General features: G+C 70.8%; 55 protein-coding genes, 1 tRNA gene and 4 pseudogenes (1 of these 60 only partly in view). 35 read left to right on the forward strand and 25 right to left on the reverse strand.

Translation table 11 applies throughout. The features are described 5' to 3' along the window. From ACIQU3_RS11405 to ACIQU3_RS11430, 6 genes are all read right to left on the reverse strand, one after another. Positions 1-989, reverse strand: the 5' end (the start) of a protein-coding gene (locus ACIQU3_RS11405) for a discoidin domain-containing protein (RefSeq protein WP_403924551.1). The gene continues 1,075 nt to the left of window position 1, outside the view; the window shows 989 of its 2,064 coding nt (coding positions 1-989); it begins with the start codon at positions 987-989; its stop codon lies beyond the left edge, outside the window. 254 nt (positions 990-1,243) lie between these two features. Beyond that, the gene (locus ACIQU3_RS11410; RefSeq protein ID WP_403734963.1) at positions 1,244-1,594 is read right to left on the reverse strand and encodes a MerR family transcriptional regulator; all 351 of its coding nucleotides are present in this window, start codon (positions 1,592-1,594) and stop codon (positions 1,244-1,246) included. Between the two features lie 495 nt (positions 1,595-2,089). Then, positions 2,090-2,320 (reverse strand): CBS domain-containing protein, encoded by a 231-nt coding sequence (locus ACIQU3_RS11415; protein WP_403734960.1) that lies wholly within the window; start codon positions 2,318-2,320, stop codon positions 2,090-2,092. A gap of 41 nt (positions 2,321-2,361) precedes the next feature. After that, on the reverse strand, positions 2,362-3,825 hold the full coding sequence (locus ACIQU3_RS11420) for a DEAD/DEAH box helicase (RefSeq protein WP_403734957.1): 1,464 nt from the start codon (positions 3,823-3,825) through the stop codon (positions 2,362-2,364). Positions 3,826-4,003: 178 nt separating this feature from the next. Further along, positions 4,004-4,207 (reverse strand): cold-shock protein, encoded by a 204-nt coding sequence (locus tag ACIQU3_RS11425; RefSeq protein ID WP_020119326.1) that lies wholly within the window; start codon positions 4,205-4,207, stop codon positions 4,004-4,006. 465 nt (positions 4,208-4,672) lie between these two features. Then, entirely contained in the window at positions 4,673-5,398 is a 726-nt protein-coding gene (locus ACIQU3_RS11430) for an SDR family oxidoreductase (RefSeq protein ID WP_403734953.1), read from the reverse strand. 103 nt (positions 5,399-5,501) lie between these two features. Between ACIQU3_RS11430 and ACIQU3_RS11435 the strand changes: the two genes are divergently transcribed. Beyond that, positions 5,502-6,356 (forward strand): LysR family transcriptional regulator, encoded by an 855-nt coding sequence (locus ACIQU3_RS11435; RefSeq protein ID WP_403734949.1) that lies wholly within the window; start codon positions 5,502-5,504, stop codon positions 6,354-6,356. Between the two features lie 180 nt (positions 6,357-6,536). Further along, positions 6,537-7,961, forward strand: a complete 1,425-nt coding sequence (locus ACIQU3_RS11440; protein ID WP_403734946.1) for a DUF5933 domain-containing protein — start codon at positions 6,537-6,539, stop codon at positions 7,959-7,961. Positions 7,962-8,020: 59 nt separating this feature from the next. Here ACIQU3_RS11440 and ACIQU3_RS11445 read toward each other — a convergent pair whose 3' ends face one another. From ACIQU3_RS11445 to ACIQU3_RS11470, 6 genes and pseudogenes are all read right to left on the reverse strand, one after another. Next, on the reverse strand, positions 8,021-8,212 hold the full coding sequence (locus tag ACIQU3_RS11445) for a type II toxin-antitoxin system VapB family antitoxin (RefSeq protein WP_403734943.1): 192 nt from the start codon (positions 8,210-8,212) through the stop codon (positions 8,021-8,023). Next, the gene (locus tag ACIQU3_RS11450; protein ID WP_403734940.1) at positions 8,209-8,616 is read right to left on the reverse strand and encodes an NUDIX domain-containing protein; all 408 of its coding nucleotides are present in this window, start codon (positions 8,614-8,616) and stop codon (positions 8,209-8,211) included. The genes ACIQU3_RS11445 and ACIQU3_RS11450 overlap by 4 nt, the downstream gene beginning before the upstream one ends. A 38-nt stretch (positions 8,617-8,654) precedes the next feature. Next, a complete protein-coding gene (locus ACIQU3_RS11455) occupies positions 8,655-9,323 on the reverse strand; it encodes an HAD family hydrolase (protein ID WP_403735291.1) in 669 nt (222 codons plus the stop codon). Between the two features lie 90 nt (positions 9,324-9,413). Beyond that, positions 9,414-9,818, reverse strand: a pseudogene (locus tag ACIQU3_RS11460) (CYTH domain-containing protein); the annotation flags it as partial. After that, a complete protein-coding gene (locus tag ACIQU3_RS11465) occupies positions 9,818-11,134 on the reverse strand; it encodes an aminotransferase class III-fold pyridoxal phosphate-dependent enzyme (protein WP_403734937.1) in 1,317 nt (438 codons plus the stop codon). The pseudogene ACIQU3_RS11460 and the gene ACIQU3_RS11465, both read right to left, overlap by 1 nt. Beyond that, positions 11,131-11,973, reverse strand: a complete 843-nt coding sequence (locus ACIQU3_RS11470; protein ID WP_403734932.1) for a formyltransferase family protein — start codon at positions 11,971-11,973, stop codon at positions 11,131-11,133. The genes ACIQU3_RS11465 and ACIQU3_RS11470 overlap by 4 nt, the downstream gene beginning before the upstream one ends. A 419-nt stretch (positions 11,974-12,392) precedes the next feature. On the opposite strand from ACIQU3_RS11470, the gene ACIQU3_RS11475 reads away from it, so the two are divergent. The 13 genes from ACIQU3_RS11475 to ACIQU3_RS11535 all read left to right on the forward strand — a co-directional run bounded on the left by ACIQU3_RS11475 (position 12,393) and on the right by ACIQU3_RS11535 (position 25,590). Then, positions 12,393-12,992 carry a LysE family translocator gene (locus ACIQU3_RS11475; protein ID WP_403734927.1) on the forward strand — a complete coding sequence of 200 codons (600 nt, stop codon included), beginning with the start codon at positions 12,393-12,395 and terminating at the stop codon, positions 12,990-12,992. Between the two features lie 17 nt (positions 12,993-13,009). After that, positions 13,010-13,927: a diiron oxygenase gene (locus tag ACIQU3_RS11480; RefSeq protein WP_403734924.1), complete on the forward strand. Its 918-nt coding sequence runs from the start codon at positions 13,010-13,012 to the stop codon at positions 13,925-13,927. 21 nt (positions 13,928-13,948) lie between these two features. Continuing rightward, positions 13,949-14,929 (forward strand): ornithine carbamoyltransferase, encoded by a 981-nt coding sequence (locus ACIQU3_RS11485; RefSeq protein ID WP_403734920.1) that lies wholly within the window; start codon positions 13,949-13,951, stop codon positions 14,927-14,929. Beyond that, entirely contained in the window at positions 14,926-15,903 is a 978-nt protein-coding gene (gene sbnA, locus ACIQU3_RS11490; protein ID WP_403734917.1) for a 2,3-diaminopropionate biosynthesis protein SbnA, read from the forward strand. The genes ACIQU3_RS11485 and sbnA overlap by 4 nt, the downstream gene beginning before the upstream one ends. Before the next feature lie 28 nt (positions 15,904-15,931). After that, the gene (gene sbnB, locus ACIQU3_RS11495) at positions 15,932-16,945 is read left to right on the forward strand and encodes a 2,3-diaminopropionate biosynthesis protein SbnB (RefSeq protein ID WP_403734914.1); all 1,014 of its coding nucleotides are present in this window, start codon (positions 15,932-15,934) and stop codon (positions 16,943-16,945) included. Between the two features lie 44 nt (positions 16,946-16,989). Next, complete coding sequence (locus ACIQU3_RS11500; protein ID WP_403734911.1) at positions 16,990-17,679, forward strand: 2OG-Fe dioxygenase family protein; 690 nt, start codon at positions 16,990-16,992, stop codon at positions 17,677-17,679. 21 nt (positions 17,680-17,700) lie between these two features. Then, positions 17,701-18,786, forward strand: a complete 1,086-nt coding sequence (locus ACIQU3_RS11505; RefSeq protein ID WP_403734908.1) for an iron-containing redox enzyme family protein — start codon at positions 17,701-17,703, stop codon at positions 18,784-18,786. Positions 18,787-18,820: 34 nt separating this feature from the next. Further along, positions 18,821-19,687: a diaminopimelate epimerase gene (gene dapF / locus ACIQU3_RS11510; protein WP_403734905.1), complete on the forward strand. Its 867-nt coding sequence runs from the start codon at positions 18,821-18,823 to the stop codon at positions 19,685-19,687. Further along, positions 19,684-20,769, forward strand: a complete 1,086-nt coding sequence (locus ACIQU3_RS11515; protein ID WP_403734902.1) for an aminotransferase class I/II-fold pyridoxal phosphate-dependent enzyme — start codon at positions 19,684-19,686, stop codon at positions 20,767-20,769. The genes dapF and ACIQU3_RS11515 overlap by 4 nt, the downstream gene beginning before the upstream one ends. Next, the gene (locus ACIQU3_RS11520; protein ID WP_403734897.1) at positions 20,769-22,148 is read left to right on the forward strand and encodes a hypothetical protein; all 1,380 of its coding nucleotides are present in this window, start codon (positions 20,769-20,771) and stop codon (positions 22,146-22,148) included. Before ACIQU3_RS11515 ends, ACIQU3_RS11520 begins: the two co-directional genes overlap by 1 nt. A gap of 8 nt (positions 22,149-22,156) precedes the next feature. Further along, complete coding sequence (locus ACIQU3_RS11525; protein WP_403924554.1) at positions 22,157-23,488, forward strand: MFS transporter; 1,332 nt, start codon at positions 22,157-22,159, stop codon at positions 23,486-23,488. Next, a complete protein-coding gene (locus tag ACIQU3_RS11530) occupies positions 23,481-24,242 on the forward strand; it encodes a PIG-L deacetylase family protein (RefSeq protein ID WP_403734890.1) in 762 nt (253 codons plus the stop codon). The genes ACIQU3_RS11525 and ACIQU3_RS11530 overlap by 8 nt, the downstream gene beginning before the upstream one ends. 73 nt (positions 24,243-24,315) lie before the next feature. Continuing rightward, complete coding sequence (locus tag ACIQU3_RS11535; RefSeq protein WP_403734887.1) at positions 24,316-25,590, forward strand: acetyl-CoA carboxylase biotin carboxylase subunit family protein; 1,275 nt, start codon at positions 24,316-24,318, stop codon at positions 25,588-25,590. 30 nt (positions 25,591-25,620) lie between these two features. On the opposite strand, the gene ACIQU3_RS11540 is transcribed toward ACIQU3_RS11535, so the two are convergent. From ACIQU3_RS11540 to asnB, 4 genes are all read right to left on the reverse strand, one after another. Next, positions 25,621-26,751, reverse strand: coding sequence for a diiron oxygenase (locus tag ACIQU3_RS11540; protein WP_403734884.1), 1,131 nt, complete (start codon positions 26,749-26,751; stop codon positions 25,621-25,623). Positions 26,752-26,789: 38 nt separating this feature from the next. Next, positions 26,790-27,077 carry a PqqD family protein gene (locus ACIQU3_RS11545; protein WP_403734881.1) on the reverse strand — a complete coding sequence of 96 codons (288 nt, stop codon included), beginning with the start codon at positions 27,075-27,077 and terminating at the stop codon, positions 26,790-26,792. Next, positions 27,078-27,857 carry a hypothetical protein gene (locus ACIQU3_RS11550; RefSeq protein ID WP_403734878.1) on the reverse strand — a complete coding sequence of 260 codons (780 nt, stop codon included), beginning with the start codon at positions 27,855-27,857 and terminating at the stop codon, positions 27,078-27,080. It lies immediately after the preceding gene. Positions 27,858-27,949: 92 nt separating this feature from the next. After that, on the reverse strand, positions 27,950-30,145 hold the full coding sequence (asnB, locus tag ACIQU3_RS11555) for an asparagine synthase (glutamine-hydrolyzing) (protein WP_403734875.1): 2,196 nt from the start codon (positions 30,143-30,145) through the stop codon (positions 27,950-27,952). A gap of 441 nt (positions 30,146-30,586) precedes the next feature. Between asnB and ACIQU3_RS11560 the strand changes: the two genes are divergently transcribed. The 10 genes from ACIQU3_RS11560 (at position 30,587) to ACIQU3_RS11605 (ending at position 39,582) form a co-directional block, all read left to right on the forward strand. Further along, positions 30,587-31,663, forward strand: a complete 1,077-nt coding sequence (locus ACIQU3_RS11560; RefSeq protein ID WP_403734870.1) for a hypothetical protein — start codon at positions 30,587-30,589, stop codon at positions 31,661-31,663. Between the two features lie 19 nt (positions 31,664-31,682). After that, positions 31,683-32,366, forward strand: coding sequence for a hypothetical protein (locus tag ACIQU3_RS11565; protein ID WP_234848865.1), 684 nt, complete (start codon positions 31,683-31,685; stop codon positions 32,364-32,366). Further along, positions 32,366-33,097 carry a hypothetical protein gene (locus ACIQU3_RS11570; protein ID WP_403734866.1) on the forward strand — a complete coding sequence of 244 codons (732 nt, stop codon included), beginning with the start codon at positions 32,366-32,368 and terminating at the stop codon, positions 33,095-33,097. Before ACIQU3_RS11565 ends, ACIQU3_RS11570 begins: the two co-directional genes overlap by 1 nt. Next, positions 33,094-33,867, forward strand: coding sequence for an alpha/beta hydrolase fold domain-containing protein (locus tag ACIQU3_RS11575; protein WP_403734862.1), 774 nt, complete (start codon positions 33,094-33,096; stop codon positions 33,865-33,867). Before ACIQU3_RS11570 ends, ACIQU3_RS11575 begins: the two co-directional genes overlap by 4 nt. Further along, on the forward strand, positions 33,864-34,850 hold the full coding sequence (locus ACIQU3_RS11580; protein WP_403734858.1) for a nucleoside-diphosphate kinase: 987 nt from the start codon (positions 33,864-33,866) through the stop codon (positions 34,848-34,850). The genes ACIQU3_RS11575 and ACIQU3_RS11580 overlap by 4 nt, the downstream gene beginning before the upstream one ends. After that, entirely contained in the window at positions 34,847-35,521 is a 675-nt protein-coding gene (locus tag ACIQU3_RS11585; protein WP_403734854.1) for an HAD family hydrolase, read from the forward strand. Before ACIQU3_RS11580 ends, ACIQU3_RS11585 begins: the two co-directional genes overlap by 4 nt. Then, a complete protein-coding gene (locus ACIQU3_RS11590; RefSeq protein WP_366708768.1) occupies positions 35,508-35,702 on the forward strand; it encodes a (2Fe-2S)-binding protein in 195 nt (64 codons plus the stop codon). Before ACIQU3_RS11585 ends, ACIQU3_RS11590 begins: the two co-directional genes overlap by 14 nt. A gap of 421 nt (positions 35,703-36,123) precedes the next feature. Beyond that, the gene (locus tag ACIQU3_RS11595) at positions 36,124-37,065 is read left to right on the forward strand and encodes a LuxR C-terminal-related transcriptional regulator (protein ID WP_403734849.1); all 942 of its coding nucleotides are present in this window, start codon (positions 36,124-36,126) and stop codon (positions 37,063-37,065) included. Between the two features lie 124 nt (positions 37,066-37,189). After that, positions 37,190-38,575: an MFS transporter gene (locus ACIQU3_RS11600; RefSeq protein WP_403924557.1), complete on the forward strand. Its 1,386-nt coding sequence runs from the start codon at positions 37,190-37,192 to the stop codon at positions 38,573-38,575. A 305-nt stretch (positions 38,576-38,880) separates the two neighbouring features. Continuing rightward, positions 38,881-39,582, forward strand: coding sequence for a hypothetical protein (locus ACIQU3_RS11605; protein ID WP_403734843.1), 702 nt, complete (start codon positions 38,881-38,883; stop codon positions 39,580-39,582). A gap of 76 nt (positions 39,583-39,658) precedes the next feature. Here ACIQU3_RS11605 and ACIQU3_RS11610 read toward each other — a convergent pair whose 3' ends face one another. Then, on the reverse strand, positions 39,659-40,132 hold the full coding sequence (locus ACIQU3_RS11610; RefSeq protein WP_403734840.1) for an ArsI/CadI family heavy metal resistance metalloenzyme: 474 nt from the start codon (positions 40,130-40,132) through the stop codon (positions 39,659-39,661). 79 nt (positions 40,133-40,211) lie between these two features. Between ACIQU3_RS11610 and ACIQU3_RS11615 the strand changes: the two genes are divergently transcribed. The 3 genes from ACIQU3_RS11615 to ACIQU3_RS11625 are packed head-to-tail and all read left to right on the forward strand — an operon-like array spanning position 40,212 to position 42,140. Continuing rightward, complete coding sequence (locus ACIQU3_RS11615) at positions 40,212-40,631, forward strand: ArsR/SmtB family transcription factor (protein WP_403734837.1); 420 nt, start codon at positions 40,212-40,214, stop codon at positions 40,629-40,631. A gap of 23 nt (positions 40,632-40,654) precedes the next feature. Next, the gene (gene arsB, locus ACIQU3_RS11620) at positions 40,655-41,728 is read left to right on the forward strand and encodes an ACR3 family arsenite efflux transporter (RefSeq protein WP_403734834.1); all 1,074 of its coding nucleotides are present in this window, start codon (positions 40,655-40,657) and stop codon (positions 41,726-41,728) included. Next, the gene (locus ACIQU3_RS11625; RefSeq protein WP_403734831.1) at positions 41,721-42,140 is read left to right on the forward strand and encodes an arsenate reductase ArsC; all 420 of its coding nucleotides are present in this window, start codon (positions 41,721-41,723) and stop codon (positions 42,138-42,140) included. Before arsB ends, ACIQU3_RS11625 begins: the two co-directional genes overlap by 8 nt. 14 nt (positions 42,141-42,154) lie before the next feature. On the opposite strand, the gene ACIQU3_RS11630 is transcribed toward ACIQU3_RS11625, so the two are convergent. Continuing rightward, the gene (locus ACIQU3_RS11630) at positions 42,155-42,799 is read right to left on the reverse strand and encodes a TetR/AcrR family transcriptional regulator (protein ID WP_403734828.1); all 645 of its coding nucleotides are present in this window, start codon (positions 42,797-42,799) and stop codon (positions 42,155-42,157) included. A 72-nt stretch (positions 42,800-42,871) separates the two neighbouring features. Between ACIQU3_RS11630 and ACIQU3_RS11635 the strand changes: the two genes are divergently transcribed. Together ACIQU3_RS11635 and ACIQU3_RS11640 are read left to right on the forward strand one after the other, a co-directional pair. Beyond that, positions 42,872-43,486 carry a peroxiredoxin-like family protein gene (locus ACIQU3_RS11635; protein ID WP_403734825.1) on the forward strand — a complete coding sequence of 205 codons (615 nt, stop codon included), beginning with the start codon at positions 42,872-42,874 and terminating at the stop codon, positions 43,484-43,486. A 51-nt stretch (positions 43,487-43,537) separates the two neighbouring features. Further along, entirely contained in the window at positions 43,538-43,690 is a 153-nt protein-coding gene (locus ACIQU3_RS11640; RefSeq protein ID WP_403734822.1) for a hypothetical protein, read from the forward strand. 247 nt (positions 43,691-43,937) lie between these two features. Here the strand turns inward: ACIQU3_RS11640 and ACIQU3_RS11645 are convergent, their stop codons facing one another. Further along, positions 43,938-44,453, reverse strand: a complete 516-nt coding sequence (locus tag ACIQU3_RS11645) for a lamin tail domain-containing protein (RefSeq protein WP_403734819.1) — start codon at positions 44,451-44,453, stop codon at positions 43,938-43,940. A gap of 1,044 nt (positions 44,454-45,497) precedes the next feature. Between ACIQU3_RS11645 and ACIQU3_RS11650 the strand changes: the two genes are divergently transcribed. After that, on the forward strand, positions 45,498-46,541 hold the full coding sequence (locus ACIQU3_RS11650; RefSeq protein ID WP_403924560.1) for a hypothetical protein: 1,044 nt from the start codon (positions 45,498-45,500) through the stop codon (positions 46,539-46,541). Between the two features lie 148 nt (positions 46,542-46,689). Here ACIQU3_RS11650 and ACIQU3_RS11655 read toward each other — a convergent pair whose 3' ends face one another. Together ACIQU3_RS11655 and ACIQU3_RS11660 are read right to left on the reverse strand one after the other, a co-directional pair. Continuing rightward, positions 46,690-47,904 carry a lactonase family protein gene (locus ACIQU3_RS11655; RefSeq protein ID WP_403924562.1) on the reverse strand — a complete coding sequence of 405 codons (1,215 nt, stop codon included), beginning with the start codon at positions 47,902-47,904 and terminating at the stop codon, positions 46,690-46,692. Between the two features lie 327 nt (positions 47,905-48,231). Continuing rightward, positions 48,232-48,873 carry a hypothetical protein gene (locus ACIQU3_RS11660; protein ID WP_403924565.1) on the reverse strand — a complete coding sequence of 214 codons (642 nt, stop codon included), beginning with the start codon at positions 48,871-48,873 and terminating at the stop codon, positions 48,232-48,234. 992 nt (positions 48,874-49,865) lie between these two features. On the opposite strand from ACIQU3_RS11660, the gene ACIQU3_RS11665 reads away from it, so the two are divergent. Next, the gene (locus ACIQU3_RS11665) at positions 49,866-50,549 is read left to right on the forward strand and encodes a hypothetical protein (protein ID WP_403734802.1); all 684 of its coding nucleotides are present in this window, start codon (positions 49,866-49,868) and stop codon (positions 50,547-50,549) included. Between the two features lie 348 nt (positions 50,550-50,897). Here the strand turns inward: ACIQU3_RS11665 and ACIQU3_RS11670 are convergent, their stop codons facing one another. Both ACIQU3_RS11670 and ACIQU3_RS11675 read right to left on the reverse strand, forming a co-directional pair. Next, the gene (locus ACIQU3_RS11670; RefSeq protein WP_403734798.1) at positions 50,898-51,398 is read right to left on the reverse strand and encodes a transposase; all 501 of its coding nucleotides are present in this window, start codon (positions 51,396-51,398) and stop codon (positions 50,898-50,900) included. After that, a complete protein-coding gene (locus ACIQU3_RS11675; protein ID WP_403734794.1) occupies positions 51,352-51,807 on the reverse strand; it encodes a hypothetical protein in 456 nt (151 codons plus the stop codon). Before ACIQU3_RS11675 ends, ACIQU3_RS11670 begins: the two co-directional genes overlap by 47 nt. Before the next feature lie 315 nt (positions 51,808-52,122). On the opposite strand from ACIQU3_RS11675, the pseudogene ACIQU3_RS11680 reads away from it, so the two are divergent. Beyond that, positions 52,123-52,380, forward strand: a pseudogene (locus ACIQU3_RS11680) (replication initiator); the annotation flags it as partial. A 222-nt stretch (positions 52,381-52,602) separates the two neighbouring features. Here the strand turns inward: ACIQU3_RS11680 and ACIQU3_RS11685 are convergent. After that, a pseudogene (locus tag ACIQU3_RS11685) lies at positions 52,603-53,310 on the reverse strand (DUF1152 domain-containing protein); the annotation flags it as partial. A 3-nt stretch (positions 53,311-53,313) separates the two neighbouring features. Between ACIQU3_RS11685 and ACIQU3_RS11690 the strand changes: the two are divergent. Then, a pseudogene (locus ACIQU3_RS11690) lies at positions 53,314-53,886 on the forward strand (tyrosine-type recombinase/integrase); the annotation flags it as partial. Positions 53,887-53,965: 79 nt separating this feature from the next. Here ACIQU3_RS11690 and ACIQU3_RS11695 read toward each other — a convergent pair. Beyond that, a tRNA-Gly gene (locus ACIQU3_RS11695) sits at positions 53,966-54,039 on the reverse strand. A 546-nt stretch (positions 54,040-54,585) separates the two neighbouring features. On the opposite strand from ACIQU3_RS11695, the gene dcd reads away from it, so the two are divergent. Next, positions 54,586-55,161 carry a dCTP deaminase gene (dcd, locus tag ACIQU3_RS11700; protein WP_403734790.1) on the forward strand — a complete coding sequence of 192 codons (576 nt, stop codon included), beginning with the start codon at positions 54,586-54,588 and terminating at the stop codon, positions 55,159-55,161. The last annotated feature ends 7 nt before the right edge of the window (positions 55,162-55,168 follow it).

The raw sequence follows: 55,168 nt of genomic DNA on the forward strand, positions 1-55,168 counted from the left end.
TTGTCGGCTTGCGGGCCCTTGCACGTCTCGGTCTTCCAGTAGGTGCCGGTCGACAGGAACTGCCCGACGTTGATGGCCGTTCCGAGCGAGCCCGAGTCGAAGCGCACCCCGCACAGGGCGTTGTCGAACTTGTGGCACAGGAACATGCCGCGCACGCCGAGCGAGTGGAGCTCGTCGAGCCCCTTGTCGATGTCCGCCCTGCTGCACTGCGCGATGTCCAGGACCTGCTTGCAGCCGAACGGTTCGGAGGTCTCGACGCCCATGACGACGGCCAGCTTGCCCTGCTCGATGACGTCGCGGGCCTGTGCGCTGTCGGTGACGACCCGGAACCAGCCCTTGCCGGGGCCGCCGTACATCTTGTCGACGAAGGCCTGCATGTCGTACGTCAGCTTGGCCTGGAGCCGGATGGACGTCATCTCGTCGCAGGGGCGGTCCTTGAAGAAGTACACCGAGCAGATCACGCCGTTGGTGACGAGGTCGTTGACCAGCACCCGCTGGCCGCCGCGCCAGGCCCGCTCGACCCAGGCGTAGTAGTTCTGCTGGTGGGTCAGCGAGTCGTGCCGCGGCCAGTCCTTGAAGGTGGGCCAGCCGTTGGGGTCGTGCTTGCCGTCGCCGCCGTTGGTGATGAAGTCGAAGATCGCGAGCGAGCCGTCGGGGTAGTGCTCCGGGCAGTCCTTGAGCGCGTCGGCCACGCCCTGCTCGGAGAAGGCCTTTCCGCAGATCAGACGGCCGCCGAAGGCCTCGTTGGAGAAGATGTGGTCGTGCGCGTCGACGAACCCGCGCACCTCGCCCTTGGCGTTCGTGCCGGTGAAGGGCTCGCCCGTGACGTCGATGCGGGAGTCCGGGGCGGGCCGTGCGGTCGGCTCCCACCAGTCGTTCCCGGCGGCCGCACTCGGGGTGGGGCCGAGCGCGATCGACAGCACGAGCAGGAGGAGCGACACCACGGTGACGTTCTTGCGTCGGCGGTACGGGCGTCCGGAACCGGTCACAGCCCACGTCCCTCGGTCGGTGGATCAGCGGGGCCCTCTTGTCATGACCTCGCAAAGTGTGCGACGAGAATCGCCACTTCCGCTCGACGAGTCAAGAGTCCGGGACAGGTGACCTGATGGCCGGGGGGTGGGTTCACCGCGGGCGGGACCCCGCACCGGCCTGGGGGCACAACAAACCCCAGGCCGCCGGCCTGGGGTGACGAGGAGCGGAGGAGGGCGCCTCCTGACGCGGGCGGTGCTCGGCTGCGGACGGGTCAGGTCGCACCGGCGTCGGGGCCACCGGAGGCTTCGCGCGCCGCGCGGCGGTACTCGGCGTTGATGCGCTGGGCTTCCTCGAGCTGGTCCTCGAGGATGACGATGCGGCAGGCCGCCTCGATCGGGGTTCCCCTGTCGACGAGCTCGCGGGCGCGGGCGGCGATCCGCAGCTGGTAGCGGGAGTACCGGCGGTGTCCGCCCTCCGAGCGCAACGGCGTGATCAGACGCGCCTCGCCGATGGCGCGCAGGAAGCCGGGGGTGGTACCGAGCATCTCGGCGGCCCGGCCCATGGTGTAGGCCGGGTAGTCGTCGTCGTCCAGACGATCGCTGAGCGGAGTATCTGCTGGCATGTCACCTCGTAGTGCAACGCGTCGAGGGGCCCTGGTGCCGTACGGCACCAGGGCCCCGAAGGAAATTCAACACCATCTGTCGGCCCTCATGCGGTGCCGACCTTCTGTTTCCGCTACCCGGCCCGGCTGCGGGAGGGGTGCGGGGATCGCGGCTGCGTGACCGGGGACCACCATCCAATCGGGGTCTTGCGGTACCCGGACCGAGAGTTGCCCGGCCGGGCGATCCTGATGGCGTCTGCTCCTCCGTCCTTCTTCCGGTTCTCGTCTGACTGTGTCTACGAGAAGAAGATTAACCACGGCAAGCGGCAATGTCTACCCTGACAAAGATAGATTTTGCAGTCCGGTCGAAGGAGGCATCCTCAGTCGCCCAGCGCCCAGCGCCCAGCGCCCAGCGCCCAGCGCCCGCGACACGCCGATGAGGGCCCTGCCGACGCGCGTCGGCAGGGCCCTCACGGGTTCTGGTGGCGGTGATCCGCCGTTGTCACTCCTCCGGTGTCACTCCTCCGGGACGTCCCGGAGGCGGATCCGGTCCGTGTAGGCCGGGGTGTTCCGCAGCGCGGTGAGCCGGGCCAGGGTGACCAGGCCCGTGCGCTGGTCGTCCCCGTCGCAGAGGACGAGGTGGTCGACCTGTGCGCCGGCCATGAGGGACAGCGCCACCTCGATGGTCATGTCGTCCCGGATCAAGGGGGCGTTGGCGGCGGGGTGGTGCGTCCGGACGGGCGTCATGGCGTCTCCTGCCGAGGGGGATGGTCGGGCGGGTCCGGGGCTTACGCGGCGGAGCCGGAGCCGGTGCGCCGCTGTGCCCTGGGCCGCGCCGCCTCGCCGGCGGGGCGGCGCCTCCGACGGCCGCGGGACGCGGACGAGCCGCGGGGGCGTTCCGTGGCCGGCGCGGGGATGACGACCGGGACGCCGGAAGGAGCCTGGGCGCCCGTGATGCGGCTCAGCTCCGCCTCGCCGGAACGAACCTGGGCGACCCGGGGCGTGATGCCCGCCGACGACATCAGCCGGCTCATCCCGCGACGCTGGCCCGGGGTCACCAGGGTGACCACGCTGCCGGACTCGCCGGCGCGCGCCGTACGGCCGCCGCGGTGCAGATAGTCCTTGTGGTCGACGGGCGGATCCACATTGACGACCAGGTCGAGATTGTCGACGTGGATGCCGCGCGCCGCGACGTTCGTCGCCACCAGGACCGTCACGTCCCCCTTCTTGAACTGGGTGAGGGTCCGGGTCCGCTGGGGCTGGGACTTGCCGCCGTGCAGGGCCGCGGCACGCACGCCGCTGCTCAGCAGGTGCCGGGTCAGCCGGTCCACCGCGTGCTTGGTGTCGAGAAACATGATCACCCGGCCCTCCCGCGCGGCGATCTCGGTGGTGGTCCGGTGCTTGTCGTCGTCGTGCACGTGCAGCAGGTGGTGCTCCATCGTGGTGACCGCGCCCGCGGACGGGTCGACGGAGTGCACCACCGGGTCGTGCAGGTAGGTGCGGACCAGCCGGTCGACGTTGCGATCGAGAGTGGCCGAGAACAGCATCCGCTGGCCACCCGGGCGGACCTGATCGAGCAGGGCGGTGACCTGCGGCATGAAGCCCATGTCGGCCATCTGGTCGGCCTCGTCGAGGACGGTGACGCCGACCTGGTCCAGGCGGCAGTCGCCCCGGTCGATGAGGTCCTTGAGGCGTCCGGGTGTGGCGACGACGACCTCGGCGCCGGTGCGCAGCGCACCCGCCTGCCGGCCGATCGGCATGCCGCCGACCACCGTGGCGAGCCGCAGGCTCACGGAGCGGGCGTAGGGAGTGAGGGCGTCGGTGACCTGCTGGGCGAGCTCGCGGGTGGGCACCAGGACCAGGGCGAGCGGCTGCCGCGCCTCGGCGCGCCGCCCGGCCGTCCGGGCCAGTACCGCGAGGCCGAAGGCGAGGGTCTTGCCGGAGCCGGTGCGGCCACGGCCCAGAACGTCCCGGCCGGCCAGCGAGTTCGGCAGGGTCGCCGCCTGGATCGGGAACGGCGCGGTCACGCCCTCGCGGCCGAGGGTGGCGAACAGCGGCGCGGGCAGGCCGAGATCGGCGAACGACTCGACGGCGGGCAGCGGGGGCGTGATCGTCTCCGGCGGGGCGAACTCACCCTGCGGAGCCCGGCGGCTCGCCGAACCCCGGGAGCGGCGCGGGCCACCGGCACGGCGGTCGGGGCCGTCGTTCCTCGGGAAACGGTCACGAATACGGGATGTGTGGGCGCGCTTCATGCGGGACCTTCCTTGACGGGCACGTAGCAAGGAAATCCGCAGCAGAGGAGAGGCGCAGAGAATCTCGAGACGAGCCGAAGTCGATGCGGCCGGGTCGGGCCGTCGGGAAAAAAGCGAGCCGGGGCCCGCACCCCTTCAGGTGCGGGCCCCGGCTGCGGAATATGCGCGAGCGCCGATGTCAGGCGGGCACGATGTTCTCGGCCGTCGGGCCCTTCTGGCCCTGCGCGATGTCGAACGACACCTTCTGGCCTTCGAGCAGCTCGCGGAAGCCCTGGGCGGCGATGTTCGAGTAGTGGGCGAAGACGTCGGCGCCGCCGCCGTCCTGCTCGATGAAGCCGAAGCCCTTTTCAGAGTTGAACCACTTCACGGTACCGGTAGCCATTTTGTTTCTCCTTCGGAGGCGGTTTCAGGAATCCACCTGTGTGAATTCCGTGTCGCCGTGATGATTACCCCGTAGGAAATGAACCTTCTGGCAACCACACCTGCAACTGACATCGACAGTAGCACGGGGGGTTCGGCCGGGTGCCGTGCGAAAATTCCGGGCCGTCGGGTGATCGAGGAATATTCTGCGAGCCCCGCTCCTATTTCTCATTTTGCGGGCACAGATATTGCCCTTCGCGGGCGCGGACCTTCCTGTCGCGCCCCCGCGTGCCGGCCCTGTGACCTCCGGCGACGGGGGATGCGGCACCGCCGTCGCCATCGCCGGGCGGCAGGGCGTCGAGTCCGCCGGAACGCCCCTGTCGCGACTAAGGTCACATCACCCGTTGGGCCGTACCCCGGGCCGTGAGCGTGAGGACCTGTCGCCGATCGGACCGGGCAGGGGAACCCGGGAGAGACGGGTGAGGCCCTACCAGGGCACCTCGCCCTCGTCGTCGAAGAAGCCGCCGGTCGGGCCGTCGTCGGGCAGCGTCGCCAGGCGGATCGCGACCGCGGCGCCCTGCTCCGGGGTGCGCACGCCGCGGAACCCGTTGAGGTCGGTCGCGCAGTAGCCGGGGCATGCGGCGTTGATGAGGATGCCCGTGCCCTCCAGCTCCTTGGCGTACTGGACGGTGACGGCGTTGAGGAACGTCTTGGACGGCGAATAGGCGACGGCGATCGGACCCGTGTCGCTGCCGGGCGTCGTCTGCCGGGTCAGTGACCCCACGCCGCTGGACATGTTCACGATCCGCGGGGACGAAGAGCGGCGCAGCAACGGCAGCATGGCGTTGGTGACGCGGATGACGCCGATCACGTTGGTCTCCACGACGGTCCGCACCGTCGCCGGGTCGACCGAGGTGGGCATTTGCGGCACGGTGCCGGTGATCCCCGCGTTGTTGACCAGTACGTCGAGACGTCCCGCGCCTTCCTCCAGCAGTGCGGCGGCGCCCGCCACGCTCGCGTCGTCGGTCACGTCGAGCGGCACGCCGAAGGCGTCGACGCCGGCCGCCCGCAGTTTCGCCACGGCGGTCTCGCCCCGTTCCCGGTCCCGGGCGCCGACCCCGACCCGCCATCCGAGGGCGCCCAGGCCGGCCGCGATCTCGTATCCGATTCCCTTGTTCGCGCCGGTCACCAGCGCGATCGTCTGTTCGCTCATGCGGTCGATCCTGTCCGGGCCCGGTGCGGTGCGGCCAACACCGATCGGGTGGGCGGCGATACCGCACGGGTATCGGTGCAGCTCGCGGCAGTACCATCGCGGCGTGGAGACAAGGGAGTTGCGGTACTTCGCCGCCGTCGCCGAGGAGCTGCACTTCGGGAGGGCCGCACAGCGGCTCGGGATCGCGCAGCCCCCGCTGTCCCGGGCGATCGGGCAGCTCGAACGGCGCCTGGGGGCCACGCTGCTGGAACGCGGCAGCCGCGCGGTCACCCTGACGGAGGCCGGGGCGGTGCTCCTGCAGGAGGCCCGCGCGGCGCTGGCGGCCGTCGAGGCCGCCGAACGCCGCACCCGCCGGGCCGCCCTCGCCCCCGCGGGCCAGGCCGGCGTGGTCCTCGCCACGAAAGCCGGGGCGTCCGGCGAGCTGCTGGCGAAACTGCTCGACGCCTACGCCGCCGAGCCCGACGCGGTCACCGTCGATCTGCTCCTGTGCGGCATGGGCGAGCAGGGCCCCATGCTGCGCGACGGCCGGGCCGACGTGGCGCTGCTGCACCTGCCGTTCGACACCACGGCAGGTCTCGACATCGAGGAGCTCCGCACGGAGGGGCAGGTCGCGATCCTGCCGGCCGACCACCCCCTCGCGGGCCGGCCCCGGCTGCGCACGGCCGACGTCACCGGTCTGCCCGACCTGCCCATGCCGCGCTGGCCCGGACCCGACGGCACCTACCCGGCCGGGCCCGGCCCCGAGGCACGTGACCACACCCAGCTGCTCCAGCTGATCGCCCTCGGCCGTGCCTGCTGGATCGCACCGGAGTCCTGCCGGTCCCAGCTGCGCGAGGGCCTCGCCGCGGTGCCCGTACAGGACGCGCCGCCGGTCACGACCGTGATCGCCTGGCCGCCCCACAGCCGGTCCCGGGGAGTCGCGGGGCTGGTCCGCACGGCGGTGCGGGTGAGTGCGTGAGAGGGGTGGCGCCGCGCGGCGGGCGTGGCCGGATGACAGGGTCGCCGCCCGGCATCACTCCGTTAGCATGTTCGAACTCGCGGTGGTCCCGCCATCGCTCACCATCTACCCAGCCATTCGGATGAATCGGCCAAAAGATTGATATCCAGGGCATCGCGGGTGTTTTCCCGACCCAGTGGCATGACCGCGGGGGGCGCGTCGCGCCACCGGCGTGCGGCGCTGTGGGGCACGGCGGGCGTGGTGGCCCTTGCCCTCCTCGTCGCACTGGAGATCGCCGCGCGCGGCCACGGCGAGCCCGGGCCGCTCACCACACAGGTCGCGGCCCTCGTCTTCGCCCCCAAGCCAGGGCCGCTGTATGGCGGTCTGGCGTTGATGATGGTGGTGCTCACCTGGCGGCAGCGGTTCATCGCGGCCGGCGCCGCGCTCGGGATCGACGCCGTCCTCCTGCTGGTGCGCTGGGCGGCCGGCGCCGAGGCGGCCGAGGGCCACTCCTTGGGCACCGGTGCGTTGTGGGTGATGCTCGGCTTCGGAGCCGTCGCCGTCACGCGCCGCACCGGCGCCGAACGCGTGCTGCTGCTGAAGGGCGTCGGCCTGGGCCTGTTGCTGGTGGCGGCCCGCAAGACCGGCGACACCTGGCTGTTCATCACGGCCAAGACCCGTCCGACCGTGCTGGACCAGTACGTGGCGACCGCCGACCACGCGCTGGGCAACCCGTCGTGGCTGGCGGGCCGGATCGTGGAGGCCACCGCCCCGTTCAGCACGCACCTGCTCCAGCTCGTCTACGGTCAGCTCGCGGTGGCCGCGGTCGTCGTCGCCCTCTACCAGCTGCGCGACGTGGCGGCCGAGCGCCGCTTCCCGAGCCATCACCTGGTGCGCACCTTTCTGGTGATCGGCCTTCTCGGGCCGGGCATCTACATGCTCTTCCCGGTGGTCGGCCCGGTCTTCGCCTACGGTCCGGGCGCCTCGGGCACCGGCGGAGTGCAGTGGGCGGCGGCGAACCTGTGGCCGCACACGCCGCTGCCGGTCGGCGTCCCCGAGCCGATGACGTACGACGGGATCACGCCGCGCAACTGCATGCCCAGCCTGCACACGGCGTGGGCCGTCGCGATCTTCGTGCACACTCGCCGGGCCCCGCGGCTCCTGCGGTTCGCGGGCACGTTCTGGCTGGTGGTCACACTCGCCGCGACACTGGGATTCGGCTACCACTACGGCGTGGACCTCGTTGCCGGGGTGGTCTTCGCCCTCACCGTCGAGGCCGCACTCCGCGCGCATGACCGCGGCTGGGACCGGGCGGGCTTCCGGCTGGTCGCCTACGGCACGGCGCTGTTCGCCGCGCTCCTGGTGTCGTACCGCTACCTGCCGATGCGCATGGCCGCGGTCCCGGAGGTCTCCGGACCGCTGCTCCTGCTGGCGATGACGTCGGTGATCTACGGCTACACCCGGGTCACCACCCAGTGGTCACACCCCCCGACCGCACCGCCCTTCACCGCACCCGCCCAGGCCGTCCCCGCCCAGGCCGTCCCCGCCCAGGCCCGGGCGGAGACACCGGACGACCGCGAGGACCCGGAGACGGACACCGAACGCAGGGACCCGGTCCCGGGCTGACCCTGGCGTACCGGGGCGACAGCTCCTCATCCGGTGCCGATCGAGAACCGGCGCGGCGCTCACCAACGGTAGTCGCCCTTGTCCTCGAGGAGCGCAAGGTCGAAGGCGCCCCCGGACGCCGCCGCCCGCAGGCGGATGAGCGCCAGAGCGCGCCACCGGTGCTCTGGCACCTCGCGCGGGGCGGGACCCATCATCTCCTTCGTGGTGCCGGCCCCGAAGGTCTTGGTCCCGTCCGGAAGGGACGGCGTCACGCGAGCCAGCCCCTCTCGTGGAGTGCGTCGAAGACCAGCCCGTCGACGGCCGAGACCCGGGCGCGGTCGGTGTGGCGGAACCAGGCCTTCTCGGCGATCTCCCGGGAGGGGGTCAGCCGGCCGTGGTGGGCGGCGGTGTAGCAGATCATCCTGAAGGGGCCGTGATCCGGATGGCCCTCGCCGATCTCGAACGTGCCGAAGTGGGCCATGGAACCGGGGTCGATCGCCGCCCGCAGTTCCTCGTCGATCTCCCGCACCAGCGTCTCGCGGTCGGACTCGCCGTGCTCCCGGTGACCGCCGGGGAGGTAGAAGCGGTCTCTGCCGTGACTGCGCGTCACCAGCACCAGGCCGTCCCTGACCAGGACCCACGCCACCTTCTCCGGCACACCGTCGACTTCGGCCATGGCGGGACCGTACCGGAGGGCTGCCTGTGCAGGCGCCCTCACTCGGGGATTTTCAGCCCCAGCTCCACCGCGAGACCCGTGGTGTCGTGGACCACGCGGGTCGCGGCGGACAGGCGGTCGGCCGGGGTCAGGGCCGCATAGCCGATGCTGGTCATGCCCGCGGCCGTCGCGGCGTCGACTCCGGGCACACTGTCCTCGACCACCACCGCGTGCGCGGGGTCGACGCCCATCCGGACCGCCGCGTGCAGGAAGAGATCCGGCGCCGGCTTGCCCCGGGTGACGTCGTCCGCGCAGTACACCCGGCCCTCGAAGAAGGACGCCAGCCCCGTGACGCGCAGGCCGAGGGCGAGCCGGTCCCGCGGCGAACTCGACGCGACGCAGAAGGGGGTGCCGCGCCGGGACAGGGCGCCCAGGACCTCCGCCATGCCGGCGACCGGACGCAGCTCCCGCTCGAAGGCCTCGATCAGCCGGGCCCGGTAGTGCTCGGTGAACCCCGTCGGCAGCTCCCGCCCCGTCTCGGCCCTGAGCATGGCCCGGACGCGGTCCAGGGTGCCGCCCATGTAGCGGCGCACGCTGTCCTCGTACGAGGTGGGGAAACCCGCCTCCGTGAGCAGCGCCGCCAGCACGCGGTTGGCGATGGGCTCGGAGTCGACGAGCACACCGTCGTTGTCGAAGATCACCAGGTCCGCGTCGGCGGGGTCCCGCAGTGGTCGCGGCGCGGGTGCCGTCCCCGCCGCCCAGGTGGGGTACGGGCGGCCGTGCAGAAAGGCGTTGTCGTACCGCAGGTCGGTGGTGACCTCCTCGGTGACCCACTCGGGCAGGTCGACCACGTCCGCCGCGTCCTCGGCATCCAGCTCCGCCAGCACCAGACCGGCGTTGGAGCCGTAGAACTCGTCCACGGTCCAGCCGTCGAAGCGCCCGCCCAGATAGTGCCGCTTCTTCTGCACCAACGGCTGCGGACACAGCCGCGCGAGGATCTCCTCGGCGTCCGTCAGCGGCACCGGGTACTCGAACTCGGCCCGGCGCGCCCCGTCGCGGGGGCCCTTGACGGTGAGGACCGCCAGGGCGCCGTCGGTGATCCGCACCCGCACCGCGCGCTCGGGTTCGGCGGAGAGGTACCCCTGGCGGACCTCCCGGGTCCGCACCACCGTCTCGCGCCAGCCGCGGCCGACGAGGAACTTCCGCTCCGTCTCCACCCCCATCAGGCGATACCGTTCAGCGCCGTCTCGAAGACCTCGGCGAAGAAGTCCAGTTCACGTTCCCCGATGACGAGCGGCGGGTGCACGTTGATGACGTCCGGCGCCATACCGGTCGTGGCGACGAGGACACCGGCGTCCGGGTGCCCGGACCGGAACAGGTGCCGCATCCGGCCGGCGTGCGGTCCGGTGAGGACGATGCGCGCGGTGCCGCCCATCGCGTCCACCCCCCGTACGAGGTCCGGATGGCGCGCGGCGACCTCGGAGAGCCGGTCGCGCATGGCCTCCTCCAGCCGCAGGACGTCCTTGTCGACCGTGGTCCACCGCTCCCAGCGGTCCAGCACCGTGTCCACGACGGCGAGGGCGCTCGGGATGCCGATGTACGTGGAGGAGTGGCTGCCGGGCCGGTACCGCCCGGGGCTGCCGAGCGGCTCGCGGGACCACACCATGCTCAGCGCCGCACCGCCGTTGGCCAGGCCCTTGCTGGTGACGACGATGTCGGGGGTCACCCCGGAGCGCTGGAAACCCCAGCGCGGTCCCACCCGGTGCATCCCGGTGAAGATCTCGTCCGCGATGACCACCGCCCCCTGCTCCCGGGCGTGGTCCACGGCGGCGCGCAGCAGTTCGTGGTCGGGTTCCACCATGCCGCCCACGTTCTGGACGGACTCGAAGACGAACGCCGACACCTTCCGGCCGAAGTCCCGCCCCCCGACGCCGCTCAGCTCGGATCCCCACCGGGTGACGGCCTCACGGCAGCCCGGCCCGCAACCGGCTCCCGCCACGGCGTGTGGGCACCGCTGCGAGTCCGGGCTCGGGAGCCGGACCACCTCCAGGCCCCACGCGGCCAGCAACTCCCGGTAGCGCGGGCTGGAACTGAGCATGCTGGTCACGCCGGAGCGGCCGTGGAAGGCGCCCTCGAAGACGACGATCGTGCCCGGCCCGTTCGCGGCGAAGGCGATGCGCAGGGCCGTCTCCATGGCCTGCGCTCCGCCGAGGTCCAGCTCCACCCGGCCGGGCGTGCCCAGCACGTCGGACACGAGCGGTTCCAGCCGGGAGAGCACCTTGAGCCGCAGCTCCGACTCGGCGAAGGAGGGCAGGGCGGGCAGCTGTTCGCAGCGCCGCATCGCCTCCTGAAGCAGGGTGGCGTCGTAGCCGAAGGCGACGGTGCCGTTGGCGGCCTCGGCGTCGAGGTACCGGCGACCGTCGTGCGCGGTCAGCCAGCTGCCCGAGCCGGAGACGAACCGGGGGACGTCGGGTTCGCGGTAGACCAGGTTGCCCGCCCCGGCGTAGGAGGGGATGCGCTCGTCGGCGAGGTCGGTCATGTCAGGGGCTCCCCGGTCAGTCGCCGTCCGCCGAGTTCGGTCGGCTCTCCGTCCACCACCACGACCCGGCTGCCGTCGCGGTGTTGCTGGTCCGACAGGGCGAGCCGCCCCGCCGCGAAGGCCTCAACCGACCACCGCAGACACGGCCGGTCGCTGAGGCTCTTCTGCTTCATCTCCTGCGCCCGGGCGTCTTCGGCGGTCAGCCGGCGTCCCTCGACGGGCACCTCCGGACCCATCGCGAGGATCGCGCCGCCGTCCCGGGTGCCGTCCACGAGGAAGCAGGAGGTACGGGTCGTCTCGCGGCCCGCCGCCATCGCCAGGCGGACGGGGTCCTTGCCCGTGAACCGCCGGTGGCCCTCTTCGTCCAGGACCGACAGGTCGGCCGGATGCTGGTTGATCATGCGTCCCCGGTAGCGTTCGAGCAGCCGGCCGTCGATCCAGCGGTGGTAGGCGAGGACGATCAGGTCCAGCTCGCCGTTGTCCCGCTCCCAGTCGGCGATCCGTCCGTCCAGCGCGTCGTGCCACTGCCGGGCCCGTTCCCGGTAGGAGTCGCGGCCCGCCCGGCCGACGGCGGCCGACGCCGTTCCGCAGACGCGGTCGAAGTCGCCCGGCCACGCCTCGACCCCGGCCTGCCGTGCCACGTCCAGGGCCTTGACCCGCTCCGCGTGCGAGGCGACGAGGCAGACCCGGAACTCCTCGGGCCGTGTCCGTTGCAGGTCCAGCAGCGTGGTGAGATTGGCGCCGGTGGCGGAGACCAGGACGCCGATGCGCAGCGGCCCGGCCGCCGAACGGCGGGCCAGGGGCGTCAGGGTGGCGCCGGCCGGAGTGGGTGCGGACAAGAGCACTCCGTCTCTGTTCTCTCGGGCCCCGAAGACGTTCGCGGCGGTTGCGACATGACTCGCTCCACTGTGGGAGCCCGTCGGCCGACCCGTCCACGGCAGGTGCGGCTCATTTCCCTGCACTGCAGGGAGATGATGCCCGCGGGGCTGGAGTTGTTGAACGGTGATAGGTGATGCTCGAAACCGGGCTACCGAGTCTGTACTACCCGGAAATCCCGTACCAACTGGCAATCCCAGAAAGCAGGAGTCCGAAAATGGCCTCGCTCATTCGTGACATGTTCTCTCTCGAGCGTTGCGGGCAGGCGCCCGACATTCGTTGGGACTGATTTCTCTCCCGGCCTGCCTGCTGAATTCGGCCTACCTGGCAGTGGATCCCATTGATTGACATTTCAGGGTACGTGGCAGTCGCAGGTCTCTTGGTGATCATTCCTGGAGCCGACACGCTCGTCGTGGTGCGCAACACGCTGAGCGGTGACTTCAGGAGCGCGGTCCGCACCACCGTCGGTGTGTGCGCGGGGCTGGTCGCCTGGGCGCTGATGTCGTCCATCGGGCTCGCGACCGCCCTGGCCGCGTCGCCGACGCTGTTCAACCTGCTCAGAGCCGCCGGGGCCGCGTATCTGGTGTATCTGGGTGTGCAGGCGCTCGTGGCGGCACGCCGGACCGGGACACCGGATGCGGCCCGTCAGACAGGGCGGGAAGAGGTGCCCGCGCGTTCCGGAAGGGACTGGCGCCAAGGCGCCCTGACCAGTCTGGGAAACCCGAAGGTCGGTGTCTTCTACACCTCCCTGCTGCCGCAGTTCATTCCGGCGGACGGGTCGTCCCTTTCCTCCTCGCTGCTGCTGGCGGCCATTCACGTCGCCCTGAGTTTCCTCTCCCTGCTCGCGTACGCGGCGATCGTCGCCCGCATGGGAGACGTGTTCCGCAAGGACGGTTGGCGCCGCGTCCTGGAGTCGGTCGCCGGGGCGGCCCTGGTCGGCGTCGGACTGTGGCTGATGGTCTCCGCGGTCTCGGGAATCTAGACATCAGGAGAGCTGAGATGAAGTCGCCGCTGGACGGCTGGTACGACAAGGCCGGGGTGCGGACCGACCCGCGGCGGGTCATGGCACGGGAACTGGAGGAGGGCAAGACCCTCTTCCCGCACACGCTGATCCCGTACCTGGACCATCCCCTCGTGGCCGCCCTGGAGCCCGCGGAGCGGTACCGGGTCACCGCACGTCACCTGTACCAGTACATGCAGTTCACGATGCACTTCGAGACGAGTGTGGTGAACCGGGCGGCCGAGCGCATCGCGAACGGCACGTCGGGCCTGCCGCTGCCGGCGGCGACGCGACTGGACGCGTACAAGATCTACTGCGACGAGGCCTACCACGCGCTGTACAGCCTGGACGTGGTGGAGCAGGTGAGCGAAGCCACCGGCGTCGAGGTGCCCGACTACGACTTCGCCCCGTTCCTCGACCGGCTCGACGGCCTCGGGGCCTCGGTCATGCCCGGTGAGACGATTCTCGTCCAGCTGCTCCAGGTGGTGGTCTTCGAGACGCTGGTCACCTCGATCCTGAAGGACATCCCCAAGGACCAGACGGTGGTCGGCACCGTGCGGGAGGTCGTGCGGGACCACGCCCAGGACGAGGGACGCCACCACGCGTACTTCGCGGCGTTCTTCAAGGAACTCTGGCACGACCTGAGCCCCGCCCTGCGGGAGCGGGCCTCGCGCTGCCTGCCGGAACTGGTCAGCCGCAGCCTCACGCCCGACCTGGTGCCGGTGCGTGGCTCCCTCCGGCTGGCGGGACTGGACGAGGCGGCGGTGAACGAGGTCCTCGCCGACGTCTACGCCCCGGACAAGACCCGGGACGGCATCCGGGCCAGTGCCCGCCACACCTTTCAACTGTTCGAATCCGTAGGCGTGTTGGACGTGCCGGGTGCACGGGACTCCTTCATGTCCGCCGGGTTGCTCTGACGACGGACACGGGAGAAGGAAATGACTGCTGAGACCCGTTCCCTCCTGGGAACGCCCGAGAGCGTCCCCGAGACGGGCGTCTTCTCGCTGTCCGAGCTGGACGGCAAACACCTCGACGCCCTGGTGCGCCGGTCCTGCGACTTCTTCGCCGACCGCAGCGACCACGACCGCCCGTTGCGGGACACCATCGCGGGGATCCTGTTCACCAAGACCTCCACCCGGACCCGCACGGCCTTCACGACCGCCGCGCTCCGGCTGGGCGCCCAGGTCATCAGCTACGGCCCGCACGACCTCCAGCTGGAGACCGGTGAGTCCCTCGAGGACACCGGCCGGGTCTTCGGGCGGATGCTGGACCTGCTGGTCGCACGGACCGCGGGCCCCGTGGAGCAGCTGCGCACCCTGTCCCGGTACGGCGGGATCCCCGTGGTCAACGCCATGGGGCAGGAGGAGCACCCCACCCAGGGCGTCTGCGACCTGGCCACCATCAACCTGCACTTCGGCTCCGTCGAGGGCGTCAAGGTGCTGTACGTCGGCGAGGGCAACAACAGTGCCGTGGCGCTGGCGCACGGCCTGGCGCACTACCCCGGGACGGAGCTGACCCTGCTCACCCCGCCCGGCTACGGAGTGCCCGGGCACGAGCTGGCCGCGGCCCGGAGCAGGGCCGAGGCCAACGGCTCCGTACTGCGCCAGACGCACTCCCCGGACGAGGCGCCGGACGCCGTCGACGTGGTGTACACGACGCGCTGGCAGACGACGGGCACCTCGAAGCCGGACGCCGACTGGCGGGAGATCTTCCGTCCCTACTACATCGACGAGGCGTTCATGGGCCGCCGGCCCGGGGCCGTCCTCATGCACGACCTGCCGGCGCACCGGGGCGACGAGATCTCCGCGGGAGTGCTGGAGGGCGAGCGCACCCTCGCCTGGACGCAGGCGGAGATGAAGCTGACCAGCGCCATGGCCGTTCTCGAGTCGCTGGCGACCGCCCGCCGGGACAGCGCATGATCAAGGACTGCGTGTACGACGTCGTCACCGACGACGTGTTCCTGCGGTTTCCCGACGTTCTGCCCGGCAGCGAGCTGTTCCTGAAGCTGGAGGGGCTGAACCCGGCCGGCTCGGTGAAGCTCAAGACCGCGGTCGGGTTGATCGAGGACGCCGAGCGGCGCGGGCTGCTCGGCAGCGGGGGACAGGTGGTGGAGTCCTCCTCCGGCAACCTCGGTGTCGCCCTGGCGGTGGTCTGCGCCGCGAAGGGCTACGACTTCACCTGCGTCACCGACGTCAACGCCTCACCGCACAGCGTCGCGCTGATGCGGGCTCTGCACGCGAACGTCGTCCTGGTCGACGAGCGGGACGCCAACGGCGGTTTCCTCGGGACGCGCATCGCGCTGATCCGGCGGATGCTGGCCGAGGACCCGGCGCTGGTGTGGCTCAACCAGTACGCCAACCCCGCCAACCCGCGTGTCCACGCCACGCACACGGCCGTGTCCATCCTCGCCGAACTCGGCAGGGTGGACTACCTGTTCGTCGGCGCCGGCACGACGGGCACCCTGACGGGATGCGCCTCCCACTTCCGAGAGGCCTCGCCCCGCACCCGGATCATCGCCGTCGACAGCGTCGGCTCGGTCACCTTCGGCACCCGGCCCGGCCCGCGCCATCTGCCCGGCCTCGGCACCAGCCGCGTACCGGAGATCAGCCGCACCGACCTGATCGACGAGGTCGTGCTGGTGGAGGAGGCGGAGGCGGTGAAGGCCTGCCGGATGCTCGCCCGGCGGCACGGTCTGCTGGTCGGCGGCTCCAGCGGATCGGTGTTCTCAGCGGTCCAGAGCCGGGCCCTCGACATCCCCGCCGGTTCCCGGGTGGTGGCCATAGCGCCCGACATGGGCGAGCGCTACCTCGGCACCGTGTACGACGACGACTGGGTCGCCGCGAGATTCGGCGTCGACCCCGTTTCCCAGCTTCCGGCCGTGATGGGCCGATGAAACTCCGTGAACTCCGTGGGGGAACCTCATGTTCGGATTCGATGTAGTCAGCGGTACGGTCGCCCGCGAGGTGATCTCCGAATCGCGGAAAGAACTGATCGGTATCGTCCGGGACGCCTACCTGGCCCATGAGGGCGGGGACTCGGTGAACCCGAACAGCTATTTCCTGCGCTTTCCCGAGAAGCCCTCGGCGCGGATCATCGCGCTGCCCGCCTACCTCGGTGGCGGCTACGACGTGGCCGGCATCAAGTGGATCGCGAGCTTCCCCGAGAACGTCGAGCGCAATGTCCCGCGGGCGTCCGCCGTCCTGCTGCTGAACGACTACGCCACGGGATATCCCTTCGCCTGCCTGGAGGCGTCGCAGATCAGCGCCGCGCGCACCGCGGCGTCCTGCGTGCTCGGCGCCGCGCAGCTGCACGGCTCCTCCCGTGCGGCGCGGATCGCCGTCGTCGGGGCGGGCGTCATCGCCCGCAACATCCTCGACTTCTTCGTCGCGGACGGCTGGGACATCGGGCAGTTCGCCCTGTACGACCAGGTGCCCGGCTACGCCGACGCCCTGGTGTCGTACGCCCGCGAGACGCTGGGCACCGAGGCGGAGCGCACGGACAGCCTGGAATCCGCCGTGAAGGGCGCCGACCTGGTGGTGCTGGCGACGACGGCCGGCACCCCCTACATCACCGACCCGCACCTCTTCGAGCCGGGCCAGGTGGTGCTGAACATCTCCCTGCGCGACATCGCGCCCGAGATCATCCTGGGCGCGCACAACGTGGTCGACGACGTCGACCACTGCCTGACCGCCAACACCTCCGTGCACCTGGCGGAACAGAGCTGCGGACACCGCGGGTTCGTCGACGGGACCCTGGCCCAGGTGATCGAGGGGAAGGTCCGGCCGGGCGACGGCAAGCCGCGCATCTTCTCCCCCTTCGGCCTCGGCGTGCTCGACCTGGCCGTGGGCTCCTTCGTCTACCGCAACGCGGTGGAGTCGGGGCGTACGACGGGCATCGACGGGTTCTTCGCGGAGACCGAGCGGTGGCAGAAGTGACCCGGCAGAAGTGACCCACCTCCCCGACGACGCGAAGGAGTGTCATGCCGCTCGGCGCTGAAGGTTTCTCCCTGATCGAACTGCCTCCGGTCTCCCCGGAGTTGCTGGCGACGTACGACGAGCTGCCGGTCGACCCCTACATGGGGCACGGAACCCGGTACAAGAAGTTCTCGCAGTACCGGCTGACGGCATCGGCCGACGGCGGGTGGAACTTCGGGCTGCTGCCGCACCGGGACTACACCGCGTTCAAGCAGTTCAACCCGGTCGGCGGCGGCATGCGCCGCACGTATCAGCCCCTCGACGCGGACTTCACCCCCCTCATCGCCGTGGGCGCCCGGGAGATCGGGCTGGACCGGAACGAGGACTGGCAGATCAACGTGCACCAGAACCGCAGCCGTGCGGAGCGGGGCCGGCCGGGCCCGCTCACGCCGGAGGGGGTGCACCACGACGGGCACGAGTTCGTCATGATCGGCGTCCTGCGCCGGGACGGGGTCACGGGCGGCGAGACGCGGCTGTGGCACCCCGGGGACGAGAAGCCCTTCTGGAACGGCACGTTGGAGCCCGGCCAGGCCGTGCTCCTCGACGACCGGCGGCTCGCCCACGACGTGACGGACATCGTGTCCGCCGGGGAGCGGCCCGGCCACCGCGACATCTTCATCGTCGCCTTCTCGCGCTGGAGCGAGAAGTGGTACGGCGACGAGCACGACGCCGCAGCGCTCGACGACGAGAACTGACAGGACGGGACGGCATTCCACATGTACACGGCATCCCAGCACAGCTGTACCGACGGAAAAGACGTGCTCGCCGGGGGCGTGTCGGAGGTCCTGCGTGACCTGGAGCACCGCTCCGCCGACGAGTTGCTCCGGATGTCCGACGACTACGGCTTCCGCGGTGACCTCGCCGCGGCGTGCCGCGCGCTGACCAGCCGCGCCTACGACGACGGCGACCGGGCGGCCCTGGAGGAGGTCCACGGCGCGCTGTCCCTGATCTACGACCGCGAGTTCTCCGCCCGCCCCGTCCAGGAGTCGGACCACGAACGCGAGCCGATCCTGCGGGACGTGGCAGCCGTCCTGGAGCGGGCCGTCCTCGGCCACGAGCTGCGGCGGATCCCGGAGGCGAGCGTCACCGGCTACCCCGAGTCCGGCCCGGAGTACGTCCGCTGGCTGAAGTCGGTGATCAGCGACCACCCGGCCGGCTGGCACCCTCTCTACCACCGGCATCTCGCCGAGCACGGCAGAGCGGAGGACCTGCGCCTGCTGCTCGCCCAGGAGACCAGCCTCGACCCGCGCTTCGACGACATCCTGGCCCTCCTCCAGATCGGCCGGCACGGCGTCGAGAAGATGGAGATCGCCGCCAACTACTGGGACGAGATGGGCAACGGCGAGCACGCCGGGGTGCACACCACCCTCTTCTCGCAGGCGCTGGAGGCGATCGGCGCCGACCCGGAGTACATACGTCGCGAGTTCCTGCTGGAAGCGGGGATCTCCGGCAACATCTCGGCCTGCCTGGCGCTTTCCCGCCGCCATTACCACAAGGCCGTCGGCTACTTCGGCGTCACCGAGTACCTGGCGCCGCGCCGGTTCCGCTGCGTGGTCGACGCCTGGCGGCGCCACGACCTGGACGAGGTCGGCATCGTCTACCACGACCTGCACATCGGGGTGGACGCCGGGCACGCCGCCGGCTGGTTCAAGAACGTGATCGGCCCGCTGGTGAGCGCCGACCCGGCAGCGGGACGCGACATCGCCCTCGGCGCGATGATCCGGCTCAACACCTCCCGGGACTACCTCGACACGCTGCTGGAACGCATGCGTGCCGACGCCCCGGTCCCGACCGGGGTCTGAGAGGGCGCCGGTGAACGGTAGAGCCTTTCCGGCCATGGACTTCGCCAAGTACGAGGCGCTGGGCAACGACTACGTCGTCATCGACCCGAGCGGCTCGGGCTTCGTGCCGCTGCCCGAGCACGTCCGGCTGGCGTGCGACCGCCACCACGGCCTCGGCGGGGACGGTCTGCTGTACGGCCCGCTGCCGGCCGAGGAGGGCTTCCGGCTGCTCACGTTCAACGCGGACGGCTCCGAGTGCCCGCAGAGCGGCAACGGGCTGCGGATCTTCGCCCGGTATCTGCGCGAGTCCGGTCACACGGACGCGGACGCCTTCACGCTGCACTCGTCCGCCGGTCCCGCCACGGTCCGTGTCCTCGACCTCGACGCCGGCACGGTGAGCGCCGACCTCGGCACGGCCTCGCTGGACAGCCGCGCCGTCGGTGCGGCAGGCCCCGCCCGCACCCTGCTGCGCGAGCCCCTGCTCGCCGCCGGTGAGCCGTGGGAGGTCACCTGCGTGCAGCTCGGCAGCCCGCACTGCGTGATCCCCGTACCGGACCGGACCGCCGACGAGGCCCTGGCCCGCACGGTCGGCGCGGCCGTGCGCGACCACGCGATGTTCCCGGACCGGATCAACGTCGAACTCCTCGACGTGATCGACCGGGAGACCCTCCGGATCGAGATCTTCGAGCGGGGCGCCGGGTACACCCTCGCCTCCGGCAGCAGCGCCTGCGCCGCCGCCGTCGCCGCGCACGCCCTGGGGCTCACCAGCTCGCGGGTCACGGTCCGCATGCCCGGGGGAGAGGTCGAGGTCGGCATCGGCGAGGACGGCACGGTCACCCTCACCGGAGTGGTCCGGCCGGTGCTGCGCGGCCGCTGGGCGGCGGGCATCGGGCAGCGGCTGGCCGAGGGGGCGCCCGCATGAGGCGGGCCCGCCCGGGCACCGGGTATCCGATGCGCCGCTGGGTCTTCGAGGACGCCCGCGGCCGTTACGACATCGACCTCGGCGACAGCCACGTGGACTGCTCCACGGTCGGCGACCTGCCGTGGCCGGCCGACCTGGTCCTGGACTACGGCACCGACGCGGGCGGCGACCGGCTCCGCTCGCTCGTCGCGGACGGCTACGGCCGGAGCGTCGACCACGTCGGCATCACCCACGGGGCCCAGGAGGCCCTGTACCTCCTCTACCAGGCGCTGCTGCGGCCCGGTGACCACGTCGTGGTCTTCACCCCGGGCTGGCAGCAGGCCCGGGCGGTGCCGGAGGCGCTCGGGTGCGAGGTGTCGTGCGTGGGCCTGACGGCCGACGGACGCCCCGACGTGGCCGCCGCCACCGAGCTGATCGGACCGCGGACCAGGGCGGTCGTGCTCAACTCGCCCTGCAATCCGAGCGGACGACGACTCGCCGACGACGCGACGGAACCGCTGCTGGCCGCCCTGCGCAGGCACGGCGGGCACCTGCTGCTGGACGAGGAGTACGTGGCCGACCTCGCCGCCGGCTCCCTGCTAGGCCGCTTCGAGCGGGCGGTGTCCGTCTCCAGCCTCTCCAAGGTCTACGGGTTTCCCGGGCTGCGGACGGGCTGGATGTGCGGCCCCCCGGAACTGGTGCGTGCCGCGATGGAACTCAAGCACCTCACCACCATCTCCAACTCGGTGCTCACCGAGCGGCTGGCCGCCGAGGTGCTGGAGCGCCGGGAGCACTATCTGGAGCGGTACCGGCAGCTGACCTCGGACGGATACCGGGCCCTGCGCGACTGGGCGGCCGGGCACGAGGGCGCGGTGCGCGTCATGGAACCCGAGGGGACGCCGTTCGCCTGGCTCTCGCTGCACACCGGTGAGACGTCGCTCTCGCTGTGCCGGCGCGTCCTTGATCGGGGCCGCGTCCTGCTCATGCCCGCCGAGGTCTTCGACAGCGAACAGGGCCTGAGGGTCACCTTCGCGCGCGAGGAGTCCGTGCTGCGCGAGGGCCTGGACCGGCTCGGCGCGCTGCTCGACGACCGGAGCGGCTGATGGGAGCCGTGGGAAGGGCCTGCCGGACGGACGCGGCCGGCCCGGACGAGGCCGCGGCCCCGGCAACGCAACCGTACGGCGACGCCGAGGACGCCCGCGCGGCCGCCGCGCTGTTCGACGGTGTGCACGGCGCCGACGGCCCGTGGCGGCCGGTACGTCCCCTGCTGCTGCCCGCCGAGGACTACCGCAGGGCGGCGGACCTGTCCGCCCGCGCCGCCCGACTGGTGCTGGACGCCGCCCTGCGCCGGGCCCGGACCGCCGGCGAGCTGCTGGCGGCGCTCGGCTCCCCGCCCGAGGCGTTCCCCCTGCTCGACCACGACGCCCCGCTCGGCGGGCACCTGCTGGCCGCGATCCGCCCGGACATCCTGATGGAGGGCGGCACGCCCCGGTTCGTCGAACTCAACGTCGACAGCGCGCTGGGCGGCGTGCTCCAGGCCGACCTGGTCGCGGACCGCTTCCTGCGGCGCCACCGTCGTGCACCGCTGCCCGGCGCGCCCCTGCTCACCGCACCGCCGTCGGCGGTCGAGGCCCGGGCCGAGGCCCTGCGGTCCTTCCTCGCGCTGCCCGCGGGCGCCGCCGTCCTCCTCCCGCACTACCGGGTGGGCAACCTGCCGGGGCTGGCCGAGGACCCGGCCCGGTTCGCCGCGTGGCTCGCGCCCGTCTTCCGCAGCGCCCGGCGCCACGGCATCGAGCTGTTCAGCCATCCGCTGGAGGACCTCACCACCGACCGGGACGGCCGCCTCAGAGCCGGTGGCCGCCCGGTGGACGGCGTGTTCCGCTCCTTCGTCAGCCACGGCCAGGGCACGAGCCCGGGCCTCACGGCGCTGGCCCGTGCCGTGTCCACGGGCGCCGTGGGGATGTTCACACCGGAAGCCACCATGCTGCTCACCAACAAGAAGACACTGGCCTGGCTCTGGGAGGACCTGGGCCGACTGCCCTCGCGTGAGCGCGAGTTCGTCACCACGCACATCCCGAGGACGGTCCGGCTGGAGCCGGCCGCGGGTGGAGCCGCCCCGCGCGAGGCCCTGACCGGCCGCTGTCGCCTCGTCCTCAAGCCCGCGGACGGCTTCGGGGGCCGCGGCGTCGTCATCGGGGCCGCGGTGTCCGACGACACCTGGCACGCCGAGGTGGAGCGGGCGGCGCGCCGGGGCGGCCACGTCCTCCAGGAGCACGTCGAAGCGGACCGGGTCCGCCTCGGCTTCGTCCACACACCCAGCGGCGAGGTCACCGACGCCGAGGTCCCCTACGTCCTCGGCCCCTTCCTGTACGGACTGCGCGCGTCCGGGATGCTGGTGCGGCACGGCACTCCCGCGGCGGGGCCCGTGCTCAACGCCGGCGCGGGCGCCGTCATGAACAGCGTCCTGCTGGTGGGGGCGTGAGACGGCCGGTGCGTGCCCACCCGAAGCAGCCCGCCCCGTCCGCACCGGCGGACCGCAAACTCGGCGCTCCCTTCCGGATCTTCCAGGCATCCGTCCTGGGCTCGAACCTGGCGGACGGCGTCTACCTGGTCACGCTGCCGCTGCTGGCCCTCTCCCTGAGCGGCTCGGCGCTGGTGGTCAGCGCCGTGGGCGTCGCCATGCGGGCGCCGTGGCTGCTGCTGATCCTGCCCGCGGGAGTGGTCGTGGACCGCTGCGCACCGATGGCCGTCATGAACTGGGCGTCGAAGTGCCGTTTCCCGCTGGTCGCCGTGCTCGGCCTGCTCGCCTGGGCGGGGATGCTGCCGGTGTGGGCGCTGGTGGCCGGCGCGTTCCTGATCGCGGCGCTGGGAACCTTCGTGGATCTCGCCGCCCAGTCGCTCCTGCCGCGTCTGGTCGCCCCGGAGCTGCTGCCCAGGGCCAACGCCAATCTGCAGTCCGGCCAGACCCTCGCGGCGCAGTTCGCGGGGCCGGCCCTCGGCGGCGTCCTCGCCTCGCTGCACGGCGTGGGCTTCACCGTCGCGGCCGTGCTCTACGCGGGAGGGCTGATCGGCCTCGCCCTGCTGCGCCGCCGGCCGGGCCCGTTCGGGGCGCACACCCTTCCGGCCGCGCCCCGGAAGCCCGAGCCCGCCGGCCGCGGGATCGCGTCGATGTGGCGGGACCTGCGCGAGGGCGCCGCCTACTTCAGGCGGCGCCACGACCTGATCGGTCTCGCGGCCGTCGCCGCCACCGGCAACATCGCGTTCGCCGCCACCATGACCATGCTGCCGGTGTGGGTGGTCTCCCCGGGGCGGCTCGGACTGCCGAGTTCGGCCATGGGCGTCATCGCCGCCGCCCCCGCCGTGGGCGGAGTGCTGGCGGGCCTGGTGGCCGCGCGGCTGCTGAAACGCTTCGGCGGGCGGGCGGTGCTCGGCTTCTGCGCCCCCGCCGTGGGGCTGTGCCTGGCCGCGATCGCCCTGCCCACCCCGCCGGCCGCGTTCGCCGCGCTGGCCGTGTGCGGAGGGCTGATGGTGCAGCTGAACGTGATGAGCATGTCCCACCGGCAGTCGACCATCCCGACCGCGCTGTTCGCACGCGTCAACTCCGTCTACCGGTGGATCATCCTCGGCGTCTCGCCCGTCGGAGCCCTGCTCGGCGGTCTCGTCGCGCAGCGGTTCGGCACCGCCGCGGTGTTCCTGTCCGGGGGCGCGCTGGCCCTGGCCGCGGGCGCCCTGCTGCCCGCCCTGCTCTTCCACCCCGCATCCCAAGGCCCCGACCGCCTTGCGGAACCCCGACCGACCGACGAGGAACTGACCCATGACTGAACAGCTCCAGGAGTTTCCCTCCGACTGGACGCGTGCCCTGGCCATCGTCGCGCACCCCGACGACGTCGAGTACTCGGCCGCCGCCGCCGTCGCGACCTGGGTCGACGAGGGCAAGGAGGTCGTGTACCTGATGGCGAGCCGGGGCGAGTGCGGGATCGACGGCCTGGACCCCGAGAAGGCGGCGCCGATCAGGGAGCGGGAGCAGCGCGAGAGCGCCGCGGTCGCCGGCGTGAAGGAGGTGGAGTTCCTCGACCACCCCGACGGGCTGATCGAGTACGGCGCCGCGCTGCGCCGGGACCTCACGCTCGCGGTGCGCAGGCACCGCCCGGAACTGGTCTTCACGCTCAATCACCACGACCACTGGCGCGGTGTCTCGTGGAACACCCCGGACCACCGCAACGTCGGCCGGGCCGCCCTCGACGCGGCGGCCGACGCCGCCAACCGGTACCTGTTCCCCGAGGAGGGCCTTGAGCCCTGGGAGGGGGTGCGCTGGCAGGCGGTGGCGGGATCCCCGTACCCCACGCACGCCGTGGACGTCACCTGGGCGGTGGAGCGCGGCGTCCGGGCGGTGCTGGAGCACGCCACCTACCTTCAGGCGCTGACCGACGAGGACCCGGAGGCCTACGTCCGGGGCTTCCTGGGCCGCAACCTCGCCGCCGCCGGGGCGCGGTTCGGCGGCCGGCCGGCGGTGTCCTTCGAGGTCTTCCACCGCGACCCCTACCGGGTGCGCGCCGGTGAGGTCCACTACCGCTGAGCCCCGGCCGCCCCGCTCCGCCCCGCCTCACCCCTCCCGCCCCGTCCGTGGACCGACCGTAGGGACACCGCTCGTGCACATCGCCATCGTCGACGTCAATCCCCCCGCGGTGCAGGCCGTACGGCTCGCCAAGGAGGCGGGCCACCGGGTGACGTTCCTGCAGCCCGCGCTGACGCAGTACGCGCTCACCGGCGAGACCCTGAAGGCCGTACGGGCGGTGGACCGGCTGATCGACGGGATCGACACGACGGACCCCGCCGCCGTGCTCGAAGCGCTGGAGAAGTGCCACGCCGAGTCGCCGATCGACGTGGCGGTGGCGTTCCAGGAGCTGGCCGCGGAAGCGGTGGCCGCCGCCTGCCGGAGCCTCGGGCTGCGCGGCACGGCTCCCGACGCGGTGTTCACCGCCCGCCGCAAGGACCGCTGCCGTGCGGCGCTCGAGGAGGCGGGGCTGGCGTCCGCCCGCTGGGCCCTCGCGCTCGACGTGGACGAGGCGCTGGCAGCGGCCGGCCGGATCGGCTACCCCGTCGTGATCAAGCCGCCGTCCGGCAGCGCCAGCCTGCTCTCGCACGTGGCCGGCGACCCGCAGGAGGCGGCGGCCGCCTGCCGGAGCGTGCTGAACGGCACCGACGGGGTCCCGGCGCACTGGCGGACCCAGTTCGCGCGGGGCGTCCTCGTGGAGGAGAAGCTGACGGGCAGGCTGGTCTCGGTGGAGATCGGCGCCCGGCGGGGCGAGTTCTTCCCGTTCTGCGTCACCGGCCGGTTCCGCGCACCGGAGAACGAGGTGGTCGAACTGGGCTCGTGCGTCCCGGCGGGTCTGTCGCCGCAGGAGAGCGCCGACTGCGTCGCCTACGCCGAGGAGGTCTGCCGGGCCATCGGAGCCGACCAGGGGATCTTCCACCTGGAGGTGATGGTGACCGAACGCGGGCCGGTCCTGGTCGAGTTCAACCCCCGGGTCATGGGCGGCGGCCTGCCGCACGCCTACCGGCACGCCACCGGGCAGGACATCTACCGATCCTGGCTGCAGCTGATGACCGGGGAACCGGTCGACGTCCCCGGCGGGATCACCGGCTGCACCGCCGTGTTCGCGGTCGTCCCCCGGGACGGCGGCCGGCTGTCCGAGACGGCCTGTCTCACGCCGCTCGACGGGCAGCCCGACGTCCTGGAGGTCATCGGGTTCGACGCCTACCGGACCGGCCCGGGCGAGACGGTCGCCCCCGGCCAGGCCGTCGCCCGCTTCATCCTGCGCGCCAGGGACCGGCGGGCCGCGGTGGGCAGGGCCGGGGAACTGCTGGGCCGGCTGGAGGGCACGCTCGGCACCCGGCTGATGACCGGCGACCTGGACGCCTGAACCACCAGCCCCCGTACGGCCGTACGGGGGTCAGAGCAGTCCGTGCGCGCGGAACTCGTGCTCCACCATGGGGTCGTCCAGCACGTCCAGCGCCACGAAGTAGGAGATCGTCCGCTTGGCCGTCGCCCGGGTGTGCGCGGCGACCGTCTTCGCGTCGTACACCTCCGCGAGGACCTGCTCGGCGTCGTCGCGCGTGAGCCCGTAGCCCAGCAGCTCGGCGCGCACGGCGTCGAGGTCGGGCTGCAGGAAGGCCGCGATCAGCCGGGGCACCAGCAGCGCCGCCTCCCGCCGGGCCGCGGGGTCGAGGGCGGCCCACAGGTAGCGCAGGAAGGCGGCGAAGTACACGTGGTGGCGTCCCTCGTCCGCGGCGTGGTCGCGGATCGTCTCCCGCACGGCTGGCACGATCTCGCTGTCGACCGGCAGTTCGGCGAGGCTGGCCGATATCAGCGTCTCCGAGACGGTCACGAAGAGCAGTTCGGCCAGGGCCCGGGTGTGCGGCGGCAGTTCCTGCTGGATCTCCTCCAGCCTCCGCAGGAAGTAGGGCTGTTCCGGCAGCACCGGGGCGATGCCGGTGGTGTCGCGGACCTGGCGCATCAAGTCCACCGAGAACAGGGCGTGGTAGGCCTCGTCGCAGTAGATCTTGTAGGCGTCGAAGCGCATCTCCTCGGGGAGTTCGACGCCGACGCTGCCCTGCGCGATGCCGAGCGCGGTGCGGTTGACCACCAGCGTCTCCAGCTTGGCGGTGAAGTCCAGGTAGCGGTAGAGGTGCTGGACGAGCACCGTGTCGAACAGCTCGGGGCGCAGCTCGGCGATGAGCGGGTGGCGCGCGACCGGCACCAGCTCGGGGGAGAAGTAGCGGGAGGCGTCGGAGGACGGCGCGCTCAGCTCACGCCGGGGCGACCGGCGGACGGTCGCCCGCTCCGCCCAGCGGGCGAAGGGGGAGCTGTACGACAGGTCGGCCTGCGCCCCGTCCGCGCCGGCTTCGGGCGCGGGGCCGGACGCGGGTCCGTCGCCGGCGAGTCGGCCGGAACCGGCGACGGGTTCGGCATCTGCGACCGGTGCGGAACCGGCGGCCGTCGCCGCACCGGCCGGGGCGAGTGCCTTGCGGGGGCAGTAGGCCAGGGCGGAGCACCCCACGAAGAGCCCGACAATCCCGCACATCGCATGGTTCCCAATCGTTGGTGAAGGTGGTGGAGGGGTCAGGCGTTCGGCAGGTCCAGGACCCTGACTTCGGCGAGCTGGCCGATCAGGTCCGCGGCGTCCGCCACCGCCTCGTCGACGTCGATGCCGTACTCCTCGGCGAGCAGGGCACCGATGCCTGCCACCGAGCGCTGCCCGTCCACGCAGGCCAGGATGAACGCCGCGGAGTCGGACAGCTCCATGGCGTTCGGCCCGACGGCGATGAGCGTCCTGTCACGGAACCTGCGGAAGCGCGCCGCCAGGCCGAGCCGGGGTACGACGTCGGCCGCTGAGGTGGTCAGGGACATTCAGATCTCCACCCTCATGGAAAGAAGCTTGCACAGGTACATCACGTCACGGACCCAGGTGGCCGGGTCGTCCTGATCGAAGTCGCGCATCGTCTCGACCGCCCAGTAACGCTCGTACGACAGCGCCTGCGGAGCGGCCGCCTTCATGCGCCGGGCCCGCCACTTCACCAGCCGGCCGCACTCGCCGTGCGCGGCGACCAGGGCGTCCACCGCGTGCCCGAACGCCTGGCGGACCGACAGCACGGCGCTCGCCTCGTCGCCCGCGGCCAGCTGCCCGAGGGCGTCCTCGGCGAAGTCGTCGGCGTTGGTCAGGCAGTGCGTCACCACGGCCGCCCCGAACGCCGACTCCTCGATCAGCCGCTGCTGCCGGCGCACCCACTCCTCGCCGTCGAGTGGGCGGCAGACCAGCAGCCGCTCCAGCAGCTGCTCCTCGTCCCGGGTGAGCATCTGGCCGACGGTGCGGCCCTGGTCGAACTCCGCCCAGGACACCTTGGCGAGGATCTCCTCGACCTGTCCGGACGTCCAGTACTTGACCTCCCAGCGCCGTTCCTCGAGGTAGAAGTGCTCCGTGGGCACGTCGGGGTGGCTCAGCGGGACGCGGATCGTGCCGGAGGAGCTGCCGGTCCACGGCTTCTCGCCCACCACGTAGATGTCGAGGTCGCTCAGGTCGTTGCCCCAGCCGCGGGCGAGGGAGCCGACGACGAACGCGGAGTCGTGGCCGTCGGGCAGCAGGTCGCGCCCGGCCAGTTCGTCCAGGCAGCGGGTGAAGTCGAAACTCATGCGGGCGTTGGCCTTCCGGGCGCGGTCGTCAGGGGGCTGGACATGGCTGGCGGCCTGCCACCGGTGCGTGCGGTGGCAGGCCGGTGGCCCGGCTATTCGCCCGTCGCCGGGCCGGAGAGGGTGAGCAGGCCGAACTCGGCCGACTGGAACAGCAGTTCCTCGACGTCGGAGAGTTCGCACTCCGCGGCGGCCAGGAGCTCGCCGAGGGTGCGCTGTCCGTCGATGCCGTCGAGCAGCCGCTGCCACTGCGGCATCTCCTCGCCGTCGATGACGAACTGGATCTCGCCGTCGGTGACCAGGTAGCGCAGCAGCGGTTCCTTCTGGTCGGTGAGCAGCAGGACCGACTCGTCCAGTGCGGGCACGAGCGCGTCGTGCAGCTCGGGCCGCCGCAGCACCCGGGCCTCGATGCCGTCGCGCTCCGCGTCCCAGTCCCCGACGATCAGTTCGACCGGGACGGGAGCGGGCGTGGCCTCCACGGGCGGCGAGGGCGGCTGCTGCAGCATCACGTCCAGCAGACCGAGGTTGACCGCGCGCAGCAGGAACTCCACGTGCCCGGAGGACGGGTCCTGCTGCAGGGCGCGCAGGGTGGCACGCGCGTTGTCGGCGTCGAGGTACTCCTTGGCCCGCGGACCGGACAGGGCCTCTTCGAGCAGGGCGTCGCCGTCCGCCGCGAGCATGCCCGCGAAGGCGCGGTAGGTGTGGCGGATGCCGTCGCCGTAGAAGAACCCGACCTTGGTCCGCTCGGCGAACTCGGCCGGGAGCACCCCGTCGAGGCCGTCGCGGAGCAGGCGCTTGTCCCAGGTGAGCCGGGAGCGCAGCGACGGCGGGACACAGGCGGACAGCTCCACGAGACGGTGGTCCAGGAAGGGGACCCGGGCCTCGATGCCGCTGCCGGCGGCCGTGCGGTCCTCGTGCCAGCAGTTGTACTGCTGGACGTCGCGGTACTTCCAGCGCAGGTACCGCTCGTAGGGGTCCTCGGCGGGTGTCCCGCGGCGCAGCACCTCGGCCCGCACCAGCGGCTGCGGGGACTGCTCCCACCAGGCCGCGAGACCGCGGTGGCGGTGGCGGTCGTCGCGCAGCGCCATGCCGTCGATGCCGGAGGCGAACTGCTCCCAGTCGTCGCCGAAGCTGGCCGTGTAGCCGCCGTTGAACTCGTCGCTGCCGCCGCCCAGCAGCATGCCCTTGATCTCCGGGAACCGGGCCTTGACGAAGCGGTACAGCTCCCGCTTGTAGAAGACCTCGGGACCGCACTGGGGGCTCTCCAGCAGCCACAGCAGGTTCTTCCACTCCTGCGCGGCGGGCACGCGGGAGATGTCGAAGAGGACCTGGTGGTTGTCGAGCCCGTAGTGCCGGGCGACCCGGTGCCCGTACATGGCGTCCTCGTTGGCGAGGGTGCTGCCGTTGAGGGCGGTGAAGGTGCGGGGGCGGATGGTGCTCAGGGCGGCGATCGACGCGGAGTCGACACCACCGCTGAGGAATAGGCCCACCTCGGTGTCCGAGGTCTCGCACTCGCGCACCGAGTCGGCGAGCGCCTGCGCGTACCGCTCGGTGAACTCCGCGGGGGAGAGCTCGTCCCGCAGATCCGCCGGGCGCGGGAAGGACCAATAGCGGTGATTCTCGGTACTTCCGTCACGCAGGTCGATCGTGACGATGGTCGCCGCCGGCACCAGTTCGACACCGCGGAACCAGGTATTGGGCGCGCCTTCGACGAAATCCGGCGCTCCGGTGAGCGCCTGGTCGGAAAGGGCGCTGTCCCAGTCGAGTTCACGCGGGCAGGCAGGGTCTTCGAAGAGCGTCTTAATCTCGGATCCGAAGACGATGCGCTCGCTGTTCCGGTGATGGAAAAGCGGCTTGATGCCGAACCGGTCGCGGGCGAAAAGGAGACGGTTTCTCTTGCGGTCGTAGAGGACGATCGCAAACATGCCCCGGACGTCGTCCAGGAATCGGAGTCCCTTTTGCTGGTAGAGATGCACCAGCACTTCGCAGTCGCCGGACGTGCGAAGGCGGACGCCGGAAGGCAGGGTCGCGGCCAGCTCGCGATGGTTGTAGACCTCGCCGTTGGCGATGAGGATCACATCGCCGTCGGGGCTGTGGATCGGCTGGCCGCCGTTGCTGGGGTCCACGAGGGACAGTCGCGTGAAGGCCAGGCCGACCGGCCCGGTACGCAACAACTCCTGATCGTCGGGGCCTCGATGGGCCACGGCCCGCGCCATGCGACGCAGAAGGCCGTCAGTGTCCGGCGAGAGCACCTGCCCATCGGTGCGGGCCAGACCTGCAAGGCCGCACATATTCACCTCACTCGATCTCGGAGTACTCCAGAAAAAGGATTTGCGCCGGGGCGCCGTGGTCCAGAGAACCTCGGCGCCCCGGCGCTCACATCACACGACCGTGATCAGAACGGTCCCGAAGGCAACCTTCTTGGTGGCCGGCTTGGTGTACTTCTTCATGTGGAATCACCTCCTTTTCCTGGGGAATAGGCGAGCCATCAGGTTCCGGTGACCGGAGCCCGTCGGCTTCGCTGGAACGACACTAAGCCGCCGGAGCCGATCAGCGCACCTTCACCATCATGCAATGCATGATGCTGAGCTCGATGCGGGCTGGTAGCAGCGGAGTACGGTGAACGACAATCACTAAGGCCAACTTATTGGATTGGGAGTTGTCTCGTGGAATCCACTGCAGCGAGCGGGTCTAGGTCGCCTATGGCGAATCCATGGAGTGGGCTGCCGCCCGTGGAAGTCCATTGCCATGGGTTCGGTGACGTCGATTTCTCGGACTTCACCAAGGTCGACCTCGCGCGCCTCGACGCCTGGTGCGCGAGCGAGGGCGTCCTGAGCCTGCCCACGATGTACCTCCACCGGGCGCAGCTCGCCGAGTTCGAGGCCTTCGTGCACGAGTACCACCGCATGCGGGGCGAGGGACTGCTGCCGCACGTCGCCGGCATCGCCCTGGAGGGGCCGCTGCTGGCCAGCCACGGCGGTACTCCCGCGTCGACGGTCTGGGCCCCCAGCAGGCACGAGTGGGAGCGCCTCGCGGCCCTCGGACCGTACGGACTCACGTACACCGTCCTGTCGCCCGACGCGTTCTCGCCCGCCTCCGAACTCCACGACGAGCCCACCGCCCGCGACACGGGCTTCGACTGGCTCATCCCGCTCCTGATGGCCCACGGAATCCGCCCCGCGCTCGGCCACTTCACCCGTGCCGACCCGCAGCGCAGCGCCGAACAGGTCGACGAGATCGTCGAGCTGGCCTGGCAGAGCGAGTGGTCCGGTACCGGCGTCCGCGTCGTCACCGACCACCTGTTCAACGACATGCCGCTGCTGATCCGGCACGCCTTCCGCAGTGCCCGGGCGCGCGCCGAGCGGGACGCCGTCATCGCCTCCTACGACCTGCCCGGCTGGACCCTCGACCAGATGGCACGGATCGTCGGACCGGTCCCGGCGGCCATCATGCGCCAGGCGGCGGCCGGCCGTATCGGCGCCTGCATCAACTTCGACGGGGAGCACGTCGACCTCGCCATCGCGACCCGCGCCGTCCAGCTGATGGGCGTGGAGAACTCGATGATGATGACCGACCGCTGCGACTCCGCACGGCTCGGCGGCCAGGACCTGCACCACCGCGTGGACAACGCGCTCTGGTACCAGCAGGACGGGATCGTCGCGGCCGGTTCGGTGCCGTTGGCCCGTCAGATGGCCAACGCGCAGTCGCAGGGCCTGTCCCCCGAGGACGTCCGCACCCTCGCCGCCGGGACCGCGCACCGGGTGTTCGGACTGCCCGTCCGGTCGGAAGCCCGCCTCCCCGTCGCGTAATCCGAAGAAGGAGCCCCACATGCTTGACGCACTCGACCGGCTGGTCGTCGACTGGTCCGATCTCCCCAAGGCCCGCGCGCAGACCAAGGAGATCCTCACCGCGCTCTCCGAGGACAAGGCGGCGCTGACGCAGCTGCTGGAGCGGGCGCGCGAGGAGGAGGACCTCTTCGACAAGTGCGAGCACCACCGGCTGCTCGACAAGCTCGTCATCTACGACGCCCTGGACCGCGGCTTCCGCATCCGCGTGCACGTCTCCACCGAGGACCACCGCGACCGGCCGCACGACCACCGGTTCACCTTCACCTCGCTGATCATGCGCGGCCAGTACAAGCACGTGCGGCACGAACTCACCGGGCGCCTGTCGGAGGAGGACATTCCGCAGAGCGCCCAGGACGACTTCGACGCCGTGCCGACCGACCTGCGCGTGGTGCCCCGGTTCGTCACCCACGAGCAGGCGGGCAACTGCTACACGCTCCACCACAGCGAGATCCACACCACGTACACCACCCCGGACACCGTCTCGCTCTTCCTGCGCGGTCCCGCGGAGAAGGAGCGCTCGATCATCACCGAGCGCGAGACCGGCCGTGTCTGGTGGCGCTTCGGTGAGGACAAGGAAAAGGCCGAGCGCCGCGGCAGCAAGCGCATCAGCAAGGACTATTTCGACGAACTCACCGGCCGGCTGCGGGCCATGGAGGTGCTGTGATGGTGACCCGCCCCGGCGACGACCTGCTGGATCCCACCCCGTCGATCCTGCTGACCGCGCCCTCCGAGCAGGACGTCACCAAGGCCGAGGCACTCATGGCCTCGCTGCCCAAGGTGCGTTGGGACGACCTGGAGGCGGCGGCGGAGATCACCGAGGCGATCGCCCGCCGGCTCGGCGACGACCGGGCGCTGCTGCGCACCCTCGTGGGCCGCGCGCTGCGCACCCCGGAGCTGCGCGAGAAGTTCGAGTGCCACGCGCTCGACGACAAGATCGTGATCTGGGACGACCAGGACAAGGGCCTGCGCATCCGGCTCCGGCTCGCCAACACCGACCAGTACGAGCGGGTCCACAACCACCGCTACAGCTTCACCGCCTACATCCTGCACGGCGCGTACCAGCACACCCTGTACGCGACCGACCAGCCGCTCGACGAGAGCGCCGACGTCTCCCGCTTCTGGCCGTACTTCGTGCGCGAGGAGCCGGCCGGCCGGTGCATCACCCTCGACCACGAGCAGCTGCACACCACCATCACCGAGCCCGAGACGATCTCGCTGATGATCCAGAGCCCCGCCCGCAAGCAGCGCGCCTTCATGATCCGCCGGGACGACGGGACCGTCTGGTACCGCCTGGGCGCCGCCGAGGAGTCCGCGGAGCGCCGGGCCGAGGTGCGCATGTCCGACGAGCGCATGCACCACTGGCTGTCGCGACTCGAAGCGTTCGGTCTCCTGTGAGCACGGCTTTCGGCCATCTCCGGTACGGACCCTCCGGGTGGCAGCGCATCGACCTGTACGGGCCGGCGGAACCGGAGGACGGTGACGAGCCCGTCGCCGGGACACCGCAGGCCGCACCGGTGGTGCTGGTGCACGGCGGTTTCTGGCGGCACGACCGTACGGCGCAGGATCTCGAACCGCTGGCGTTCGCCCTGGCCGAACTCGGCCACCGGGTCGCCGTCCTGGAGTACCGGCCGAGCTGGGACGGCGGGGCCTGGCCGGGCGCCGCCGAGGACTGCCGGGCCGCCCTGCACCTGCTCGGGCAGAAGGACGGCACCTGGGACGGCGCCGTGCTCGTGGGCCACTCCGCGGGCGCCCATCTGCTGCTCGCCGCCCTCCAGGGGCAGGCCCGCGGGGCCCGCGTCGTGCTGCTCGCCCCGGTGAGCGACCTCGCCGAAGCGGCCCGCCTCGGGGTCGGTGAGGGAGCCGTGGAGGTCTTCCTGGCCGAGCACCTCGCCGCCGGCGGCACCCACCGGGAGGCGACGCCGGTCCTCGCGCCGGCCGACGCGTCCTCCGTCACGGTGGTGAGCGCGCAGGAGGACCAGGCCGTACCGGCGGAACTCACCCGCCACCAGCTGGACCACTGGCCGCAGGACGGACCACGGCTGACAACGGTGTCCGTGCCCGGCGCACGCCACATGCACCTGGTGAACCCGCAGCGCCCCGCCTGCCGGACCGTGCTGGAGCTCATCGGCGGCGGTGCCGCGACCGCCAGGAAAGAGGACAGGTGACCACGACGACCACCGCCGCCCCGGCGCCGGCGGACCTCCACGGGCCGGGCCCGACCCGCTCGGCCGTGCTGCCGCGGGCGTTCGACTCCCTGACCGTGGACCCGCGCAAGCGGGACCTGTACCGCCTGGACACCTACGCGCGGGAGGGGCTGGAGCTGTTCGGCTCCCCCAGCGAGCGGGCCTGGCTGCACGCGAACACCTTCGTGGTCCTCAAGCCGGACGCCCTGGCCGGCCGGCGCGGTCCGCGGGTGCTGGAGATCCTGGAGGAGGAGGGCTGGAAGCCCTTCGCGGCCCGGCCGTTCCACTTCGACCCGGTGCTGACCAGGGAGATCTGGCGCTACCAGTTCAACGCCGCCTCGCGGCAGCGTATCGCGGTGGTCGACCACCTGCTGGGCTCCGGCCCGTCCGCGCTCGTCCTGCTGCGTGACACGCGCAGAGCGGGATCCGGCCTCCCCGCGAGCGTACGGCTGACCGCCGCCAAGGGAGCGGCCGACCCCGCCTCCGCCCACGGCCGTGACCTGCGCACCCGCTTCGGCCGGGTCAACGGGCTGTTCAACTTCGTCCACACCCCCGACGAACCGGCCGACCTGGTGCGGGAGTTGCGGCTGTTCACCTACCGCACGGGGACCGCCTGGCTGCGCGGCGCGCTCACGCAGAGCCCGCCCCCCGAGGGACAGCCGTGCCCGGCCCGGAGCCTGGTCGCCGAGCTGGAGCGGGACGTCCCGCTGCACGACCTCGCGGCGGAGCCGAGCCTCGGCCGGCTCGCGGGGCGCACCGACCGGTGGGGTGCGCTCGCCCGCGAGCACCGCACACGCGACGCGGTCCGGCACTGGCTGACGGCCCTGAGCGACACGGAGTTGCCCCCGGGCGCCGCCCGCTGGGACGTGCTGTCGGTGCTGACAGAATGGATCGACTGCAACGAACCGGGCGTCGCGCCGCTGCTCGCCACCGTCGCGGCCGCCGACTGGAGGAACGAAGAGTGAGCGCCCTTCCCCCCGCCCCGCAAGCGGTCGTCTTCGACTGTGACGGACTCCTGGTCGACACCGAGGTCTGCTGGACCAGGGCCGAGACCAAGATCTTCGCCGCCCATGGCCACGCCTTCGGACCGGAGCAGAAGGCCCTGGTCATCGGCCGTACGTTGCAGGGCGCGGGCGAGGCGATGGCCGAGTACTTCGGCCGGCCCGGAGCCGGCCGCGAGCTCGCCGCCGAACTGCTCGGTCTGGTACGCGAGGAGCTGGCGCAGGGGGCCGACGCGCTGCCCGGCGCCGCCGAGCTGGTCAAGCGCTGCGCCGCGGCCCTTCCGGTGGCGGTCGCCAGCAATTCCCCCCGGGAACTGCTCGACACCGCGCTCACCTCGTCCGGCCTCGCCGACTGCTTCCCGGTGTCCTTCGCGGCCGACGAGGTGACCACGGCCAAGCCGGCCCCCGACCTCTATCTGGTGGCGTGCGAGGCGCTGGGCGCCGACCCGGGCCGCTCGGTCGCCTTCGAGGACTCCGCCACCGGCATCGCGTCGGCCCGGGCGGCCGGCCTCTACGTCGTCACCGTGCCGTCCCTGCCGGGCGCCGCGTTGGACCACGACTGGCTGGCCTCCTCACTCGCCGACGCCGAACTCGTCCGTTGGGCGGAAGGACTGGGCGACGGTGTCCGGCAGTGACGATCCGCTGATCTGCCTGTGCGCGCGAGTGCCCGAGAGCGAGATCATGGCGGCGATCCGGGCGGGCCACCGCGACGCGGCGGCGGTGCGTGACGAGACGGGCGCCGGATCCGGCTGCGGGGACTGCGTGGTGGAAGTCGAGGACCTCATCGCCTGGACGGATTCGGCCACGCGCGCCTGACCCGGCGGGCCGCTGCCCGCACCCCCTGGGACTTGGGGCCGAATTCAATCGTCCTGGCTTGAACTGTGTCTGAAAACCATACTGCCGAGTGTCTGTAGGAACCATACGCTTACTCTCCGCTTGCCCAATTCGGCAGTGTCTGAATGCGGCAGGTGCGGCGACGACAATTCCGGGGGGCTTAGCGCGGATCCTGTGATGTGGCCAGGTCCGTCGTCCGCAATATCCTCGTGTGGAGACAGGGATCAGTCCATCGAGGGCCACGATGGCTGGTCTGCTTGCGCGTGTCAGCGCGGAGGGGGACAGTGTGAGTAATTCACCACTAAAACGAATAGCGATTGCTGATGCCACGTCAGAGGACGAGGCGGATCCGGAGCGCGTGTATTCGCTGGCGGTCCGTCAGAGGCAGGTCAGACTCAGCGGCTTGAGTGAAACCCTCGGCTGGAGCCGGGAACGCACGGCGGCCGCCGTCGAGAAGCTGTGCCGCTACAACCTGCTGGTTCCGGTGCATCAGGACGGAGAGACCTTCAGCGTCTCCACTCCGCGTCACGCGGCATCGCGGCTTCTCGCCCCGCTCGACCGGCAGATCGAGAGCCTGGAGCGCGAGGCGTTCCGGCTCCGCACCGACTTCGGCAAGTACCAGGTCGCCTACACCGAGGCGGTCGCCGGCTCCGACCGGAACCTGGAGTTCGTCACGCTGGTCGGCCACGACGCCATCAACGCCGAGCTGGAGCGGGCCGCCGCACGGTGCCAGGAGGAGGTCCTCACGGCCCAGCCCGGCGGGGGCCGGAGCGCGGAGAGTCTGGAATCGGCCTGGTCGGCCACCAAGGACATGCTGGAACGCGGCATCCGCATGCGCACGGTCTATCAGCATTCCGCCCGTTTCAGCCCGGCCACCAGGCGCTACGTCAACCAGGTCACCAAGTACGGCGGACAGGTCCGCAGCCTGGAGGAATTCGCCGAGCGCCTCATCATCTTCGACCGCAAGGTCGCTTTCATCCCGGCCCGCAGCGATCGCGAGGTCGCCCTCGCCATCCATCAGCCGGCCATAGTGGAATTCCTGGTCGGCATCTTCGAGCGGGCCTGGCTCCTCGGAACTCCCTTCCCCGCCCAGAACCGCGCCCCCGATGTGCAGGTCCTGCTCTCGGGTGTCCGCCTGTCCATCATCAAGCTGCTCGCCGACGGTGAGACGGACGAGACCATCGCCCGCCGTATGGGGTTGAGCGTGCGGACCTGTCGCAGCCATATCTCCAAGATCTACGAGACGTTCGGAGCACGCAGCCGCTGCCAGTTGGGCGTCTTCATCGCCAACTCGGGTTTGCTCGACGGGGGCGCCGACGACGTGGTCGGGGAAAACGCGAGCTGACATCGATCATGCAATATCCGCAACGTCCGAAGCATAAAAAGTCAGCAAAATCAGCGAGACCGGCAAGCTGTGCACGACCTGCAATTGCTGCAATTGCTGTGATTCTCATGGAGGTTGGGGACCGGTGACGGCCGACCAGACGACCAGATCTGATGGCTCATCAGAGACCAGCCGGACGGCGGAGGGGTCGACACAGGACGCGGCGAGCGGGTCGACACAGGACCCGGCGAGCGGATCGACACAGGACCCGGCGGCGGGGTGGGCGCAGGGTCCGGCTGACGGGCCGGCGCGGGGCCCGGCGAAGGGGGCATCCCTCTTCTGGCGATTCTGGACCGCCACGACGATCAGCGGTGTCGGCGACGCGGTGACCACAGTCGCGCTGCCCCTCCTTGCCGTCAGCGTTCTACACGCGTCGAGTTTCGAGGTCAGCCTCCTTCCGGCGGCCCAGTACGCCGCCTGGATCGCGATCGGCCTGCCCGCGGGCGTCATCGTGCAGCGCCTGCCGCTGCGCGGCACCCAGGTGGCCATGGACGTCATCAGGGCCGTCGCGGTCCTGTCCGTGCCCGTCGCGGCCCTCCTGGGAGTCCTGCACCTGGCGCAACTCGTCGTCGTGGCCCTGGTCGTGGGCCTGGCGACCGTGGTGTTCGACGTCGGCAACTCCACCTTCCTGCCGTCGATCGTCAGCAAGGAGGAACTGACCGCGCGCAACAGCCTCACCTCCGGCTCCGCCGCGGCCACCCAGATGGGCGGCCCGGCGGTGGGCGGTGTGCTGGTCCAGCTGTGCGGCGCGGCCGTCAGCCTCGTCTTCGACGCCGTCAGCTACCTCGTCTCCGCGGTGCTGCTGCGCAGCCTGCCGAGACCCGCGGCCCCGAAGCCGCCGCAGACCGAGCGCGAGTCGACCCTGGCGCTCATCAAGGAAGGCTGGCACTTCGTCGTCCGCCACAAGGTCATCCGGCTCTGCGCGGCCGCGGCGACCCTGGTGAACTTCACCCTCGGCGCGCTCATGGCGCTCATCCCCGTCTTCCTCGTCAGGACGCTCGACGCCCCCGCGAGCCTCGTCGGCATCCTGATCGCCACCGAGGGACTGGGCAGCTTCATCGGCGCCGCCGTCACCACCACCCTGGCCAACCGCTTCGGCAGCGCCCGCACGATCCTGTACTCGACCCTGGCCGGCGCGTGCGCCGCCCTCCTGCTGCCGCTGGCCGGCAGCGGCTGGAGCCTGCTCCTGTTCGCCCTCGGCAACGTGGGCGTCGGCGCGGCGGCGGTGGTGCTCAGCGTCCTCGCCCGCACCCACCGCCAGACGGTCACCCCGCCGGATCTCCTGCCCCGTGTCATGGCCACCGTCCGCTTCGTCTCCTGGGGCGCGGTCCCCGTCGGCGCCCTCACCGCGGGCATCGCCGGCACCCTCCTCGGCAGCCGCGGCGCCCTCTGGCTGATCGTCGCCGTCGGCTTCCTGACCCCGCTGGCCATGTGGACGAGCTCCATCCGCGGCCGGAGGGACCTGGACTGAGACACCTGCCGCCCGTGGGCCCCGTCCGGCAGCCGGACGGGGCCCACGGGTCTGCACCGGGTCGGCCGCGGGTCTGCACCGCAGCCATGGATCTGCGCCGGCAGGTACGGGTCTGCGCCGGCAACCGGTAGGTGGGCCGCTGTCGGCTGACGCGACGCGTCGGCGTCCGGCAGTCGTGGCGGAAGCCGTGAAAATTCCCGGCGCGGGCGGAATCGTCGCTCCCGGTAAGCACTTTCGGCGCCCGTCGAGGCCGCTCTCCCGATAAGCGCTTTCGGTGCGTTCCGAGGCCGGTGATGATGCACGGCATGACCACGCCCACCACACCCACCCGGATCAGCAGGCTCGCTCTGCGGCACGTGATTCCGCACCCGCTCGCCGTCGACCAGTGGGCAGAGGTGCGTCCGCTGATCGACGGCCGGGACGTACTGGCAGAAATCCATCCGGGCGGGGTGTCGAGCTGCTCGCGCAGGGAGTGGCTCGGGCCCGCCGAGGGGTGGCCGTTGGCGGCTTCGGCGGAACCCCGCCGTGTCGAGCTGTCCAACAACGACTGTCACACGGGCTGTTGCGGAGGCGTCTTCGTCACCGTCCACCGCCGGGATGACAGGGTGGTGTGGTCGTCCTGGCAGAACACGAACGACATCCGGGTGCCCGTCCCCGCGGACGTCCACTTCGACGCGGCTCAGTACGACGCGGAACTGACGCGCGCCGCCGCGGACACCGCATGGGAGGAGCCCGTGGACACGGTCGCCCGGCTCGTCACCCAACGGCTCGTGCACAGCGGCTGGTTCGAGCGCTGGGATTGCGTGGTGGACCAGGTGGAACCGAGGCGTGAGACGCCCGAAGGGGTGGAGGTGTACTTCACCGCCCGCCGGAAGACGCCACCCCACGGCCCCGGCTTCACCTTCGACCTGCCCGTCACCCGAGACACCCCCGCCGAGGAACAGGCACGGCGCTTCCTCGACCGGATCACCTCCGACGACCCCCGCAGGACCGCCGAACCGCTGTGAGCAAGCCGCGTGCCGCACACGCGGCTGGCCCGCTACGGACTCGCCCTGTGAGAACCACGGCACGGGGCCCTTCGCCTCACTGCCCGCATGCGCACCCGGCGGCCACCGGAGCGTCCACGGTTGCCCGACCGGTGCAGCAGGCGTCCCCGCCGGTGCCGGGATCGGCGCTCTTGCCGAGCTTGTCGGCGTCGGCCTTCACGACATAGACCTCCCAGGGCTCCCGGCCGGGACCGTGGACCCACACCTTGTCCTGGAGGGCGTAGCAGCAGGAGGTGTCGTTCTCCTCGAAGGTGGCCAGGCCGGCGTCCTTGAGGCGGGCGGTGGCCGCGCCGACCTGCTCGGTGGACTCGACCTCGACGCCGAGGTGGTCCAGGCGTGTCTCCTCGCCGGGCTGTCCCTCGATCAGGACGAGCTTGAGCGGGGGCTCCGTGATGGCGAAGTTGGCGTAGCCGGCACGCCGCTTGGCCGGTTCGGTGCCGAACAGCTTCGAGTAGAAGGTGATCGACGCTTCGAGGTCGCTGACGCGAAGGGCGAGCTGAGCGCGAGACATGGCACGACTCCCAACGGGTTGCATTGATGTCTGTCGATACAACATTGCGCTCTGGATCGAAGGATGTCAACATAGAGGAATGTCGAATCAAGAATGGGTCGTGCTGGGTCAGGGCGACGGAGTGGGCGATGCGGCCGCCGGCTGCTGCCCGGCGCTGCTCACGACCCCCTTGGACGAGGGCCAGGCGGTCGAGCTGGCCAAGGTGTTCAAGGCGCTCGGTGATCCGGTGCGGCTGCGTCTGCTGTCGATGATCGCCTCACGCGCGGGCGGCGAGGTCTGCGTGTGCGACCTGACCCCGGCCTTCGACCTGTCGCAGCCGACGATCTCCCATCACCTGAAGCTGCTCCGGCAGGCCGGTCTGATCGACTGCGAGCGGCGCGGCACGTGGGTCTACTACTGGCTGGTCCCGGAGATGACCGACCGGCTCGCCGCGATCCTGACCCGTCCGTCAGGAGATCCGCTGCCCGACCGCACGGCACCTGCCGGGGCCGCCTCGTGACCCCTGCCGCCGCCGGGGGGAGCGTGGCGGGACGCCTGTCCTTCGTGGACCGCTACCTGGCCGTCTGGATCCTCGCGGCCATGGCCGTGGGGCTCGGCCTGGGCCGCCTGGTCCCGGGCCTGGGCGACGCGCTGGCCGCGGTGACGGTCACAGGTGTGTCCCTGCCGATCGCCGTGGGGCTGCTCGTGATGATGTACCCGGTACTGGCCAAGGTCCGCTACGACCGCCTCGGCACCGTCACCCGGGACCGCCGGCTGCTGCTGCCGTCCCTGTTGCTGAACTGGGTCGCCGGACCGGCGCTGATGTTCGCGCTGGCCTGGCTGTTCCTTCCGGACCTGCCCGCCTACCGCACCGGCCTGATCATCGTCGGCCTGGCCCGCTGCATCGCCATGGTCATCATCTGGAACGACCTGGCCGGCGGACATCGCGAGGCCGCTGCCGTCCTGGTCGCCCTGAACTCCCTCTTCCAGGTGATCGCCTTCTCGGCGCTGGGCTGGTTCTACCTCTCGGTCCTGCCCGGCTGGCTGGGCCTGGCACAGACCGGCCTGGGCGCGCCGGTCTGGGAGATCGCCCGCAGCGTGCTCGTCTTCCTCGGGATCCCCCTCGCGGCCGGTTACCTCACCCGCCGCATCGGCGAGAGGACCAAGGGCCGCACCTGGTACGAAGCCGAACTCATCCCGCGCATCGGCCCCTTCGCGCTGTACGGGCTGCTCTTCACGATCGTCGTCCTCTTCGCCCTGCAAGGCGGCGCGATCACCTCACAGCCGCTGGACGTCGCCCGCATCGCTCTGCCGCTGCTGGTCTACTTCGCCGTCATGTGGGCCGGGTCCATGGCCCTGGGCCGTGCCGTCGGCCTGGACCACGCACGCGCCACGACACTGGCCTTCACCGCTGCGGGCAACAACTTCGAGCTGGCCATCGCCGTCGCCGTCGCCACCTTCGGAGCCACCTCCGGCCAGGCACTCGCCGGCGTCGTGGGCCCCCTCATCGAGGTGCCCGCGCTGATCGGTCTGGTGTACGTCGCCCTGTACGCACGCCGCCACTTCCCCGCCCCAGCCGCTGTCCCCGCACCCCAGGAAGACGCAGCCCATGCCTGACACCGCCACCCCGTCCGTCCTGTTCGTCTGCGTCCACAACGCCGGACGCTCGCAGATGGCCGCCGCTTTCCTCACCCACCTCGCCGGCGACCGCGTCCAGGTCCGCTCCGCAGGCTCCGCCCCCGCCGACACCGTCAACCCTGCCGTCGTCGAGGCCATGGCGGAGGTGGGCATCGACATCACCGCCGAGGTGCCCAAGGTGCTCACGGTGGAAGCGGTCCGGGCGTCCGACGTCGTCATCACGATGGGCTGCGGGGACACCTGCCCCGTCTTCCCCGGGAAGCGCTACCTCGACTGGGAACTCACCGACCCGGCCGGCCGGGGCGTCGCAGCGGTCCGCCCGATCCGCGACGAGATCGAGCAGCGCATCCGCGACCTGCTCGACGAGATCATCCCGGCGAGCCGGGCCTGAATGCCCGGTCCCGTTCACCTCGCGGCGCTGCACCTGCCGCCGTCGGGGCTGTCGAGGCCGTCGAGCAGCATGGCGAGCCCGCCCAGGAACTCCTGGTCGGCGTCGATGTCGCGTGCGTGCCGGGCGGTCTCGGTCAGGTGCGGGAAATCCGCGGCCGGCAGCTCGGTGATGGCGACCGTGCCCGAACCGGACAGGGCGCCGAGGTGCTCCAGCTGAATGGCTCCGATGACGTAACTGAGCAGGCCGCGCAGGGCGACGACCCGCCGCTCGCCCTCGACGCCCGCCTCGGCGAGGACGCCGAGCATGCTCTCCGACCAGCGCAGCACGCCATGGGAGTGGTGCCGGTGGGAGATGGTGAGGGGCACCATCGCCGGATGGGCGCCCACGGCGTCGCGCAGGCGCCGAGCCATGACCTCGACCCGTTCGCGCCATGAGGTGTCCGGGCCGGGCGGCTCAACGTCCACGGCGCACAGCACGAGTTCGACGACGAGCCTCTCGAGCTCCTCACGATCGGCCACGTACCGGTAGAGCCCCATGGTGCTCATGCCGAGCTCCTTGGCGACCGCGCGCATCGACAGTCCGGCGAGCCCGTCGCGGTCGATGACGGTGAGGGCGGCCGAGGCCAGCTGGTTCTGGGTGAGTGAGCGTGGGCGCGGCATGACGGTTGACAGCGTACGGCATACGCCTACGCTAGTAGGCGTATGCCGTACGCCTACGAGGGGGGAACGCCCATGCGCACGACCCACAGGCACGTCGAGCCCGGCTCCACAGTCAGCGACCGAACGCTCACGGCTGTCTCGGGGAACCAGGTCGCCGTCCCCGACCCGGACCACCTGATGCACCTCCAGTTCCGGCGGTTCGCCGGCTGCCCCGTCTGCAACCTGCATCTGCGCTCGGTGGTCCGGCGCCACCGCGAGATAGAGGCCGCCGGTGTGTGCGAGGTGGTGGTCTTCCACTCCCCGGCCGAGGAACTGCTGCCCCACACCACGGACCTCCCGTTCGCCGTCATCGCCGACCCCGACAAGCGCCTGTACGCGGAGTTCGGCGTGGAACGGTCCCCGCGCGCTCTGCTCGACCCGCGCGCATGGTTGCCGATCGTCCGGGCGATCCTGAGCGGCGTGAGGGAGATCGCCCGCGGCCGGGGCCACCTGCCCTCGACCAGCCCGGCCGGCGGCCGGCTCGGCCTGCCCGCGGACTTCCTCATCACACCGGACGGCCGCGTGGTCGCGGCGAAGTACGGCGAGCACGTCAACGACCAGTGGTCCGTCGACGAACTGCTGGGACGGGCGTCCCGGGTGCCGCGTGATCCCAAGGTGATGACGGACCGGGCCTCGTACACGGAGTAGCTCGTGCGCGGAGTGGCTCGTGCTCGGAGTAGCTCCTGCTCGGAGTGGCTCGTGCTCGGAGTAGGCGGCGGCTCGGCACTGCTCCTCACCCGCCTCTCTCCGTGGCAGGGCTGCGACGAGTGGCTGCTGCTGCTCTCCGCCACCCGCGGCGAGGCCCACGACTTCACGGCCCTCCGCCCGGCGGCACCCGTACCGGCCGGCTAGATGCATGCCGAGCATGCAGCGATGCGCTCCCCGCTCCGGCCTCACGTCAGCATGGGTCCGGTGGACTCCGGCAGGTGCTCGACGACAGTGGCCGCGCCGGGGACCCGTGCCCGTGTTGTGGCGGGCGGCTGCCTTCTGACGGGCATGGCGACGCCCCCGACCCATGGAAGTCGCCTTGGGGTCGGGGGCGTCGGTGTCGATGCCGGGGCGGCGATGGAGCTTTCAGCTCATCGCAGCCGGCGGCGGGTCAGCGGTGGTTGTGCCCGTGCCCGTGCCCGTGCCCGTGGCCGCCGCCGTGGCGGTGGTGGCCCCAGGACTCCGCGTCGATGAGGCGTCCGTGGTCGTTGCGGAGGGTGGCGGTGTCGGAGCGGTTGTCCCACCGGTAGTCGCGGCTGTCCTGGTACAGGTCGCTGTCGGTGTCGCGGCCGAAGCCGGTGTGGATGCGCACGGTGGCGCGGCCTTCGAGGCGGTAGTGGTCGAAGGTGTAGGTCTCTCCGTCTTCGTTCTTGAGGGTCCAGCCGTCGAGGTTGACACTGCGGCGGGCGGTGTTTGTGATCTCCACCCACTCGCGGTTCAGAGAGCGGTTGGAGAAGTCGTCCCGGCCGGGGGAGTCGTACTGGACGTCCGAGATCTTCACCTTCGGCCGCTCGGGGCGGGCGTGGTCGGCGGCGGATGCCGGCAGGGTCATCACCGAGACGAGAGCACCGGCGGTGAGCGCGGCAGCGGTGAGACGGCGGGCGGTGACAGAAGCGAAAGCGGACATGAGGTCCCCTTACGGTGCGGACACCCTCCCCGGAACAGCCAGGATGGCGGTCCGGGGACGTTGGTGCGGTGTGCGGTCGCGGCCGACTGGCCGCACACACACTCTGTCCACCCGATGGAGAAGTTGAGGGGGAAACATGGGCGCTGTTACTTTTTGTCCAACTTTCTATGACTCTCGGATGTAACGCCCATCTATTGACCTCGGGCGTGAGGTTGACGCCCCTGCACGGCCCACACCCCTTGCAAGCGTTGAGGTGCGGGGTCTGTTCGCCAGGTTCCACCACCCCCCAAGTGGCAGGGGGTGTCACCCGAAAGTGAGTAACAGCGGATCCCCGTCGCGGTCGTCGGCGAGCCCCGACACGCAGAGGACCGGTCACCTGGTCCAGCTCCTCCGCTCGCCTCCCGAAGCCCTCGCCGGCGGTGCCTGGCCGCCTGGAACGAGGCCGGCGTGTGGGATGAACTGCACCCGGCACTGCCCGCGCATCCGCCGGGAGCGACACGACCACATGCACGAGGCCTCCCTCGACCCCGCCACCTGCCTGATCACCCACCGGCACGTCCTTCGACGTGCCCCACGTGGCGACCGGCGTGCCCGGCCCCGGATCCCGTTGCGACACCTGCCGACGACCGTGCTGAGCAGGCCTGGACGGTGACCGCGAGCAGACCTGTCTCGCCGTGAATCCGCCGCGCGACCGTCGGCGACTCTCACCCGTCCGGCCTTCGGGGGCTTCCCGGTACACCATCCGGCTACTTCTGGACGCCGCAGTGTTAATCATCGGCTTTTTATCCTATTTATTCACTTATGTGAGCTCGCTGGATTCCGGAGCTTGCACATGCTGCCGTCGGGCCACACCCCACGAGGAGAAGACAGATGACGTCGCCACGCAGGCGATCCGTCCTGGTCTCAACCGCCACAGCTGCTGCGCTTGTCGTAGTACCGCTGGCCGCCGCCGGGACCGCGCTCGCCATGGACGATCCCCACCCGTCGCATCCAGGCAACCCATACCCGTCAACACCATCCGACCCGCTGAAGTCGCACCCCGCGGTGGATGGGCACAGCAACCTGGACAACGCAGTCGCGGAGCAGATCGAGTCGGCCCGCGCAGCCGCGGGGCAGGTCGATGTGGGCCGCGCAGTCGAGGAGCAGATCGAGTCGGCCCGCACAGCCGCGGAGCAGCTCGTTGCGGGCCGCACAGCCGAAGAGCAGAACGAGTCGGGCCAGGAGGAAGAGGGCTACGGCGACCCGGGCCAGGAGGAGGACGGTTACGGCGACCCGGGCCAGGAGGAAGAGGGGTACGGCGACCCGGGCCAGGAGGAGGACGGGTACGGCGACCAGGGCCAGGAGGAAGAGGGGTACGGCGAGTCGGGCCAGGAGGAGGACGGTTACGGCGAGTCGGGCCAGGAGGAGGACGGTTACGGCGAGTCGGGCCAGGAGGAAGAGGGGTACGGCGAGTCGGGCCACGAGGAAGGCGGCTACGGGGACTCGGGTCACAAGGAGGACGGGTACGGCGAGTCGGGCAAGGAGGAAGAGGGCTACGGCGACCCGGGTCACGAGGAAGGCGGCTACGGCGACTCGGGCCACGAGGAAGGCGGCTACGGCGACTCGGGCCACGAGGAGGACGGGTACGGCGACTCGGGCCACGAAGAAGAGGGTTACGGGGACTCGGGCCACGAGGAGGACGGCTACGGGGACTCGGGCCACGAGGAAGGCGGGTACGGCGACTCGGGCGAGGACGAGGACGGGTACGGCGACTCGGGCGAGGACGAGGACGGGTACGGCGACTCGGGCGAGGACGAGGACGGGTACGGCGACTCGGGCGACGAGGAAGGCGGCTACGGCGACTCGGGCCACGAGGAAGACGGCTACGGCGACTCGGGCCACGAGGAAGGCGGCTACGGCGACTCGGGCCACGAAGAAGGCGGCTACGGCGACTCGGGCCACGGCCGGGACAAGGACCACTCGCGCAAGCCGCACCTGGCGGACACCGGTGACGACGTCAAGGAGTACGTCCTGGCCGGTGCGGCGGCAGCCCTGGTCGCGGCCGGTGTAGGGACGGTGCTGGTCGCGCGCCGCCGCCGTAGCTCGTGACACTGACCAAACCGCGTACGACCTTCCGTGGGCGCCCTGGGGACAACCAGGGCGCCCGCGCTCGGTGTGCTTCTCCGCCCAGCCGCAGCCCGGGTGGGGGCACGGGATGCACAGCTGTGGGGTGCCGGCCGAGGGCGCGAGGGTGGTGTCACACCGCGGCGATGCCTTCCATGCCCGACTCGTCGAAGGCAGGCAGTCCCTCAGCCGTGGTGACCTTCGTGAGGGATCCGTTCTTCTCGACGCGGAAGCCGTCCACAGTGCCGGAAACGGCGTTCTGGACGTAGATGAACTTCTCGTCCTCCGTCACCGCGAGGTCGATCACACCCTGCGAGTTGGCGGAGGGCGGGGTGGCGATGCCGACGTCGTTGGTCAGGGCGAGCCTGCCGTGCTTGCCCATGCGGTAACCGCTGACGGTGGAGTTGCCGGTGTTGCCACCGTAGAAGAAGGTGCCCGCGCGCTCCAGCCAGCACAGGACCTCCTGCCCGTTGGCGAGCGGTTTCTGAAGGACTTCCAGCTTGCCGTCGCGCTTCACCTCGTAGGTGGTGACGGTGGACTTCTCGGCCTCGGCCACCAGCATTCGCTTCCCGGTCCTGTCGAAGCTGATCGCGAACGGGACACCGCCGGCCGACTGGTTGACGACCGGTTCGGCGACGGCGGGGAGACCGCTCCGCTGCATCGGGAAGACCTCGACGGTGTTGTTGCCCTTGGTGGTGACCACCAGGTTGCGGCCGTCCGGGGTGAACTCGATCTCGCCCGGCGAGGTGTCGAAACGCGGTACGTCCTCGTTGTCCAGGCCCAGCGAACGGTGTGAGCCGTGCAGCGGCTTGAGTCCTTTGCCGGTGATCCTGAAGCCTTGGACGGTGCCCTCACCGCCCGCGTTCATGACGTACGCGACCTTGCCGTGCACGGCGATGCTGGAGGGGAACTCCCCGCCCGAGTCCACGACTTGGCGGTCCTTCAGCTGCCGCCCCTCGACGCGGAAGGATGTCACCGTGCCGCTTCCCGCGTTGACCGCCAGCAGCATCCCCGAGGCGTCGTCGTAAACCAGCGAACCCTGGGAGGCGAGCGAGTCGGTGGGGGCGTCAACCTGGGCACCGCCCTTGCCACCGGCGTCGTAGGTCCCCGCTGGTGCGAGCGTGCCGTCGTCACCCCGTGCGAACACATGGATGGTGTTGCCGTCCAGCTCGTTGCCCTGGACGAAGACGGCGTGGTCAGCACCGGCGCTCCCGGAGTACTGACTGGCCGAGGCCAGGGACACGGCCACCGTGGCCGCCCCGGCGACCGCGAGGGCCCCACCGCCCAGCACGACCCGTCGTGTCCTGGACTTCCCACGGTGACCCCGGCGGCCGCTGTGCATGCTCATCTCTCGTCTCCTTCAGTGCTGTGCGCCATGGGAACCCGGATCGGTATCCCTTCCTGTGGACGGGACAAGGGTGACCAGCGGGCGTGGTGGGACGGGAGGGAACGAGCTCCGCGTCAGACTCTCGTAAGGCCCGGCGGGCTCGTCCTTCGCGGTGAGCGTGCCCCCGCCTGCGAAGGCCGTGTGCGCTGCCGGCAGGCCGCCGTCAAGCTGGTGACGACCTCGGACCGGTCCGATGACGCGGCTGCTCCTGAGGGTCAGCGACCGATGCCGTGCCGGCCCTGCCCGTATGGGCCTGCGACTGCACACCGCACGGCAACGGGTGTGCCCTCAGCCCTCAGCCCGCTGTCCGCGCTCGGCGCCGGCGGCGGGGCCCGGCCCAGTGGCCCGGGCGAGCAGAGCGAACCCCAGGGCGAAGGCGCACATCGTCCAGACCCCGCGGGGCCAGAAGATGTGGCTGTCGACGAAGGACCAGCCGGCCAGGAGCAGCACGGCTGTGCCCGGCAGGACGCGGGCGCCGTGCCGTGGCCACAGCGCCGCCGCGGCGGCCACGACCGTACAGATCAGGGCGTAGGCGCCGACATGTCCGAGGGACTCACCCACCTCGTAGAGCGGGCGTTTCAACGGCCCGGTGCCGACGCCCGCGGCGGCGTGCTCGACCGCGGTTCCGGCCGCGATGCCGGCGACGGCGTCGAGCCCGGTGTAGAAGGCCGTGTAGACGAAGGCACCGATCCAGGCCGCGACCGTGGCGACGCCTTCGATGCCGGGCCCGGGCCGTTGCCACAGCGGGACCAGGAGACCGATGGTGAGCAGCGGAAAGAGAGGCAGCAGCAGGATGTGCAGATCCACCCAGTCCGCCGCCGTCGACGTCGACAACCCGTGGGGATGCACGAGGCCCGCTGCGGCCAGCGCCAGGGGCGCGGCGGTCGCCAGGGCAATGCGTATGGAGGTCGTCATGAGAGAGGCCGTCACGCGGCGATCGTAGGTGCGGAACCCCACACCGTGAGGGCGTGTCAGGGTTTCGTAAGACACCGAAGCCTCGAGGCCCGCTGGGTGCCGGCTCCACCTGCGCACGGGGAAGGCGCCGACTTACGCGGAGGGAGGTTCGGGTTGCTGATCCGGCGGGTACGGCCTCCGCGCCATGGTGACCAGGCCCACGCCCACCATAGGGAGACCGTATCCGTATGCGGGTGCCACCCATAGGGACATCAGGGCTCCAGCACACGCCATGACTGCACCCGCTCCCCACCACCTCGGCCGGGGCAGTCTGCTCAGCCCGAGTACCGCTACAGGGACCCGCCCGCTGACCCATGCTGAAAGGCCCGAGATCAGTAGTACGGACACCAAACCGGTAACAATGATCTTGACGGCGAACATGGATCTCCCCCTGAGTCGTGGGGCGGCACACCGACTGCGGCTGCTTCCACCGTGAGTCCCCGCTGGTCCCCGCTAGATCTGGCGCGCTTGTGATGCGTGCGGATCGTCGCGCGAGCCGGCAGACGCCATGGGATCAGTGAGGCACCTGCCGACCGGGCTCTGCGCAATTCCGCCCGTACCCGCTCGACCATCCGCTAGGCTGCCCGCATTCGGCTCGCGGAGAGTCGAAGGGCGGCATCGTATCCACAGGCCCGGCACCTGCGGACGCTGCAGATGGGTGTGGTGCACCCAACTCCGCACGATTTTCGGTGGGTTCACGAGGTATGTGACCGAGAGCGCCAGCCGGGTGGCATCGAGGTACCAGCATGCCTGAAAGTGTGAAGAAGGCTCTTGCCCGAACCCGAGTGGGATTTACTGGTGAGTCCGAAGAGGGAGCGTTCGCAGGGGTTCCACGGGATGGGTCACTCGGTCTTGACACCTGCTTGAGCGAACAACGCACCCTTCGTGCTCTGTTGGCACTCGGCCTTTTCAACCGATTGGGACTCGGGGAAGCTCGTCCGCCTGCTCGGTGGGGGCTGCACACGCTCGTGGCTTACGACGTCACGATGTCGCCGCGCTACAACCGGCTCGTCCTCATTACGGACGTTCCGCACAACGTGGCACCGTACCTCCTACCCAGCCGCGACGGAGGCAGCTCTCTACCGGGGCTCCGACTCGAAGAGTTCCGCGGCCGGCGCACCTACCTCGCACGTCATCTGCCCACGGGCGCCCAACTGGTGGTCACAGGAAACCCGTCCGGCAGCTGGGGCACTTCCCAGCGCCCTCCCCCGCGTTGGGACTTCTACTCAGTTGAGAAGCCGCTGACCACATCGGAGCAGACACAGCTGGACGAAGTATCCGGCATGGGCGCAGACGCTGAGTGCCTGCTGGCCGGTCTCGCGACCAGAATCGCGGCTCTGGACCCTCACGGCGAGTGGGCGATCGGCAACTGGTTCTCTGATCCGCTACGACGTTCTGGTTGGCTCAACGACGGGAGTGAAGAACGATATGGGAAGCAACTGTGGGGCTCGGCGGGCCGATGGACGTTTCGATGGAATGGCTTTCCCTACGTCGAAGATGTCGCGACATCACTGACAGCTCCCCAGATCGGTATCCCCGGCGCCACGATGCACGATGCTGCCGACTGCGTGGAGGTGCGGTTGGGGGCCGCGACGCTCAGCCTCCATGGACGTCGAGCACCGCTTCAGCGGATGCCGGGACTGTCCTCATGAGCTGGGACAACGTGACGCTCGTCATCCTCGCTGCTTTTGGCTGCGTCATGCTGGTACTGACGCAGATCGCCGAGGTGCTGTCCAAGCTTCCTGAGATCATTCGCGCTTGGCGAGAGGTACGGCGCGCTCTTCAACCAGGGCCAGGCGATCTCCCTGAAGGCCAGGGTTCGCCGGACGGTAGCGATCCCGCTCCTGTCTCCGGCGGGGGACGCGCCCCGAGGGCCGTCCCTGTGCCTGACAGACCGAGCCGAGGGCGGCGGCCAAGAGCCCAGTGCCAGGCGGAACGCAGGGGGTCCGCTAACTCTGCCGTGCGCTGAGAGGGCACTAGACGAGTAGTTCCGATGTGGCTCAGTGGTCGTAGGCGATCAGTGACCTGGTGATGGGTGCGCCGATCGTGCAATTGTGCCAGATCGCGCAGGTCATGGCCAGGATCCGCTGGGCCACCCGGACTTCGACGCCTTCGATGGTGCGGCCGCCGTGCTGTTCGAGGTCGAGCTGGCCCTTGAGGGTGTCGTTGACCGACTCGATCAGCTGCCGCACCGTCTTGAGCAGGGCTTCTGCGGGCTGTGGGGTGCCGCGGTTGCGGTAGGAGGGCCGTAGCAGGCTGATGCCGTGTGTGGCGAGGAAGCGGTCGAGTTCGGCGGCGATGTAGCCCTTGTCCGCCAGGATCAGCAGCCCCGGCCGGGCAGCTGCCAGGTGCGGTTCGTCGTCGATCAGGGCGGCCAGCACCTGCCGTTCGTCGATCTTCGGGTGGGACCCGACAAGGGCGTGTGGGGCTTGGAAAGCTGCTGGGCTGCTTGCTTCAGAGGTGGACCAGGATCCAGAGGCTGAGGAGCAAGCCGCTGGCACCTATGGCTGCATGGAGTACCACCCAGAGAACCCAGATCTTGAGCTTGAGCATCCGAGGGAACTTGGTTCGATGCTCTGCGTGGTTGTCCGCGATGAGATCGTGCAGCCGCAGTTCTGGATGTCGTGCCCCCAGCTCACGACGCAGCCTGTTGGCGAGGCCGGAGTGGACTGCCCAGCGTTCGCCGTATTTCGCGCTCGCCAGCGCGCCAAATGTGCCCAACGCGCAGAGGGGCAGGGTCAGGCCCAGCGAGGAGGCCCTGGGGCCTCCCTGTTGGGTAAGGAAGCCCAGGGTGGCGGCTGTCACGACGATCACGATGTTGGTCAGTGCTGCCCGCTGGTTCTCCATCTGCCGAGCTTCCTCGCGCTGGCCCTTCAAGAGTTCGAGCAGAACGTCAGACTCGTCCGCCATCGGTCACCCCTCCCCTGCAACTAGGAAAGCTCGGTGGACTCTCCTAGCCAAGAGGGCGCGTTCGCTGGCCGACGCTCCGGGATGGTGAGCTTGCTTCCCCGGGAGCGGCGATGAGTTGAAGCCCGATGTGCACGCGGGGAGTTCGACGCCCTGATGGTGTGCCAAGGGGAGGAGGAGCACTGGTCGGACTCTCCATGTGATGCGCGTACTGACGTGCGTGATGGAGACCGTCCACGGTTCCCGGCGCAGCAGGGCGCGCCTCGTGTCGATGCGGACGTCGTGGAGTCGTGTCCACGCCTCCTGTGATGTGGCCGCTGGGCCCACATGCTCGGGTTCCGTGGCCACTTCTCCACCAAGTCCCGCCGCTACTCCACCACGCTCGGCGCCCTCCGCGACGCCCGCGCCGAATGGCGCCGTGCACAAGCCCTGGAAGCGGCTGAGACCAACCCGGACACACCCCTCGCCCTCGCGGACTGGATCTGCGCCGGGACCGGCCTCACCGACGCCGAAGCCTGGCTCGCTGAGACCTTCGAACCCGCCCCGGGACCGGAAGGAGAACCCACCCGTGGCTGAGCACTATCTCTCCGTCGATCAGGTCGCCGAGCTGCTCGGCACCACGGTCCGCATTCCCTCGGAGGCTCATCGAGGAGCGGCGCATCCGCTAAGCCAAGGTTGGTCGGCACGTACGTATCCCAGAGAGCGCCCTCCAATAATAGTGAGGCGAATCTGGGGACGCCAGGTGCTGTGTCTGCCTGGGGTGATGGCAGGCGGGATGGGAGCTCCCCGCGCACGCCACTACTCCGGCCGGCACTCGCAAGCGGAGCCCCGGCCATCTCGGAGCCTGAGCGCCCCCGCCGGAGGCATGCTTTGAGCGTTGTCGCGCTCCCGGGTTCCCGACTGATAGTCACGGCTTTTCCCACATGTGGGCGCGCGTCGGCGCAGCCCGGGCGGAGCGGGCCGAAGGCAGGAGTGGCGCCCGGAGCGAAGCCGGGAAGCGCGCCCCGGCGGAGCGGAGCGCAGCCGGGGCTTGAACCCGTGAAGAAGGTTGTTACTCAGTAGCGGCTGCCACAAGGGAGCGTCGTACTGCTCTGGACGGCTGCTGATGAGCAGCTGGCGCGGGTCCTCGCGCAGGGAGCCTTTGAGGTTCAGTGCCTCGTCCGGGTCGATCTCATGGACTGTCGGGCCGTCGTCGGTGAGGGGGACCGAGAGGCCGGCGTCTCGCATTTCGCAGGTGCCGCGTACGCCTCGGGCTGTCGCGGCGAGCATGCCGGTTGCCTCGGAGGGGTGCCACTCCAGGACCGAGTGGATCGGCTCGACGTCCTTCGCGGTGAGGGTGTGGATGAGCGGGCCGAGCATGCCGCGCAGTTCGTCGAGAGGGAGTTCGCCATCGAGGCCGGGGCCTGCCACCAACAGGCGGACGGGAACGTTTACCTTGCAGCACGCGGCGGGTGTAACGGCGTCAGCAAGCGGGCCCTTCAGCGTTGGCTCGTCGCCGCGGGCGACCCGGGCGCGTACGGCCCGATGCGACCGGAGAAACTGGCCGGCCTCCGCCGCCGAGACGTCGACCTGGACAACCTCGTCATCCGTGTTCGCGTCGCTGAGCCCGTGCGGACGAACGGCAGACGCGCTCCCGGGGAGACCAAGTCCGACGCGGGCGTCCGCACCGTCGTCCTCCCGGCCTTCCTCCACAAGCAGGTCAAGCGGCACCTCGCTTGGTACGCCGAGAAGGGGCCGGATGGTCTGGTCTTCGTAGGGGAGAAGGGCGCGCCTTTCCGGCGTACCTCCTTCGGTCGGAAGTGGCGCCGCGCTCGCACGGTCGCCGGCCTCCCGGACGGCTTCCGCTTCTACGACCTCCGCCACACCGGGCACACCCTGTCGACCCGCTCCGGCGCCACCCTCAAGGACACGATGGTCCGGGCCGGGCAGTCCTCCGAGAAGGCCGCCCTGATCTACCAGCACTCCGACGAGGAAAGGCAGCGGGAGGTGGCCGCCGGGCTCGACGACCTCGTGCGCGCCGAGCGTGCGAAGTGCCACAAGGGCGACCCCGCGCACCACAGCGAGGAGGCTGCCGAGAGCTAATGGTGCGGTTATGGTGCGCGACCCGCTCACCGGTCTAGACAACAAAGAACCCCCGGGTCCCTGACCTGGGGGTTTCACATGGAGCGGGTGACGAGAATCGAACTCGCGCTCTCAGCTTGGGAAGCTGATGTTCTACCATTAAACTACACCCGCGTAAGACGCCGACCGAGTCGGTGTCCGAATGCTCGCTCACTGTACCTCATCTCAGGCCTCCGGCGTTCGCGCCGTGAGGCCTGAGGGCGTTTCAGGCGTGGGATGCGGCTGCGGGGGAACGGAGTTGGGGCGTACGGTGGAGAGGCTTGAGAGGGCCCGGGCGGGACCGGAGTGCCGCCTGGAGGGCCGTCCCTTTGATCCCGTACTGTGGCTTTTGTCGTCAGGCAAGCAGCAGCCAGGCGCGGCTCTTGGGGAAGGGACTCTTGGACTTGATGGAGCGCACCGTCGTCCGTTGTGCCGATGGGCACGTGTTCAGCACCGCTTCGTTCCCGATGCAGCAGGCCGAGCGGCTCGGCCCCGGGCGGCTGCTTCGGTGCCCGCGATGTGCGCGGCTCCGGAGCGTGGTGCCCGTAAGCCATCAGAAGCGGTAGCAGCGGCACCGGCCGCACTCGTGGCGGCTGTGACGGACACAGCAGGAAGCAACAGGCAAGGCGCGCGGAGACGTCCGGTTGTGGTCGCTCCGCGCGCCTTGCGTATCCTCGGGGCGTGCTTCTCTCAGACAAGGACATCCGGGCCGAGATCGACGCCGGACGGGTGCGGATCGATCCGTATGACGACGCGATGGTGCAGCCGTCGAGCATCGATGTGCGGCTGGACCGCTACTTCCGGGTGTTCGAGAATCACCGGTACCCCCACATCGACCCCGCCATCGAGCAGGCCGACCTGACCCGGCTCGTGGAGCCGGAGGGGGACGAGCCGTTCATCCTGCACCCCGGTGAGTTCGTCCTCGCCAGCACCTACGAGGTCATCACCCTGCCCGACGACCTCGCCTCCCGGCTGGAGGGCAAGAGTTCGCTGGGGCGGCTGGGACTGGTGACGCACTCGACGGCCGGCTTCATCGACCCCGGCTTCAGCGGACACGTGACCCTGGAGCTGTCCAACCTCGCCACCCTGCCCATCAAGCTCTGGCCCGGCATGAAGATCGGCCAGCTGTGCATGTTCAAGCTCACTTCGCCCGCCGACTTCCCGTACGGGAGCGAGCGGTACGGGTCCCGGTACCAGGGGCAGCGCGGTCCGACCGCCTCCCGGTCCTTCCTCAACTTCCACCGGACCCAGGTGTGAGCGACCA

The organism is Streptomyces sp. NPDC101110 (genome assembly GCF_044759525.1).
Taxonomy (GTDB): domain Bacteria; phylum Actinomycetota; class Actinomycetes; order Streptomycetales; family Streptomycetaceae; genus Streptomyces.

What these genes read in the sequence shown, in the direction of transcription:
- ACIQU3_RS11410 (WP_403734963.1), bottom strand. Translation starts at nt 1,594, where the DNA reads ATGCCAGCAGATACTCCGCTCAGCGATCGTCTGGACGACGACGACTAC.
- ACIQU3_RS11415 (WP_403734960.1), bottom strand. Translation starts at nt 2,320, where the DNA reads ATGACGCCCGTCCGGACGCACCACCCCGCCGCCAACGCCCCCTTGATC.
- ACIQU3_RS11420 (WP_403734957.1), bottom strand. Translation starts at nt 3,825, where the DNA reads ATGAAGCGCGCCCACACATCCCGTATTCGTGACCGTTTCCCGAGGAAC.
- ACIQU3_RS11425 (WP_020119326.1), bottom strand. Translation starts at nt 4,207, where the DNA reads ATGGCTACCGGTACCGTGAAGTGGTTCAACTCTGAAAAGGGCTTCGGC.
- ACIQU3_RS11430 (WP_403734953.1), bottom strand. Translation starts at nt 5,398, where the DNA reads ATGAGCGAACAGACGATCGCGCTGGTGACCGGCGCGAACAAGGGAATC.
- ACIQU3_RS11440 (WP_403734946.1), top strand. Translation starts at nt 6,537, where the DNA reads ATGACCGCGGGGGGCGCGTCGCGCCACCGGCGTGCGGCGCTGTGGGGC.
- ACIQU3_RS11450 (WP_403734940.1), bottom strand. Translation starts at nt 8,616, where the DNA reads ATGGCCGAAGTCGACGGTGTGCCGGAGAAGGTGGCGTGGGTCCTGGTC.
- ACIQU3_RS11465 (WP_403734937.1), bottom strand. Translation starts at nt 11,134, where the DNA reads ATGACCGACCTCGCCGACGAGCGCATCCCCTCCTACGCCGGGGCGGGC.
- ACIQU3_RS11480 (WP_403734924.1), top strand. Translation starts at nt 13,010, where the DNA reads ATGAAGTCGCCGCTGGACGGCTGGTACGACAAGGCCGGGGTGCGGACC.
- ACIQU3_RS11485 (WP_403734920.1), top strand. Translation starts at nt 13,949, where the DNA reads ATGACTGCTGAGACCCGTTCCCTCCTGGGAACGCCCGAGAGCGTCCCC.
- sbnA (WP_403734917.1), top strand. Translation starts at nt 14,926, where the DNA reads ATGATCAAGGACTGCGTGTACGACGTCGTCACCGACGACGTGTTCCTG.
- sbnB (WP_403734914.1), top strand. Translation starts at nt 15,932, where the DNA reads ATGTTCGGATTCGATGTAGTCAGCGGTACGGTCGCCCGCGAGGTGATC.
- ACIQU3_RS11500 (WP_403734911.1), top strand. Translation starts at nt 16,990, where the DNA reads ATGCCGCTCGGCGCTGAAGGTTTCTCCCTGATCGAACTGCCTCCGGTC.
- ACIQU3_RS11505 (WP_403734908.1), top strand. Translation starts at nt 17,701, where the DNA reads ATGTACACGGCATCCCAGCACAGCTGTACCGACGGAAAAGACGTGCTC.
- dapF (WP_403734905.1), top strand. Translation starts at nt 18,821, where the DNA reads ATGGACTTCGCCAAGTACGAGGCGCTGGGCAACGACTACGTCGTCATC.
- ACIQU3_RS11515 (WP_403734902.1), top strand. Translation starts at nt 19,684, where the DNA reads ATGAGGCGGGCCCGCCCGGGCACCGGGTATCCGATGCGCCGCTGGGTC.
- ACIQU3_RS11520 (WP_403734897.1), top strand. Translation starts at nt 20,769, where the DNA reads ATGGGAGCCGTGGGAAGGGCCTGCCGGACGGACGCGGCCGGCCCGGAC.
- ACIQU3_RS11530 (WP_403734890.1), top strand. Translation starts at nt 23,481, where the DNA reads ATGACTGAACAGCTCCAGGAGTTTCCCTCCGACTGGACGCGTGCCCTG.
- ACIQU3_RS11540 (WP_403734884.1), bottom strand. Translation starts at nt 26,751, where the DNA reads ATGTGCGGGATTGTCGGGCTCTTCGTGGGGTGCTCCGCCCTGGCCTAC.
- ACIQU3_RS11545 (WP_403734881.1), bottom strand. Translation starts at nt 27,077, where the DNA reads ATGTCCCTGACCACCTCAGCGGCCGACGTCGTACCCCGGCTCGGCCTG.
- ACIQU3_RS11550 (WP_403734878.1), bottom strand. Translation starts at nt 27,857, where the DNA reads ATGAGTTTCGACTTCACCCGCTGCCTGGACGAACTGGCCGGGCGCGAC.
- asnB (WP_403734875.1), bottom strand. Translation starts at nt 30,145, where the DNA reads ATGTGCGGCCTTGCAGGTCTGGCCCGCACCGATGGGCAGGTGCTCTCG.
- ACIQU3_RS11565 (WP_234848865.1), top strand. Translation starts at nt 31,683, where the DNA reads ATGCTTGACGCACTCGACCGGCTGGTCGTCGACTGGTCCGATCTCCCC.
- ACIQU3_RS11570 (WP_403734866.1), top strand. Translation starts at nt 32,366, where the DNA reads ATGGTGACCCGCCCCGGCGACGACCTGCTGGATCCCACCCCGTCGATC.
- ACIQU3_RS11605 (WP_403734843.1), top strand. Translation starts at nt 38,881, where the DNA reads ATGACCACGCCCACCACACCCACCCGGATCAGCAGGCTCGCTCTGCGG.
- ACIQU3_RS11610 (WP_403734840.1), bottom strand. Translation starts at nt 40,132, where the DNA reads ATGTCTCGCGCTCAGCTCGCCCTTCGCGTCAGCGACCTCGAAGCGTCG.
- ACIQU3_RS11615 (WP_403734837.1), top strand. Translation starts at nt 40,212, where the DNA reads ATGTCGAATCAAGAATGGGTCGTGCTGGGTCAGGGCGACGGAGTGGGC.
- ACIQU3_RS11625 (WP_403734831.1), top strand. Translation starts at nt 41,721, where the DNA reads ATGCCTGACACCGCCACCCCGTCCGTCCTGTTCGTCTGCGTCCACAAC.
- ACIQU3_RS11630 (WP_403734828.1), bottom strand. Translation starts at nt 42,799, where the DNA reads ATGCCGCGCCCACGCTCACTCACCCAGAACCAGCTGGCCTCGGCCGCC.
- ACIQU3_RS11635 (WP_403734825.1), top strand. Translation starts at nt 42,872, where the DNA reads ATGCGCACGACCCACAGGCACGTCGAGCCCGGCTCCACAGTCAGCGAC.
- ACIQU3_RS11645 (WP_403734819.1), bottom strand. Translation starts at nt 44,453, where the DNA reads ATGTCCGCTTTCGCTTCTGTCACCGCCCGCCGTCTCACCGCTGCCGCG.
- ACIQU3_RS11655 (WP_403924562.1), bottom strand. Translation starts at nt 47,904, where the DNA reads ATGAGCATGCACAGCGGCCGCCGGGGTCACCGTGGGAAGTCCAGGACA.
- ACIQU3_RS11675 (WP_403734794.1), bottom strand. Translation starts at nt 51,807, where the DNA reads ATGGCGGACGAGTCTGACGTTCTGCTCGAACTCTTGAAGGGCCAGCGC.